Genomic DNA, 55577 nt, shown 5'->3' on the forward strand with positions numbered 1-55577 from the left:
TTTTCGATCGAACCCGTATCCGACCTGTTCCAGGGGCTGTTCAGGCCGCTGCGCGGCATGGCGCTGGCAGACCAGCCCGATCTTGCATCGATGAAGATCGACGTCACCGAAAACGACAAGGCGTATACCGTCAATGCGGAGCTGCCCGGCGTCGCCAAGGACGATATCGACGTCCAGGTGACGGGCAATACCGTATCGATCCACGCGAAGATCGAGCGCAACAACGAGCAGAAGGAAGGCGAGCGCGTGATCCGGCGCGAGCGCTACAGCGGTGCGATCAGCCGCTCGTTCTCGCTGTCCGGCGACATCGACGATGCGAGCGCGACGGCGACGTATCAGGATGGCGTGCTGTCGCTGACGCTGCCGAAGAAGGCGCCGGTCGGGCAGAAGAAACTCACGATCAGCTGATCGGACGACGGGCAGCGGGCGAGGCAGGCACGCGTCGCCCATCGGCAGGAGCCGACGCGCGGAGCGATCCGCGCGCCGCTTCGCCGCGCTACGACGTGCGGCATCCGTTGACCTGCATCAGCGATCGAAAGCCGCGCGTGTGCAACGCTGGCTGCGTGCGGCCAACAGGCACGCCGCGGGCTCACAGGAGAGCAGACGATGAAAACCGACAAGCAGTTGAAAGAGGATGTCCAGGACGAACTGGAGTCCGACCCGGCGATCGATTCGACCCGCATCGGCGTCGAGGTGGCCGACCGGATCGTGACGCTTTCCGGGCACCCGCCGAGCTACGCGGAGAAGCTGGCAATCGAGCGCGCGGCGAACCGCGTGGCCGGCGTCAAGGCGCTCGTCGTCGACATGACCGTGCATCTGCCGGACGACGACGTGCGCACCGACGAGGACATCGCGAAAGCGGTGCGTTCGGTGCTGCACTGGACGGTCGGGCTGCATGACGACGCGGTCAAGGTGCAGGTCGAACGCGGCTGGATCACGTTGTCCGGCAAGGTCGACTGGGCGTACCAGAGCCACCTGGCCGTGCGCGCGATCTCGCAGATGCGCAGCGTGACGGGCGTGACCGACCACATCGCGGTACAGGGGACGGTCGGTTCGGCCGACATCGGCGGCAACATCAAGCGCGCGATCATGCGCCATGCGGAGCGCGAGGCGAGGCACATCGCGATCGACGTGCACGACGGCACCGTGCGGCTGTCCGGCAAGGTCGGCTCGTTCTCCGAGCGCAAGGCCGTGCGGGGTGCCGCGTGGTCCGCGCGCGGCGTGCGTGCCGTGATCGACGACCTGGTGGTCGAGTAAGTCCGGCAGGCGCAGGAGCGGTTCGCGGCGATCCGGGAGGGCGGTCGAATGACGCTTTCAGGCGAACTTCACGAAACGGACTGGTCGGTCGCGATCGAGACGGTCGCGGCCGAAACGGGCGCCTTCCGCTGCCGGATCCACGTCACGCTCGAATCGCCGGACGGCACGTGCGAGCGGACGTTCGCGCACTGCAGGACGCATGCGACCGAGCGCGAAGCCGCGATCGACGCGCTGCGAGCCGGGATGACGTGGATCGAGATGCGCAAGTCGAACACCTTCACGACCTGAACCGGTGAGCGGGGCGGGGCGACGCAGGCGTCGGTCCCGTCGCGCGCTGCGCGAAGCCGCGCGGCGACGCGGGTGTCGCACCGGCGACAGATGCCGAGGCGCCACACCACGCCGTCGCGTATCACTCCACCTTGAGCGCGGAAAGCTGCAGCGCCTGGGCGAAGCGGGCCAGTGTGGCGATCGATCCCGTCACGCTTTCGTAGCGCTCGCGCCCGATCTGCCCGTCGAGTGTCACCAGCATGCCGGCGTCCCGGGCGAGCGCGACGAGTGCCAGCGTGTCGAGCGCGGCCGTGTCGGCCGTGTCGGATGCGGCGGCCCGCATCCCCGAATCGGAACGATAGTCGGCGTGTGACATGACGCTTCTCCTGGTTGTTGTGCGATCGGCGTGCCGGTCGGCCGGTATCCGTGATTTCAGTATCGTTGCCGCGCGCTCCCGATTCAATCAGCGTGCCCCGAAGTCGAGGTAGGAATCGCACCCGTTTCGTCGGCGGATTCCTACACGGCGCGTGGCTTCGAAGACCCGTTGCAGCGTGCCGGGGCGCGTTCGCGACGCCGCGCATACCAGCTGCCTATCGCGTCCCAGATCGCCTCGGCGGATTCGCAATACGTGAACAGTTCCAGGTCGCGGCGGTCGATCATCCCTTCGTCCGCGAGAAACGCCAGGTCGACCGCGCGGCGCCAGTACGCCTCGCCGACGAGGACGACCGGCAGCGGCGCGATCTTGCGCGTCTGCAGCAGGGTCAGCACTTCGAACAGCTCGTCGAACGTGCCGTAGCCGCCGGGGAAGAAGACGGCCGCTTTCGCGCGCTCGAGCAGGTGCAGCTTGCGGATCGCGAAATAGTGGAACCGGAAGCAGAGCGCCCGCGTGATGTACGGATTGGGCGCCTGTTCACGCGGCAGCTCGATATTGAAGCCGATGCTCGGCGCGCCGCGCTCGTACGCCCCGCGGTTGGCGGCCTCCATGATGCCGGGGCCGCCGCCGGTGACGATCGCGAGCCGCGCGGTGCGCGTGCACCGGTCGGCATGGGCGACGATGCGCCCGAACGCGCGCGCGACGCGGTAATACACGCTGTATTCGACGAGCCGGCTGGCGATCGTGACGGCGCGCCGCCGGCTCGCGTCGTACGGACGCTCCGCGAGCAGGCGATTCGCGTCGTCCAGCCGCGCCTTCGCGACCGACGGCGCGACGATGCGCGTGCTGCCGTAGATCACGACCGCATGGCCGATCCGTTCGTTCTGCAGGCGCTCCTCGGCTTTCCAGTAATCGAATTGCAGCCGGATGCCGCGCATGCCGGAACCCCGCAGAAGGGTCGCGTCTGCTTCGGCCGGGGCGCGGTTCGGGGATGGGGCGACGCGCCGCGCGCGGCGCGGGATGCGCGGGATGGCGGTCTCGCCGACGACGGCATCGGGCCTCGCGCGGGGCCGTTTGCCGCGCATCTTGGCGATCGTCGCGGCGGGGGCGGGGCGGCGGCGTGCGTGGCCGCGTGTCATGCCGGCGGGCGCGCGTTTGACGAGGGTCGACATGAACGGAAGCGCCGCGCGACGGTCACTGGCTCAACACCCATTGCACGAGCCGATGCGCGTCGTCGCGAGACAGCGGGCCGCCGCGATCGATGGCGGACGGCATCGGCGTGTCGCCCCAGTGCGCACGGCCGCCGACGCGCAGCTTGCGTTCCAGCTGCGCGGCGGCGTGCGGATCGCCGCGGTAGCGCTCGGCGATCTCGTGAAACGACGGCCCGAGGAACGTCTTGTCGGGCGTATGGCAGAACATGCAGTGCTGCGCATTGACGAGTTCGGTCGGCTCGGGCACGGTCGTCTGCGCGGCGGCCGTGCCGGCGAGCGCGGCGAGCGCGCAGAGGGCGGAGCAACGCACGATGTTCATGTTCGGTTCCTCGTCGAGATCAGGTGAAGGAGATCACTTCGTCGAGCGGGCGACGCGGCGAATGCGGCGTATGCGGGCCGCGCCCGACGCGCAGCAGCAACTGCGGCTCGCCGCGCAGCCCGAGCATGTGGCGCAGGTGGGCGCGCAACCCGGCCGTCTCGATCGGCTGGTTCAGGTACGACGCGGTATAGCCGGCGCGCGTCGCGACGAGCAGGATCCGCTCGAGCGCCTGCCCGGCGGCGAGCCACGCTTCGCGATCGTCGCGCACGGTCGCGATGCACACGATCAGCGGCGACGCGCCGACGAGCTGGTGATGCAGCGCGGCCAGCCCGTCGCCGAGATCGAAGGTCCGTACCGCCATCGTCACGACGGGCGCGGCGAAATCCAGCAGCGCCGGCACGCCGGCCGCGAATGCCGGCATGCCGTCGGCGTGCCGGCGCGGATCGATCCAGCTCGCCAGCTCGCGCCGGAAGCGCGGGTCCGCGAACTGCTGACGGTCGGCCTCGGCAACCAGTTCGGCCACGCGCGCACGGTGCGCGAGCGCGTCGACGCACGCGACGTCGGCGCCTTCCGCGACGCCGGCAGCAATCAGCGCCTGCTGGATCTCGTGCGGCACGGCCGTCGATTCGAACGGCGCGCGCGTCGTGACGCGCTCGGCAATCGCATCGAACAGCGCGCCGAGGGACGCATCGGAATAGCCGTCGTCGCAGACGCGGACGAGCGCCAGCAGATCGGGATCGACTTCGGAAGGAAACGTGCCGATCGTATGGGCGAGCCCGGCGTGATTGAGCGCGACCCGCAGGTTGAGCAACGCCGCGCCGCAGCTGATGATCAACTCGCGATCGAACGGATCGACCACCGGCAACGCGCGCACGCGGTCCGCGCAGACCGATATCGTGGCGCCGTTGACCAGGAAGCGCCACGGCTGGGAATTGTGGCTGGACGGCGCCAGCACCGCGTAGCCCAGCAGCTCCCTCAGCTGCTGGTCGGGATGGGCGCTTGCGGCAAGCGGGGGAACGGATATCATCGATCATCTCCAGGTCGCCGCGCGGGCGGCGTCGTGCCACTTCATCGTGTCAGCAACCGTCCGGCGGCCGTTGACCCACGTCAAGCGCCGGTCATCGCGCCGAACGCACGCGGGGCGGAGCGACTAGCCTTGGATGGCGAAGCGCGCGAAACCGGTCGCGCAGGGAGGCGAGCATGCTTGCGATGATGTTTGACGGCACGACGCCGCATTTGCGCGAAGCGCGCGTGCCGGAGCCGTCGCCCGCGGCGGGCCAGCTGCTGATCGACGTCCACGCGTGCGGCGTCTGCCGGACCGATCTGCACGTCGTCGACGGCGAGCTCGCGCACCCGAAGCTGCCGTTGATTCCGGGTCACGAAATCGTCGGGACGGTGCGCAGGCTGGGCGAAGGCGCGACGGGCTTCGCCGTCGGCGACCGGGTCGGCGTGCCGTGGCTGGGCTCGACGTGCGGGCATTGCGCGTATTGCACGTCCGGCCGCGAGAATCTGTGCGACACCCCCGGATTCACCGGCTATACGATCGACGGCGGCTACGCCGAGTGCGCGCTCGCCGACCATCGCTATTGCGTGCATCTGCCGCAGCGCTACTCCGATCTGGAAGCCGCGCCGCTGCTGTGCGCGGGCCTGATCGGTTATCGCACCCTGCGGATGGCGGGCGACGCGCGCCGCATCGGCATCTACGGCTTCGGTGCGGCGGCCCATCTCGTCGCGCAGGTCGCGCATTGCGAAGGACGCGAGGTGTTCGCGCTGACGAAGCCCGGCGACACGGCCGCGCAGCAGCTCGCGCTGTCGCTGGGTGCGGCGTGGGCCGGCGGCAGCGACGAAGCGCCGCCGGAGCCGCTCGATGCCGCGCTGATCTTCGCGCCGGTGGGGGCGCTGGTGCCGGCCGCGCTGCGCGCGCTCGACAAGGGCGGGATCGTCGTGTGCGGCGGCATTCACATGAGCGACATCCCGGGCTTTCCGTATGCGTGGCTGTGGGGCGAGCGCCGCATCGCGTCGGTGGCCAACCTGACACGCGCGGATGCGGTCGAATTCATGCGGATCGCGGCCGCGATGCCGCTGCGGGTCGAGGCGGTGCGCTATGCGCTGACCGACGCGAACCGCGCACTCGACGACCTGCGCGGCGGCCGCGTATCGGGCGCCGCCGTGCTGGGCATGCGCGGTTGATCGGCTCGACGGCGCCGCGGCGCGCTCAGATCTGCTGCAGGCCTTCCGAATCGACGATCCGGATCTGCTTGCCTTGCGCCGCGACGAGCCCCTTGTGCTGGAACTTCGACAGCATGCGGCTGACGGTTTCGAGCTTCATGCCGAGATATTCGCCGATCTCGTCGCGCGTCATCCGCAGCACGAATTCCGCGGCCGAGTAGCCGCGTGCCTTGAAGCGCGCGGACAGATTCAGCAGGAACGCGGCCACCCGCTGTTCGGCGCTCATCGTGCCGAGCAGCAGCATCTGCGAGGATTCGCGCACGATCTCGCCGCCCATCATCTGGTACACGTGGTGCTGCATCGGGCGCACTTCGCGGCACATCTGCTCGAGCTGGCCGAACGGGATGATGCAGACCGTGCTGTCCTCGAGCGCGATCGCGTCGCCGTTGTGGTGCCCGGTGTACACGCCGTCGAGCCCGAGCGACTCGCCGACGATCTGGAAGCCGGTGATCTGCTCGTCGCCGTCGCGATGCATCACGATCGTCTTGAACGACCCGGTTCTCACTGCGTAGATGCTGTTGAACGCATCGCCCGCGCGAAACAGCGTTTCACCGCGCTTGACGTGGCGCGTCGTGCAGATCATCGCGTCGACGCGCGCGAAATCGTCGGGCGACAGATCGGACGGCATGCAGACGGTACGCAATGCGCACGTCGAACAGCGGGACGCGGCGCGCTTGGGTTGATCCGCCGCTTCGACGCGATGCAGCGGGATGAACGGGCGCATCGGCATGGTCGTCGTGGCTTCGGCACTGCTCTGCATGATCGGCTCCAGTTCGGGGACAGCGGCGGCCCGCCGTCGGGCGGGGTCGTGCTGGCCGTTGTACCGGCGGCTTTGGTCTCTGCCGCCTTCCTCTCGGAAAAGCCCCGCCGGACGCGCCGGGAGACCGATACGCCGGTCTCGACGATGATGCGGCCGTTGCTCCGGGAGGCACGTTTGCTCGTTTTTACTGATGCCAGTATGGATGTTGCGCGGCGTCAAGAAAATCAGCCGGAATTGAAGTTGCGGTAGGTGAGACGGAAGTCTTGTAGGACGTTTCCTACAGGGGTGCGGCAACTTGTCGCGAGCGTCGCGGGCGGGTGCCGGACGCCGATGAAGGGCGCGGCGCCGGCCCGGCCGCCGTCAACGATGCCGCCGTCAGAGCTCGTCCGGGTCCTCGAACAGCTTGTGGCGCATCGCGTAGCGTACGAGTGCCGTGTCGTTCGGCATCTGCATCTTCTCGAGGATCCGCGTCTTGTACGTGCTGACGGTCTTGACGCTGACGCACAGCGCCTGCGCGATTTCGGAAATCGACTCGCCGGTGGTGACGCGCCGGAACACGTCGAACTCGCGGTCGGACAGGCGCTGGTGCGGCAGGAGATCGGTCGGCTCGTTCAGGCTCTGCGCGAACTGCTCGGCCATGGTCAGGCTGACGTAGACGCCGCCGGCCGCGATCTTGGTCAAAGCGGCAACCAGTTCGGCGCTGGCGCTTTCCTTGGTCATGTAGCCCGAGGCGCCCGCGCGGAATGCCCGCACCGCGTACTGCTGCTCGGCATGCATCGTCAGCACGAGGACATGCAATCCCGGCTTCTCGTCCTTGATCTGCTTGATGAGTTCGACGCCGTTGCGGCCGGGCATCGACAGGTCGAGCACCAGCACGTCGGCATCGGTGCCGCGCATGAGCGCGATCGTCGACGCGCTGTCCTGCGCTTCCCCGACGACCTCGAAACCGCTCGCGCTCTGCAGGATGTGCCGCAGGCCGTCCCTGACGAGCGCGTGGTCGTCGGCAATGAGTACCCTGATCATGAAGGCACTTCTCCTTGCTGGATGGCGTGCAGCGGCAACGCCACGGTGATCGTGAAACCCGCGCCCGGCCGGTTGTCGATCGTCACCGTCCCGTCGAGCATGTGCGCGCGCTCGCGGATCCCGATCAGGCCGAACGACGGGCGGTCCTGCCCGTTGCGGGCGGGCTCCGGCGCGCCGTGACCGTTGTCCGCGATGCGCAGCATGCAATAACCGTCTTCCACTTTCAATGCCAGTTTCACGTTCGTCGCGTCCGAGTGCCGCGCGACGTTGGTCAGCGCCTCCTGCACGATGCGGAACAGCGTCGTCGCACCGGCGCCGGTGAACGCGGTATCGACGGGGGCGATGTCCCGCTCGACCGTGATCCGGTAGCGGCGCGTGAAATCGTTTGCAAGCCATTCGATCGCCGGAACGAGACCCAGGTCGTCGAGCATCACCGGCCGCAGATCGGCCGCGATGCGCCGGACCGACGCAACGGTCGAATCGATCAGGCGGTGCATGCCGTTCAGTTGCTCGCGCACGCCGGTATTGGGAGCGACGATGCCCGCGAGCCCCAGCTCGACGGCCGACAGATCCATCTTGAGCGCGGTGAGTTGCTGGCCGAGGTCGTCGTGCAGTTCGCGCGCGATCCGCGTTTTCTCTTCCTCCCGCACGTTCTGCAGGTTGGCGGACAGCTCGCGCAGTTCCTCGCGCGACCGCTTGAGCGCATTTTCCGCACGCACCCGCTCGGTCACGTCGCGCAGCATGACCGTGTACAGCTTGCCGGTGCCGTCGCGAATCTGCGAGATCGACGCCTCGATCGGAAACTCGGTGCCGTCGGCGCGCAAGCCGAACAGCACGCGTTGCCGCCCCATCTGGCGCTCCGACACGCCCGTCACGCCGAACTGCTCGACGTGTCGCGCATGCGCGGCGCGAAAGCGCTCGGGGATGAAGCGGGACAGCGGCGCGCCGATCGCCTCCATCGCGCTGACGCCGAACACGTGTTCGGCGGCCGGGTTGAAGATCACGATCGTCTGACGCTCGTCGACGGTGATGACGGCCTCCATCGACGACCGGATGATGCCCATCATCCGCGCCTCGGTGGGTTGGCTGTCGCCGGCGGGGGCCGGCGCGCGTTTCGCGACGACCTGCCGCACGAGCGCGGCCAGCGTCAGCGAGAGCACAGTGCCGGCCAGCAGGACGGCCGTCGTCGGACCGGACGTGTCGGCGCGCGGCGCGCTGTAGCGCAGCGCGAGCGGCGTGCCGCCGAACGTGACGGAATCGGTTCGCCGGAACATGTCGCCGGCGGCGCTCGAGTCGCCGGCGCCGAAGCCGCCCGCATACACCGGCGCGGCCGGATTGTCGGCCATGATTTCCACGCGCAGCCGATCGAGTACGGATGAATCGACGAGACGAGCCGGATTCAGCGCGGCATAAACGTATCCGGTCGCCGTGGCGTGCCGCGTCCCGGACGAAGCGAGGTCTTCAGCGTTCGCATAAATCGGCAGGTACAGCGTCAGCTCCGTCCGCGCGAGCGCGGCATCGGTGGCGTCCTGGATCGCGTTCGTGGCGAGCGCGACCTTGCCGGTTTCCGCCGCGCGCTGCAGCGCCTGCCGCGTCGCCTGATCGTCTTCCGCCGCGCTCGGCTCGATTCTTCCGAGGCTGCGGACCGGCGACTGCAATTCGTCCAGATTCAGGCTCGCGAGATAGCGGCGCCACGCCGCTCCGGATTGCGGCGCGGGCAGGGTCGACGCGAAGCCGCGCGCGCCGCGCAATACGGCAGCCGCACCGAGGAGGCTGCGCCGGAGGTCGGCCGTCGCGAGTGTCGCGGTTTGCGCGAACCTCGCCTGGGCGGCGTGCTGCGCCCCGTTCTGCAGTACGCGGGATGCCGCGAACGTTGCAGCCAGGCCAAGCGCCAGCGTCAGCAGCGCGGCCGCGGCTGCATATCGGGCGGGCCGAATCCGGTGCGAAGCCGGTCCGGCCTGGAGGGAAGGCGCATTCACTGTCATTGCCGTTCATCCTGGCGGATTTCGTCGACGGCTGGCTGGCGGCGGGCCGGACGCGGGGCACGAAAGGCGGAGTGGGACGCAACTGCGATATCGCACGGAATTGTGCGCGTTTTGCCGACGTTCGCCAATCGGGACCGATGCGCAAGGGGGCGGCGCCGCGCGTGTTTGACCCGCGTCAACGGAGCGTCGCCTGCGAGGATCAGACTGGCTTCACGAACCGGTCGACCCCTGACGACAACTGGGAGGCGTCATGTACCAAAGGATCTTTGCGGCGCTCGACGCCAGCCGTGGCGCGCGCCTCGCGCTCGACGAGGCGATCTCGCTCGCCCGCGAGTCGGGCGGTCTGGTCATCGCCAGGTGCGTGGTGTCGGATGCGCCGCGGCTGGCCGACCAGCGCGACCTGGCCGGGCTGGACACGAACGAGGCCGCGGTCGCGGTCTCGGACGCGGAAACGGCGTTCCGGCTGTCCGGCGTACGCGGCATCGCGCACACGATCGACGCGCGCGGAGAGAACGTATCGGACGTGCTGGCGCGTGCCGCCGCCGAATGCGACGCGGACCTGATCGTGATGGGCACGCATGGGCGGCGCGGTTTCCGGCGCATGTTCGTCGGCAGCGTCGCCGAATCGCTGGTGCGCATCGCGGACCGGCCGGTGCTGGTCGTACGGGAGGGGCCGGGCGCGTGTGCCGGCATGTTGTGACGGTCGTGACGGGACGAGGGCAGCCGCGCGCGGCTGCCCCGTTTTCGTTCGTTCAGTGAGACAGCAGGACCGGCACCGTCATCGTTTCGAGGATCGTGCGCGTCGCGCCGCCCAGCACGCGTTCATGCATGCGCGCATGGCTGTACAGGCCCATCACCAGCAGATCCGCATGCAGGTCGGTCACCCGGTTCAGCAGCGTCGCGCCCACGCTCACCGGCCGTTCGCGCGGCGTGGTCGAGAACGACGCGCGAATGCCGTGCCGTTCGAGATACGCGGCGACGTCGACGCCCGCCGGCGTCTTGTCCGGATCGGGTTGCCCGCGGGTGACCGTCTCGACGTTGACGAAGCGCGCGCGGGCGAGCAGCGGCAGCGCGTCGGCCAGCGCGCGGGCGGCTTCGCGCCCGCCGTCCCAGCCGATCAGCACGTTCTCGCCGAGCGTGCGCACGTCGCCCGCGTAGGGCACGACGAGCGCCGGGCGTCCGCTGCCCATTACGACATCCTCGACGAAATGACGTGCGACGTAGGTCAGCCGGTCGTCGGGGTCTTCCTGGCCGAGCACCAGCAGATCGGCATGGCGCGCGTGCAGGACCGCGGCGGCGGTCGCCTCGCCGGCCGGCGCTTGCCACTCGACTTGGTTGTGCCCCGCGCGCTCGGCGGCCGCGAGGAATCGCTCCTCGGCCTCCTTGCGCCGCTGTTCGCACAGGCGTTCGTAGACGGCCAGCTTCAGCGGTTCGTCCGGCCGCCGCAGCGGCTCGAGGAGGTCCTGGCAGACCACGTAGAGGCCGATCAGATGGGCGTTCCAGCGTCGCGCGAGCTGGAGCGCGAGGTCGACGCGCGTCGCACAGCGCTCGCTGTCGTCGAGATGGACGAGCAGGGTCTTGTAGCTCATGACGGCTCCTTTTCGGTTGATGCCGCGGTGGTTTCGGCGGGCGCCTGCCCGGCGCAGCTCGCCGGTATCGTCAGGACCGGGCACGTGGCCTGACGCAGCACGCGCTCGGCGACGCTGCCGAGGAACATGCGCCGGAAACCGCGCCGGCCATGCGTGCCGATCACGACCAGGTCGGCGCCGATCTCGCCTGCGAGACCGACGATCCGGTGCGCAACGTCTTCGCCGGCCGGCGCGACGTTGGAGATCTGCGGCGTGCCGGCCACGTCGCGCGCTTTCATGCGGCGTGCCGCGTCATCCGTGACGCGCAGTCCTTCCTCGCGGAATGCATCGATCAGGATCGACGGATCGTATCCGTACGTGTCGTAGGCCGGCACCAGGAAGTCGACGACGTAGACCGGGGTCAGCCGCGCACCCGTTTCCGCCGCGAGGTTCAGCGCGGCGTCGAGTGCGCGGGACGACGTATCGCTGCCGTCGAGCGCGACCAGAATGTTCGAGTACATGACGTTTCCCTTCAACGGATGCCGATGGAACCATCATCGGCGCGTATGCGCCGCTCGCGCTGATCTGGATCAAGCGTCGCGATTGGCGCGCAGCACGCGCACCGCGGCGCGCGCCGCGACCCACGCCTCGTTGGTCGGCTCGACGACCACCGCGACCGCACTCGACGCGCACGACACGACGTGCGCATGATCGGCATTCGCGCGCGCGTCGAGCGCGATGCCGAGCCAGCCGAGCGACGCGCAGATCCGCTCGCGCAACACCGCCGAGTGTTCGCCGATGCCGGCCGTGAAGACCAGCATGTCGAGGCCGCCGAGCAGCGCGGTCAGCGCACCCGTCTCGCGCACGATGCGATGGACGTACAGCGCCAGCGCATCGCGGGCGGCTTCGTCCCCGGCCGCCTCGCGCGCGAGCAGCACGCGCGGGTCGCCCGACGCGCCCGACACGCCCTTGAGCCCCGATTCGTGATACAGCATGTGTCCCAGCTCGTCGCCGGACAGCTTGCCGGCCTCGAGCAGGTGCAGGACGACACCGGGATCGAGCGTTCCGCAGCGGGTGCTCATCATCAATCCGTCGAGCGCGGAGAAGCCCATGGTCGTCGCGACGCTGCGGCAGTCGCGCAGCGCGCACAGGCTCGCGCCGCTGCCGAGATGGGCGGCGATCACGCGGCCGTGCGCACGGGCGCCGAACGACTCGTCGAGCGCGACGGACAGGTATTCGTACGACAGCCCATGGAATCCGTAGCGGCGCACGCCCTGGTCGAACCACGCATGCGGCAGCGGCAGCAGCTGCTCGACGCGCGGCAGCGTGCGATGAAACGCCGTGTCGAACACGGCGATCTGCGGGACGTCCGGAAACGCGTCGCGCAGCACGTCGATCGCATCGAGGCTGTGCGGCTGATGCAGCGGCGCGAGCGGCGTCAGCGTGCGCAGCGCGTCCAGCACGTCGTCGTCGACGACCGTCGGCTCCACGTAGCGTGCGCCGCCGTGCACGACGCGATGCGCGATCGCGCCCAGCGTGACGTGCGGCAACTTCACGCGGATCCACGCCGCGATCCGCGCGAGCACGGCGCGGTAGGGATCGTCCGCCGTGCCGAGCGGCAGCGAACCGTCCGGCTCGGCGTCGAAGCGGATCGACACGCTGTTGCCGGCCGCGACCGCTTCGCCCTCGTGCAGCGGCCGCCGCGCGGGGTCGCCGTGCGGCGGGCAGGCAAAGAGCGCGAACTTCACGCTCGACGAACCGGCATTGACGACGAGCAGGGCGAGCGTACGCATCGGCCGGCTCAGTGCGACATCAGGACCGGCAGCGTCATCGACGCCAGCACCGTGCGGGTGGCGCCGCCCATCACCAGCTCGCGCCAGCGCGGATGGCCGTAGGCGCCCATCACGAGGAGGTCGGAACCCGTTTCATACGCGCGCGACAGCAACGTATCGCCGACCGCGGGGCCGGCACCGGCATCGATGTCGAGCACGTTCACGTCGCGTGCGTGGCGCGCCAGCATCAGCGCGGCATCGGCGGCCGGAATGCGCGTGGCCGCCGCTTCCGAAGCGCCGTCGACCACGGCCGCGACCGTCGTGCGCTTCGCGTGTTCGAGAAAGGGCAGCGCGTCGTGCGCGGCGCGGGCCGCTTCCCGGCTGCCGTCCCACGCGATGAACACCCGTTCGCCGACCGACGGGAATTCGCCCGCGCACGGCACGAACAGCACCGGGCGGCCGGCGGACAACACGAGGTTCTCCGGAAACTGGTCGTCGATGTAGGTCTCGGGATCGTTCGGGTCGCTCTGGCCCGCGATCACGAGGTCGGCCAGGCGTGCGGCGCGCGGCACGGCCAGGTTCGCGCGCTCGTCGGCTCGCACCCACGCGGCCGGCACTTTCGCGCGGGCCGTCTCGGCGTGGAACAGGCGTTCCAGCGCGGCGAGCCGCTCGTCGCGCTGTTCGCGGCGCTCACGGAAGTAATCGGCGGACCCGGCCATTACGTAGAACGAATGCGGTTCCGGCGTGTAGACCGCGAACAGGCCGGTCAGGTGCGCACCGAAGCGCCGCGCGAGGCGCAATGCGAACTCGAGGCGCGAATGCGCGCGGGCGCTCGTATCGAGGTGCACGAGCATGCTCTTGTAGCTCATCGGAATCGCTCCATCGACGGGGGAACCGCCAGTGCAATCCAGTCTACGGAGCAGGGTTTCCGCGTACTTGACTCAGATCAACGGCTCCCCTGCGCGATGCCCGCACAGTGAAGCGGTCGCGATGCCGATCCCGGGCAGGCGGCACGAGGCGCGATGCCAACCCATTGACCGGATCGAACGAGGGACGCCGATGAGTACGTACGCTTTGACGACACCGAACGACGCTTGCCGCGCGGGCTGCGATCTCGCGCTGCGCATGGTCGCGCTGAATAGCGACTGGCAGCATGAATGGCATGCGCTGGCAGGGCGGCGCATCGAGCGGGACCGCGCCGCGGTTCGCCACCTGCAGCAGGCGCTGGCTGACACGAACGAGTGGCCGGCCTTCGGCGAGGCGACCCGGCAGGTGATGCGCGACTACGCGATCGCGAGCGTCGCGATCTGGCAGGATGCCGCCGAGCTGTGCATGCGTGCGCAATACGAGAACGCCGGCGCATGGCGCACCTGGTTGCGCGAATACGGCGCGGGCGCGATGTCGCGTTATCAGACCGACTGGCTGCCCGACCTGGGGCGACTGGCCGTGGTCAACGAAGCCAGCATGCCGTGGGCCGACTGGATGACGGCGCTGGAGCGCGGGATCGAGGACGCGAGCGACGGGGCGCCAGTTGCCGCCCGCCGCCTGAACGGCACGACCGGCGCGCAGGAGAACGACCATGTGCGCTGACCGGGTCGCGTTCGTCACGGGCGGCATGGGGAGCCTCGGCGCCGCGATCAGCCGTCGCCTGCACGATGCAGGCATGACGGTGGCGGTGTCGCATACGGAGCGCAACGACCACGTCGCGACGTGGCTCACGCACGAACGCGAGGCGGGCCGGACGTTCCACGCGTTCGAGGTCGACGTCGCCGACTACGATTCGTGCCAGCACTGCGCGGCACGCGTGCTGGCCGAGTTCGGGCGCGTCGACGTGCTCGTCAACAACGCCGGCGTCACGCAGGACGCCACCTTCGTGAAGATGACCAAGAGCATGTGGGACGCGGTGCTGCGCACCAACCTCGACGGCATGTTCAACATGACGAAGCCGTTCGTGCCGGGCATGATCGAGGCGGGCTTCGGGCGGATCGTGAACATCGGCTCGGTGAACGGTTCGCGCGGCGCATACGGGCAGGCGAACTACGCGGCCGCGAAGGCCGGCATCCATGGCTTCACGAAGGCGCTGGCGCTCGAGCTCGCGCGCCACGGCGTGACGGTCAACACGGTGGCCCCCGGCTATCTGGCGACCGCGATGCTCGAAACCGTGCCGAAGGACGTGCTCGACACGAAGATCCTGCCGCAGATTCCGGTCGGCCGCCTCGGCAATCCCGGCGAGATCGCCGAGCTCGTCGCGTTCCTGTGTTCCGACGCGGGGGCGTTCGCGACCGGCGCGGAATTCGATGTCAACGGCGGCATGCACATGCGATGAACGCATCCGTCATGCGCATGCCGATCGAGCACGAGTCGATGCGGCCAACGGCTACGAACGCACCGGCGTCGAGTTCGGCCGGATGCACGCCGGTCCGGCTGTCGCCCGCCGAACAATGGAACCGCGCCGCGCATGCGAACGTGGCCGCGATGACCTTCGGGCTGTCGCCCGTGTCGCTCGCTCTGGCCACGCTCGACTGGGGCGCGCATCTGGCCGTGTCGCCGGGGAAATGCTTCGAGCTTGCGACGCAGGCGTGGCTGGCTGCCGTGGCACCCGCGGCCAACCCGGAAGGCGAAGGCGAGGGCGAGGCCGACGATGCCGGCGCGGGCGGCCTGGCCGTGCACGCCGGGCAGGCCGATGCGCGCTTCGCCGCGCCCGCGTGGTCCGGATGGCCGTTTCGCGCGTACCGCGACGGCTTCCTGTCGATCCAGCGCTGGTGGCGCGACGCGACGCGCGGCGTGCCGGGCGTCGAACGGCATCACGAGGAACTGGTCGGATTCGTCGCGCGACAGTGGCTCGACGCGTGCTCGCCGGGCAATTTCCTCGCGACCAACCCGGTCGTGCTCGACGCGACGATGCGCAGCGGCGGCGCGAATCTCGCGGCAGGCTGGCGGCACTGGCTGGAAGACGCGCACGCGCTGCTCGAGCGCACGCACGGCACGCGGGCCCGCGATACGCGCGCCTATCTGCCGGGGCGCGACGTGGCGATCACGCCGGGCCGCGTCGTCTGGCGCAACGCGTTGTGCGAGCTGCTGCAATACGACCCGACGACGGCCGGTGTGGCGCGCGAGCCGATCCTGATCGTGCCGTCGTGGATCATGAAGTACTACATCCTCGACCTGCAGCCGCGCGATTCGCTGATCCGCTTCCTGGTCGATGCCGGCTACACGGTGTTTGCCGTGTCGTGGCGCAATCCGGGTGCGGAAGCGCGCGAGCTCGGGCTCGACGATTATCTGCGCGACGGGTGCATGGCGGCGCTCGACGCCGCCCGCTCGATCTGCGGCGAAGCGGTCCACGCGGTCGGCTACTGCCTCGGCGGCACGCTGCTGGCGATCGGCGCGGCGGCGCTCGCGCGCGACGGCCGCCAACACGAGGCGTTGCGCTCCGTCACGTTGCTCGCGGCCCAGACCGATTTCAGCGAACCCGGCGAACTCGGCCTCTTCATCGACGCGAGCGAACTGTCCGCGCTCGATGCGCTGATGTGGCGGCAGGGCTACCTGGACGGCGCGCAGATGTCCGCCGCGTTCCAGCTGCTGAACGCGCGCGACCTGATCTGGTCGCGCATGATGAGCGAATACCTGCTCGGCACGCGCACGAAGCCGAACGACCTGATGTCGTGGAACGAGGACACCACGCGCATGCCGTACCGGATGCATACCGAATACCTGACGCGCCTCTTTCTCGACAACGATCTCGCGGCCGGCCGCTACTGCGTCGACGGGCGGCCGGTCGCGCTGTCGGATATCGACGTGCCGACGTTCGTGGTCGGGACCGAGCGCGATCACGTGTCGCCCTGGCGTTCCGTCTACAAGCTCCATCTGCTCACGCACCACGCGCTGACGTTCGTGCTGACCTCCGGCGGCCACAATGCCGGGATCGTGTCCGAACCCGGCCATCCGGGACGCCACTATCGCTGCGCGACGCGCGAGCCCGGCGCGCCTTACCGCAACCGGCGCGACTTCGTGAGCGAAACGCCCGCGCTCGACGGATCGTGGTGGACGTGCTGGCACGACTGGCTGCACGCGCATTCGTCGGGCGAGGTGCCCGCACGCGTGCCGGCCGCCGGCTTCGGCGCGGCGCCCGGCAGCTACGTGCTGGAGACCTGAACATGAACCTGAACCTGCATCCGGATCCGTCCGCCGGCGCGTGCCTGCCCGGCCTGTTGCCGCGCGCGGACGGCGAACTGCCCGCCCTGATCGCGCGTGCGCGCCATGCGCCGCCGCTGACGGTGGCCGTCGTGCACCCGTGCGACACGGCCAGCCTCGTCGCGCTTGCCGCGCTCAACGCGTCGCCGCTGGGCGCATCGATCGAACCGCTGATCGTCGCGCCGCGCGCGAAGGTGTTGCGCGCGGCGAGCGAAGCGGGCGTCGATCTCGCGAAATGGACGATCGAGGACGTTCCCCACAGCCACGCGGCGGCGGCCCGCGCGGTGGCACTCGCGGCGTCGGGCCGCGCCGGCGCGCTGATGAAGGGCAGCCTGCACACGGACGAGCTGATGGGGGCCGTCGTCGCCGCGGAATCGGGCCTGCGCACGGACAAGCGCATGTCTCACTGCTTCCTGATCGAGGCGCCGGCGTATCCGCGGCCGTTCATCCTGACCGATGCCGCGGTGAACATCGCACCGGACCTCGCGCAGAAGGCGGCCATCACGCAGAACGCGATCGACGTCGCGCATGCGCTGGGCGTCGCGCGCCCGCGCGTCGCGGTGCTGTGCGCGGTCGAGACCGTCAATCCGGCGATGCGTTCGACGCTCGACGCGGCGGCCCTCGCGAAGATGGCCGAGCGCGGGCAGATCACGGGGGCGGTCGTCGACGGCCCGCTCGCGTTCGACAACGCGATATCGCAACGGGCCGCGCGCGAGAAGGGGATCGACTCGCCGGTTGCCGGCCGTGCCGACATCCTCGTCGTGCCCGATATCGAAGCGGGCAACATGCTCGCGAAACAGCTCGAATACCTGGGCGGTGCCGCGAACGCGGGCGTCGTCGTGGGCGCGCGCGTGCCGATCGTGCTGACGAGTCGCGCCGACGGCGTCGCCGTCCGGGTCGCGTCCTGCGCGCTCGCGGTGTTGCTGGCACAGGTCCGGCATGACGCCGCGCCGATGCCTGAACAGGCCCCCCTTTCGATGGAGGAATTGCGATGAAAGCACTCGTGTACCACGGCCCCGGGCGCAAGGCGCTCGAACGGCGGCCCAAACCGGAACTGCAGTCGCCCACCGACGCGATCGTCCGCGTGACGCGCACGACGATCTGCGGCACCGATCTGCACATCCTCAAGGGCGACGTGCCGACGTGCGAGCCGGGCCGCGTTCTCGGCCATGAAGGCGTGGGCATCGTCGAGCAGGTCGGCGCGGCGGTCGATTCGCTGAAGCCGGGCGACCACGTGCTGATTTCGTGCATCTCGTCGTGCGGCCGCTGCGAGTACTGCCGCCGCGGACTGTATTCGCATTGCACGACCGGCGGCTGGATCCTCGGCAACCGGATCGACGGCACGCAGGCCGAGTTCGTGCGCATCCCGCATGCGCCGACCAGCCTGTACCGGATCCCGGCCGGCGCGGACGAGGACGCGCTCGTGATGCTGTCCGACATCCTGCCGACCGGATTCGAATGCGGCGTGCTGAACGGCAAGGTGCAGCCGGGCTGCTCCGTCGCGATCGTCGGCGCGGGGCCGATCGGGCTGGCGGCGTTGCTGACCGCGCAGTTCTATTCGCCCGCGCGGATCATCATGATCGACCCGGACGGCAACCGGCTCGAGGTCGCGCGGCGCTTCGGCGCGACCGACTGCATCGACGGCCACGGCGGCGACCCGGTTGCGGAAGTGATGAAGCTGACCGACGGCGTGGGCGTGGATTGCGCGATCGAAGCGGTCGGCATTCCGGCGACGTTCGAGATGTGCACGGCGCTCGTGGCGCCTGGCGGGGTCGTCGCGAACGTCGGCGTGCACGGCGTCAAGGCCGATCTGCACCTCGAGAAGCTGTGGGATCGCAACATCTCGATCACGACGCGGCTCGTCGACACGGTCAGCACGCCGATGCTGCTGAAGACGGTAGGCGCCGGGCGCCTCGATCCGGCGCGCCTGATCACGCACCGGTTCTCGCTCGACGAAGTGGAAAGCGCGTACGACACGTTCGGGCGCGCCGCGCAGACCCACGCGCTGAAGGTCATCATCGAAGTCGGCTGAGTGCCGGGCCGCGCGTGGCGGAAACCGGGTGCTTCCGCCGCCCGTCACGCGCGGCCGGCGTTGCGCCGGCAGTCAGGACGACAGCGCGGTGGGTTCCTGCGTGTTGTTTGATTCAATCGCGTCCAGATCGACGCACTGCTCGTAGGTCGGCACCTCGCACGGCCAATGCAGGCGCTCCGAGATGCGCCGGCGCATCGCATCCGCGGCAGCGGGTTCGCCGTGCGTGACGAAGGTCCGCACGGGCGCGCCCTGCATCGTGCCGAGCCACTTCAGGATCTCTTCGTAGTCGGCATGGGCCGACAGCGTCGTGATCGACTCGACCTGCGCGCGCACGCGCACGTACTCGCCGTGAATCTTCAGCGTCGGCTCGTGCGCGGCGAGCGCCGCGCCGCGCGTGCCGGCGGCCTGGTAGCCGACCAGCGCGATCGTGTTGCGCGCATCGGGCGCATGGCGGCTCAGGTGATGCAGCACGCGCCCGCCGGTCGCCATCCCGCTGCCGGCGATGATGACCATCGGGCCGTGGTGTTCGGCGATCGCCTTGGACTGCTCGACCGAGCGGATCATCGTGGCCGCGTGGCCGAGCGCATTCGCTTCGGAGGCCGTCAGTCGGTGTTCGAGGATATGGTGGCGATAGATTTCGGTCACGTCCGTCGCCATCGGGCTGTCGACGAACACCGGGACGCGCGCCATGCGGCCGGCCGCCTTCAGCCGCGCGATGTAGTGCAGGATCTCCTGCGCGCGGCCGACGGTGAAGCAGGGCATCACAACGACCCCGCCGCGCGCGAAGGTCTTGTCGAACATCCCGGCCAGTTCGTTTTCGGGATCCGACGCCGGATGCAGCCGGTCGCCGTACGTCGATTCGACCACCAGGTAGTCGGCATGCGCGGGCGGGCGCGGCGGTTGCATGATCGGGTCGTGATACCGGCCGAGATCGCCGGAGAACGCGAGCACCTTGTGGTCCCAGTGCATCACGACGCTCGCCGCGCCGAGGATGTGCCCGGCCGGCAGCAGGCGGAACGACAGGCTGCCGCCCAGCGCGGTGCATTCGTCGAAGGCGACGGGTTGCAGCAGGCGCAGCGCGCGCTGCGCGTCGTCCAGCGTGTAGAGCGGTTGCGCGGGATGATGCTTCGAATAACCGTGCCGGTTCGCGAAGTCGGCTTCCTCCTCCTGCAGCCGCGCGCTGTCGCGCAGCATGATGTCGCAGAGTTCGGCCGTGGCCGCCGTGCAGTACACCGGCCCGCGATAGCCTTCGCGCGCCAGCACCGGGAGATAGCCGGTGTGATCGAGATGCGCGTGCGTGAGCACGACCGCGTCCAGCGTGTCCGGCGCGAATGGCAGCGCGCGCCAGTTGCGCAGCCGCAGGTTCTTGGTCCCCTGGAACAGGCCGCAATCGACCAGGACGCGCCGGCCGCCGTGCTCGAGCAGATATTTCGAGCCGGTCACGGTTTCGGTCGCACCGAGAAAAGTCAGTTTCATGGGTTGCCTCCCCGGGAGTCGACGGAACAGTAAGTCGATTACATCCCGAACGCGCGCGCGGCAGTTGACCGAAATCACGAATGGCGGGATTCCGATGACGAACGGCTTGAACGCGACGCGTAAGATGCCGCTTACGATGCCCCGAATGCAATGCGTCCGGGCGGTGCCGCTAGCGCCCGGGCGGCGCCGGATCCAGCTGCGCGACGAACGCCACGATGCCCGACACCAGCGCAACGATCGCGTACGGCACGACCCGCTCGTCGATCAGCATCGCATGCACGACGCCCAGCAGCGACGCGAGCGCGATGAATACGCAGAGCGTCGCGAACGCGTTTCGGTATCGCAGGCCCATCATGACGTTCTCCCGGGAAGCGGCCGCCGTGGACGGCGTTGCCGTCGGCGCATGCCATCGGTTGCGCAAGACATGTGCCATGATCGCGTGCCGCGCGCCGGCGCGATTGATCTGTATCAACCGACGGATCCCGGCATCACGGAATCACGCCCCGCTCAAGTCATCTGACCAATCGTCTTGCGGAACCGCGTCAGCGACAGCAGGAACAGCACGCAACCGATCGCGAACAGCGCCGCGAACTGGGCCCACACCGCATCGAACCCGGCACCGCGATACAGGATCCGCTGCGCGAGTTCGACGAAATGCGTGGTCGGCGCGGCCAGCATGATGTCCTGCACGACGGGCGGCATGCTTTCGCGCGGCGTCAGGCCGCCCGACAACAATTGCAGCGGCAGCAGCACGAGGACGAGCAGCATGCCGAACTGCGGCATGCTGCGCACGAGCGTCGCGAGAAAGATCCCCATCGACGTCGTCGCGAACAGGTGCAGCGCCATGCCGGCCACGAACAGCGGTACCGATCCCGGAATCGGCACGTGCAGCGCGCCGCCCACGACGAACGTCAGTGACGCAACGGCCGCCGCCGCGACGACGAGCCCCATCGACCAGACCTTCGCGAGCATGATTTCCGCCGCGGTCACCGGCATGACGAGCAGATGCTCGATCGTGCCGTGCTCGCGCTCGCGAATCAGCGCGGCGCCGGTGAGGATCATCGACAGCATCGTCACGTTGTTGATCAGCTCCATCAGCGCGCCGAACCAGACTTCGTCGAGATTCGGGTTGAAGCGCATCCGCATCGCGAGATCGACGGGCGGCAAGGACGTGCCGCGCTGGCGCCGCACGAATGCATCGATCTCGCCCGACACGATCTGCTGGACGTAACCGCCGCCGGTGAACGCCTGCGTCATGCGGGTCGCATCGACGTTCAGCTGGACCATCGCGTGACGGCCGGCGAGCACGTCGCGCTGGAAGTCGGGCGGAATGTCGAGCGAGAACGTGTAGTCGCCGTTGTCCAGCCCGCGATCGGCCGCGCCGGCGTCGACGAGCGGGGGCGGCGCGAACTGCGGCGGGAAGAACGCCGCCGCGATGCGCGCCGACAGCGGCGACGCATCCTCGTCGACGATCGCGATCGGCACCTTGTGCAGCGTTTCCGGGCGCGCGGTGGCCGCGACGTAGATCGACGCGCTGAACGTGTAGACGATCAGCGCGAGCAGGATCGGGTCGCGGGCGAGGCTCCACAGTTCCTTGACCCCGAGCCGGAAAATGACGAGCAGGCGCGACATGGTCAGCGCTCCTGCTTGCGCAGCAGCACGCCGGTCATGACCAGGATGACCGGCGCGGCCGCGAGCATCGGCCAGAACTGGGACGACAGGTCGGCCAGCCCGAGCGCCTTGTTGTAGACGCCGCGGCTGATCGCGAGCATGTAGGTGGCCGGATAGACGGTGCCGACCCACTTGCCGCTGCCCTCGAGCGACGACAGCGGCGTGAGCAGGCCCGAGAACTGCACGACGGGAATCAGCGTGCCGACGATCGTCATGAAGATCGCGGCGATCTGGCTGCGGGTAAACGTCGAGGCGAACAGCCCGATGCCGGTGGCCACGACGTTGAAGATCAGCACCGCGGCCGCCAGCGTCGCGAAACTGCCCTTGATCCGCACGCCGAACACGAGGTCGGCCAGCACGACCATCAGCAGGAAGTTCAGCATGGCCAGCATCACGTACGGCGCCTGCTTGCCGAGCAGGAATTCGGCCCGCGTGACGGGCGTCACGTAGAGGTTGACGATCGACCCGAGCTCCCGTTCCCGCACGACGGCGAGCGCCGTCAGCATCGCGGGCAGCATCAGCAGCAGCATCGGCATGATCGCGGGAATCATGGCCGGCAGGCTCTTGACGTCCGGGTTGTAGCGATAGCGGATCGCGATGTCGACGGCCGGCGCGAGCGACACGCCGAGCCGGCGCTTCGCCTGGTCGCGCAGCCAGTTTTCGTGCATGCCGGCCACGTAGCCGCGGATCGTCTCCGCGCGCATCGGCATCGCGCCGTCGACCCATGCACCGATCTCCACGCGGCGGCCGCGTGCGACGTCGCGCGCGAAACCGGGCGGGATCTCGAGCGCGAGCGACAGCTGGCCGTTGCGCATGCGGCGCTCGATGTCGCGGTCGTCGGCGAGCGGCGCGCGCGGCACGAAGTAGCGGGAACCGGCGAGGTTCTGCGCATAGTCCTGGCTCAGGATCGACTGATCGCGGTCGAGCACCGCGAACGTCAGGTTGTCGACGTCGAGACTGATCCCGATGCTGATCACGCACATCAGCACGAGCGAGCCGAACAGCGCCAGCGTCGCGCGCAACGGGTCGCGTCGCAGCTCCAGCACTTCGCGCCACAGATAGCTGCCGGCGCGCGCCGGGCTGAACCATGCCGCCGCATGGCCGGCGCCGGCCGCCGCGGGCGGCGCGGCGAGCCAGCCGGCGTCGGACGGCGCATCGGCCGGCGCACCGTCCGCGCCATCCGCTTTCTGCGCGTCGCTCAGGTAGCCGATGAACGCGTCCTCGAGCGTGGCGGCGCCGCGCAGGCGCACCAGTTCGTCGGGGGCGGCGCTCGCGAGCACGCGGCCCGCATGCATCAGCGAGATGCGGTCGCAGCGCGCGGCCTCGTTCATGAAGTGCGTCGAAATGAAGATGGTGACGCGATCGTTGCGCGCGAGCTCGATCATCAGCCGCCAGAAGTCGTCCCGCGCGACCGGATCCACGCCCGACGTCGGTTCGTCCAGGATCAGCAGCTCGGGCTTGTGCACCATCGCCACCGCGAGCGAGAGCCGCTGCCGCATGCCGAGCGGCAGGCGCTCGGGCAGCGCGTCGAGGGCGTCGGCCAGCCCGAAGCGCGCGACCATTTCGGTCACGCGCGCGGGCACGTCCGCCTCCGGCACGCCGAACAGGCGCGCGTGCAGCACGAGGTTCTGCCGGACGGTCAGTTCGCCGTAGAGCGAAAACCCTTGCGACATGTAGCCGACGCGCCGGCGCGTGTCGATGTCGTTCGCGGCGACCGGCCGGCCGAACAGCGTTGCGGTGCCTTCGGATGCGGGCAGCAGGCCGGTGAGCATCTTCATGGTCGTCGACTTGCCGCAGCCGTTGGAGCCGAGAAAGCCGAAGATTTCGCCGCGGCGGATCTGCAGGCTCACGTGGTCGACCGCGACGAAATCGCCGAACCGCATCGTCAGCCCGTCCGCCTCGATCGCGTAGCCGGCCGCCCGATCGGCCTGGAACGGCGCGATCACGACCGGCTGGTGTCCGTGCCGGCGCGCCTCCGGGAGCAGCGCGATGAACGCGGCTTCCAGCGTGTCGCAACCGGTGCGCTCGAGCAGCTCGCCGGGGCTGCCGGTGGCCAGCACGCGGCCGGCGTCCATCGCGATCAGCCGGTCGAACCGGCGGGCCTCGTCCATGTACGCGGTGGCGACCAGCACGCTCATCGCGGGGCGGGCGGCGCGAATGCGGCCGATCAGCTCCCAGAACTGCGCGCGCGACAGCGGATCGACGCCGGTCGTCGGCTCGTCCAGGATCAGCAGGTCGGGATCGTGGATCAACGCGCAGCACAAGCCGAGCTTCTGCTTCATGCCGCCGGACAACTTGCCGGCCGGGCGGTCCAGGAACGGCTGCAGGCCGGTGCTGCGCGTCAGCGCGTCGATCCTTCGGCGCCGCTCCGCCGCATCGTGGCCGAACAGTCTCGCGAAGAACTGCAGGTTTTCCTCGACCGACAGCGTCGCGTACAGGTTCCGGCCGAGGCCTTGCGGCATGTAGGCGATGCGCCGGCACACGCGCGCGCGATGGCGGCGCGACGACAGGTCGCCGTCGAGCGTCCATACGCGGCCCTGCTGGATCGCGCGCGCGCCGGAAACGAGCGCGAGCAGGCTCGACTTGCCGACGCCGTCCGGCCCGATCAGCCCGATCATGCGGCCGGCCGGGATATCGAGCGTCACGTCGTCGAGCGCGGCCTTGTCGCCGTAGCGCAGCGAGACGCCGGACAGCCGTGCGACCCAGCCCGGATCGGCCGACACCGGCGCAGCGCCGGTCGCGCCGGCATCCGTCTCGACGGGCGGCGCCGCCTTCATTGCGGCACCCTGATCGCGAGACGATCCGGCCAGCCCGCGTGCGGGTCGGTCTTCAGCCACGCCACGCCCGGCAAGCCGGTCTTGACGAGCTTCAGGTGGCGCTGCAACAGGTCGCGATCGATGCGTGCCTTCACCCGGAACATCAGCTTCTGCCGCTCGGTGGCCGTTTCGACCGTCTTCGGCGTGAACTGCGCGGTGCTCGACACATAGGACACGCGTGCCGGAATCACGTATTCCGGTGCCGCATCGAGCACGATCCGCACGTCGGCGCCGAGCGGGACCCGGCCGACGACCGCTTCGGGCAGGAAGAACGTCATGTACACGTCGGACAGGTCGACGACGTTGAGCACCTTGCCGCCTGCCGGCAGGACTTCGCCCGACTCGGCAATCCGGTACTGGACGCGCCCGTCGCGCGGCGAGGTCAGTTCGCTGTCCGAGAGGTCGGCCCGCACGCGCGCCACGGTCGCCTGCGCGGCCGTCACGGCCGAGCGCGCCGCGACGAGCTGGGCCTGCGTGGCGTCGATCGCGGCCTGAGCGGCTTCCACCTGGGCCCGCGCGGCATTCACGGTCGCGCGCAGGCTGCCGGCGCGCGCGCGATCGTCGTCCAGTTCCTGCATCGACGACGCACCGTCGCGCGACAGCGTTTCGGACCGCGCGAGCCGCCGCGTGGCCGCGTCCAGCTCGCTTTCCCGCTGCACGACGACGGCCGCGGCCGCGGCCTTGTCGCTGCGGCGCTGCGCGACCTGCGCGTCGATGCTCGCCGCGGTGTTCACCGCCTGCTGCTCGCGTGCCCGTGCCTCGTCGAGCTGCGCCTGCAGGACGACGACGTCCATGCGTGCGAGCGGCTGGCCGGCCGTCACGAAGTCGCCTTCGTCGACGAGCATGGCGGTGACGCGCCCCGGCAGCTTGGTCGCGACGTCGATTTCGGTCGCCTCGATGCGGCCGTTGCCGCTGACGAGCCCCGCATCCGCCTGGCCGTCGTGCCAGCGCGTCCACCCGTAGTACGCGAGGCCGATCGCAAGCACGGCCGCACCGATACCGATCAGAAGAGGGCGCGGGATGGTTTTCATGGTGTGTTGTCCGAGTCTGTCGAAAGGGGCGCCGTTGCCGCGGCAGTCTTGCCGGTGTCGATCACGCCGCCGCCGAGCGCGCCGTACAGCGCGACGCGGCTCGACAGCAGCGCACGACGGGTCGTGACCAGCTGCTGCTCGGCGTTCATCAGGTCCCGCTGCGCATCGAGCACCTCGAGGAAGCGGGTTGCCCCGCTGTCGTAGCGCAGCTTCGCGAGGCGCGCCCGCTGGGCCTGCGACGCCTGCGTGGCGCGCTCGATGGCGACCTGGTCGCCGAGCCAATGGCGCGCGGCGAGCGCATCGGACACGTCGCGGAACGCACGCTGCAGCGTCTGCTCGTAGCGGGCGAGCGCTTCTTCGCGTTGCGCGCGCGCCAGTGCGAGATTCGACCGGTTGCGGCCGCCGTCGACGAGCGGCAGCGTGACGTTGGGAATCACCGACCACACGCCGGAGCCCGACGACAGCAGGTCGCGCAGCGCGCTGCTTCCCGAACCGATCGCACTCGTCAACGCGATGCGCGGAAAGAATGCCGCGCGCGCCGCGCCGATGTTCGCGCGGCTCGCCTGCAGTTCGCGCTCCGCCGCAATCACGTCCGGGCGCCGGGTCAGCAGCGACGAAGGCAGGCCGGGGGTTAGCGACGGCAGCACCGCGCCGTCGTCGAGCGCGAGCGGCGTGGCGCCCAGCGCCGGCGGCGCACCGACGAGCAACGCCAGCGCATCGGCCGACGTCGCGCGGGCCTGCTGCAACTGCACGCCGAGCGATTCCGCCTGCTGCAGCAGGATCTCCGATTGCGTGAGATCGAGGCGCGAGATCGCGCCGGCCGCGTGACGAAGCCGGAAAATCCGCAGCGATTCGCGGCGGGTGTCGATCGTCGCGCGGGTCAGCGCGATGCGTTCGTCGATCTCGCACAGGGTCAGATACGCGTCCGCGACACCGGTGACGACGCTCAGCGTCACCGCCTGCCTGGCCGCGTCGCTCGCGAGGTAGCGCTGAAGCGCTGCTTCCTTCAGGTTGCGCACGCGGCCCCAGAAATCGATCTCCCATTGCGTCTCGGCCAGCTGGACTTGATAGACCTGCCCGATGACGGGCACCGGAGCGAGAAAGCCGCCCGGCGTGCGAAACCGCGCGTAGGCCGCGCCCGCACCGATCGTCGGCCATTGATCCGCGCCGCGGATGCCGTACACCGCGCGAGCCTGCTCGACGCGTGCGACCGCCGCGCGCAGATCCCGGTTGTCGGCGAGCGCCTGGCCGATCAGCGCGCGCAGGCGCGGGTCGACGAAGTAAGCCTGCCAGTCGGGCACGGGCGCGGCGGGTGTCGCGTCGGCGGACGGCTCCGGAAAGGACGCGGGAATCGGTGCGGCGGGACGCTCGTCCGGTGGCGCAAGCGACAGGCAGCCCGACAGCAGCCCCATGCCCGCCGCCAGCGCAATGGCACGCATGCGCCGCACGACGGCAGGATGACAGCGAACGGGAAGCGCGGCAGCGCGCATGGAATGCCTCGTCGAATACGGAAATGCGGGAATTCGGGATGGCGCCGCCCGCGGGCGCCGCCGCTTCGGATTCACTTATATCCGACGATTACCGGGTTTCCCCTTGATCTGTGTCACTTGGGCGGGGATGCGTTTCGAGGGGCCGCTCGCTTGACGCGCGTGCCGGAGCATGCGTCGGACGCTTTCGCGACGGCGAGCCGGACCGGGCCGCGCAATGCCTGTCACGGACGGCACGCCTGGTGCGGCAACGTCCGTCGCGAGCCCGCGGTTGATTGATCCTCGTCAAGCCGCCGGCGCGGCCGTGCGCGATGCTGAACACGGTGCGGCACGCATTCGCTCGCAGGCATTGCGGCCGGCATGGACCGACGGGAGACCGACATGAAGTCCGATGCAGTACTCAAGCAGGATGTCGAGCAGGCGTTGTTCTGGAATCCGGCGATCGAGGCGCGCCGGATCGACGTCGAGGTTCACGACCGGATCGTCACGTTGCGCGGCACGGTCGACAGCTGGGCCCAGAAGCTCGAGGCGCAGAAGACGGCGCTGCACGTCGCCGACGCGCGCGCGCTGGTGCTCGAACTGAACGTCACCCCGCCGGAGAACGCGTGCGCGGACCAGGAACTGGCGATCGCGATCACGTTCGCGCTCGGCTGGCAGGAGGCGTTGCGCGATCACAAGATCAGCGTCGAGGTCGATCACGGCTGCGTGACGCTCGACGGCGAAGTCGATCATGCGTATCAGAGCCGCGCGGCGGAAGCGATGGTGAGCCGGATGATCGGCGTCGTCGGCGTGGCCAACCGCATCCGGGTGCGTGCCGACCATACGGTGCCCGACGTCGGCGCCCGGATCGCCGAGGCGCTTGCGCGCCGCGCGCAGCGCGAAACCGCGGGAATCTCGATCGACGCAACCGACGGCATCGTCACGCTGACGGGCACGGTCGCGTCGCTGGCCGAAAGGCGCGCCGCGTGCGGTGCGGCCGGGTCGGTGAGGGGTGTCCGGCAGGTCGTCGACCAATTGACCGTCGCCTGACCGGCTTGCCTGCATGGTCCGTTACCAGGAGAAGCCGCGATGAACCGTCCGCATTCCGGCCCCGGCGAAACCATCTGCGCCGCGACAGGCACATGCAGCCGCATACGAAGGGTCGTCTCGACCGTCGCGACGGCGAGGACGTGCTGCGTGCGCACTGGAAGCGCGACGATGCGTGAGCGGATGCTGGCCTGCCGGAGAGGTTCGACCCCGTGAAAAAATCATTCGACTACTCCGGGCTGCTGATTCCGGTCGCGTTCGCCGTGCTGGTCGCGGTTCAACTGCTGGCGCGCCAGCCGGCGTCGACGTCGATTTCCTACAGCGATTTTCACCGCCTGGTGGACGCACGGCTCGTCGACGATCTCGAGATCGGCCCGGCGACGATCTCGGGCACGCTGCGCATGCCGCAAGCCGGCGCCGCGCTGCCCGCGTCCGACGCGGCCGGCGTGAAGGAGGCCGGCGCGCCGTGGCGCTTCACGACGAACCGGGTGAGCGACGAAGGGCTGGTCGCCACGCTGACGACTGCCGGGATTCGCTACCGCGGCGCGACGGATACGGGCTGGATCGGGACGCTGGCGACCTGGATCTTCCCGTTGATCGGCTTCGTCCTGATCTGGAATTTCATGATGCGAAGGCCGGGCGGGATGCGGGATCTGAGCGGCATGGGCAAAAGCCGCGCCCGCGTCTACATGCAGAAGGAAACCGGCATCACGTTCGACGACATCGCGGGCATCGACGAGGCGAAGGCCGAGCTGCAGCAGATCGTCGCGTTCCTGCGCAGCCCCGAACGCTACCAGCGGCTTGGCGGCAAGATCCCGAAGGGCGTGCTGATCGTCGGCGCGCCCGGCACCGGCAAGACGCTGCTCGCCCGCGCGGTCGCCGGCGAGGCGGCGGTGCCGTTCTTCACGATCAGCGGCTCGGCGTTCGTCGAGATGTTCGTCGGCGTGGGCGCGGCGCGCGTGCGCGATCTGTTCGAGCAGGCCCAGCAGAGCGCGCCGTGCATCGTGTTCATCGACGAGCTCGACGCGCTCGGCAAGGCGCGCGGCGTCGGCCTGATGTCGGGCAACGACGAGCGCGAGCAGACGCTGAACCAGCTGCTCGTCGAGATGGACGGCTTTCAGGCCAATTCCGGCGTCATCATCATGGCCGCGACCAACCGGCCGGAGATCCTCGATCCCGCGCTGCTGCGCCCGGGCCGCTTCGACCGGCACATCGCGATCGACCGGCCGGACCTGACCGGACGCAAGCAGATCCTGGCCGTGCATACGAAGCGCGTGAAGCTCGCGCCGGAAGTCGACCTGGCCGAGCTGGCACAGCGCACGCCGGGCTTCGTCGGCGCCGATCTCGCGAACGTCGTCAACGAAGCCGCGCTGCATGCGGCGGAACTGGGCAAGCCCGCGATCGGGATGGCTGATTTCGACGAAGCCATCGATCGCGCGATGACGGGCATGGAGCGCAAGAGCCGCGTGATGAACGAACAGGAAAAGCTGACCATCGCGTACCACGAATCGGGGCATGCGCTCGTCGCGCAAAGCCGCGCGCACTGCGATCCGGTGAAGAAGGTGTCGATCATCCCGCGCGGGATCGCGGCGCTCGGTTATACGCAGCAGGTGCCGACCGAGGATCGCTACGTGCTGCGCAGGAGCGAGTTGCTCGACCGGCTCGACGTGTTGCTCGGCGGACGCGTGGCCGAGGAAATCGCGTTCGGCGACGTGTCGACCGGCGCGCAGAACGATCTCGACCGCGCGACCGCGCTGGCGCGTCATATGGTGATGCAGTACGGGATGAGCGAGAAGATCGGCCTGGCGACACTCGACGATGGCGCACGCCAGGGCGGGGCGCCGGGCGTGTGGACGCCGGGCGACGGCCGCTGCAGCGAGCACACGGCACAACTGATCGACGAAGAGGTGCGCGCGCTGCTAGAGGACGCGCATGCGCGCGTGACGGCGACGCTCGGCGCGCACCGCGACGCGCTCGAACGGATCGCGCGCAGCTTGCTGCAGCACGAATCGATCGATCACGACATGCTGGTGGCGCTCATCATGCCGCCGGGCGATGACGGCGAGCCGCCCCGGGCGCCGGAAGCCGACACGGAAACGACCACGGGCGTCTCCGCCTGAAGGAGCGATCGGCGCCCGCTATCGCCCCGGACGTTTGCCCGGACGCTCGCCGCCGCTCATCGTGTCGCTCAACAGCCGCTGCAGACGGGGCCGTCGCGCCGCGCGTGCGCCGCGTCGTCGGCGACGACCGACGCGAGCCGCGCATCGGGCCGGAAAATCGTGATGCCCTTGAGCCCTTCGCGCCACGCCTGGAAGAACAGCGCGTCGACCGCCGCGAGCGAACACTGGCCGGGCATCGTCACCGTCTTGGAGATACCGGCGTCGACGCACGGCTGCAGCGCCGCGAGCATCGCGACGTGATCGGCCGGCGCGATATCCGCCGCCGTGACGAAATAGCCCGGCAGCCTGACGTTGTCGCCATGCAGTGCGCGAAACAGCCGGTAAGCGTGATTCTCCGCACGAAACGGCCGGACCCGCCCGTCCGCGGTGCGGACCATGCGGCGCTGCGTCCAGCCGACGGCCGGCTCGATTCCGTTCGAACAGTTGTCGCAGAACGCGAGGCTCACGCTGCCGGCCGGCGCGAACGACAGCAGGTGGCTGTTGCGCAGCCCGTGCCGCGCGATCGCGTGATGCACCTTCAGCGGCAACAGCGTTCGATACGCGGGGCCGCTCAGATAGGCGGCCGGGTCGTAGGCCGGAAAGACGCCGCGCTCGGCGGCAAGCGCGGCCGACGCGGCGAACGCATGCTCGCGCATCGCGAGCGCGATCCTGCGTGCAAGCGCGCGTGCTTCCGCGCGGTCGTAGCGCAGCCTCAACATCGTCAGCGCGTCGCCCAGCCCGGTCACGCCGACCCCGATGCGGCGCGTGCGGCGCGCTTCGTGCTCGTGCGCGGCGAGCGGCCACGCGGTCAGATCGAGCACGTTGTCGAGCATGCGGACCTGGATGCGCACCGCGTCGGCGAACGTCGCGAAATCGAAGCGCGGCTCGCCGTCGACACCGAACGGGTGCAGAACGAACCGCGACAGGTCGATCGGTCCGAGCACGCAGCTGCCGTAGGGCGGCAGCGGCTGCTCGCCGCACGGGTTCGTCGCGTCGATCCGCTCGTGCTCGCGCAGCGGATTCGCGGCGCGGATCGTGTCGAGAAACAGCAGCCCCGGTTCGGCGCTGTCGCGCGCGGCAGTGACGATCGCGTGCCAGAGCGTGCGGGCCGGCACCGTTGTGTAAAGGTAGCGTCCGTCGGGCAGCCGGGGCGATGCGCCGGACGTGCAGGCGGGTGGCGCGTGGTGGAAGAGCGCCCACGGCAGGTCGTGCCGGACCGCCTCCATGAATGCGTTCGTAACGCCGACCGACAGGTTGAACGTCGGCCAGCGCGCGCGTCCGCGCTTGGCCGCGACGAACGCGACGAGATCCGGATGATCGCAGCGCAGCACGCCCATCTGCGCGCCGCGGCGCGGGCCGGTGAACGGGAGCGCCCGGCACATCGCATCGAATCGGTCGATCGCCGCGCATACGCCGCGTCCGGACGACAGGCGCCGTTCGTACGCGTCGGCGGGCGGCACCGGCGAGAAGTCGTAGCCGATTCCGCCGCCCATCAGCAGCGTGACCCGGGCGTCGTCGAGCGCATGCGCGAGCGCTGTGTCGAGGGCGTGCACGGGGGCGTCGGCCGGAATCGCGAGCGGATGGACGAAGCAGTTGACCATCGTTCCGCCGTGGTCCGCGCCGGCGTTCGCGAGGATGCGGCCCGCGCCGATCGCACCGCGCTGCAGGTTCAGGTAGAACACGCGCTCCACCTGCGCACGGCGCTCGGCCGGCTCGGCGAGCGACAGCGCACGGGCGACGCGATGGAAGACGGCCGCGCGAGACGTGTCGCCGGGCTGCGCATAGCGCTCGGCGAACACGGTGCTGCAAAGCGGCTGCTCGTCCATGGCGGGGCTCGGCGACGACGAATGACTCAATGTAGGCGCCTGCCCGAACGTGTCGTTGATCGAACGCAACCGGGCGCTTTCGCGGCACCGCTTGATGGCGGTCAACGCCGCGGCCGGCGTCGAACGTAACGTGTAGCCACGGCCGGCACGCCGCGGTGGGCCGGGAATCGCCACGCGGGCACCCGGCGCGCCTGCCATCGACTGCGAGCGACGCACCATGACCGATATCGTTACCGTCACGTTGAATCCTGCCGTCGATGTCTCGACCTCGGTCGAGCACATCGTCGATACCCACAAGCTGCGCTGTACACGGCCACGGCGCGACCCCGGCGGCGGCGGGATTAACGTCGCCCGAACCATTCGCCGGCTCGGGGGCGACTGCGTCGCGCTGTACCTGGCCGGCGGGCCGACCGGCGACGTGTTGACGCTGCTGCTCGAAGCCGAGCGCCTGCCGTCGGTGCGCGTGCGGATCGCCGGCGAGACGCGCGAGAACGTCTGCGTGAGCGAGACCGCGACCGGGCGCGAATACCGGTTCGTGATGCCGGGGCCGCTGGTCACGCAGGCCGAGTGGCGCGACTGCGCGGCCCGCATCGACGCCATGCAGCCGGCGCCGCGCTATCTCGTGCTGAGCGGGAGCCTGCCGCCCGGCGCGCCCGACGACCTGTATGCGACGCTCGCGCGCACGGCCAGGGCAAGAGGAAGCCGGGTGGTCGTCGATGCGGCGGGCCGGGCGCTGCAAGCGGCCCTCGAGGCCGGCGTTCATCTCGTGAAGCCCAGCCTCGGCGAACTGAGTGCGCTGGCCGGCGAACCGCTCGACGACACGGCGGCCGGCCGCAAGGCGAGCGAACTCGTGGCGCGCGGGCAGGCCGACATCGTCGCGTTGACGCTCGGTGCGCGCGGCGCCTGGGTCGTCACGCGCGATCGCGCGCTGCGCCTGCCCGGCAGGCCGGCAGCGGTATGCAGCACGGTCGGCGCCGGCGACAGTTTCGTCGGCGGCATGGTCTGGGCGCTGGCGCGCGGCGTGCCGTTCGACGATGCGTGCCGCTATGCGCTGGCGGCATCCGCCGCCTCGGTCGAGCATCCGGGCACGGCGCTTTGCACGCGCGACGACGTCGAGCGGATTCATGCCGAACTGGTTGCGCAGGCAAGCTGACGTCCAGGCGACCCGACGCGTGCACGATCGCGTCGACGCGCGATCGATCGTTGATCTGGCTCAGCGGATTGCGTGCCGCCATCGCGAAAAATGGGGCAGCCATTCCACGAGGTCCGCCATGGCCGTTCGCCTGACCGCCTTGATCGCCAGCCTGCTCCTGCTGTCGGCCGCGTCGCCGGTTTCGTCCGCCGACGTCGCGACCGTCGATTCGCCCCCGCGGCGTGTGCTGATCCTGGTCTATCACCGGTTCGCCACCGCGCGCCTGGATTCGATGACGGTGCGTACCGAAACCTTCCGGCACCAGCTGCAGGCGATCGAGGCGAACGGCTACCGCATCGTGCCGCTCGCCGACGTCGTGCGCTGGCACGACGGCCAGGCCGATGCCGTGCCGGCGCGGGCGGTCGCGATCACCGTCGACGACGGTCATCGCTCCGTCTACGACGTGCTGCGCCCGTTGCTGGCCGCCCATCCGATGCCGGTCACGCTGTTCATCTATCCATCCGCCATCTCCAACGCCGGCTATGCGATGACCTGGGACCAGCTGCGCACGCTCGGGCGGGCCGGCGGGTTCGACATCGAGTCCCATACGTACTGGCATCCGAATTTCCGCACCGAGCGCGCCCGGCTCACGCCGGACGACTACCGGCGCTTCGTGTCGTTCCAGCTGGGCCGGTCCCGCGAACGGCTCGAGGCCGAAACCGGTGAGCCGGTCAGGCTGCTGGCCTGGCCGTTCGGCGTCCATGATGCGCAGACCGACCAGTTGGCCGCACGCGAAGGCTACGTCGCGGCATTCACGCTCGACGCGCGCCCCGTTCGTGCCACCGACCCGGCAATGGCACTGCCGCGCTATCTGATGACGGACGATTGCGACACACGATGCATGAACGGATTGCTGAGAACCGCCGGGAGTCAGCCGTGATGAAACGCCTGATCATCTGCCTGCTCGTGTCGCTCGCCGGCTTCGCTGCCCGGGCGGCGCCCGTCACGATCACCGTCGTCGACGCCACGAACGGGCACCCGCTCGCCGGCGCGATCGGGCATGCGTCGGGCGTGAACCGGACCGCGGATCGCGACGGCGCGTTTTCACTGGAGATCGACGCGGCGGGCACGCGCCTGAGCGTGCGTGCGCCGGGCTACGCGCGAACCGAAGTCACGCTCGCGCCGGCCGGGGTCGCGCAGACGATCCGGATGACGCCCGTGCGTCCGAAGGCGGTCTATCTGTCCGCCTATGGCGTCGCCGATCGCACGCTGCGCGAGGCGGCGCTGTCCCTCCAGGACAAGACGGCGATCAACGCGCTCGTCATCGACGTGAAGGGCGACAGCGGCGTGACGCCGTATCGCAGCCTGGCGCGTGAAATCTCGGGTGCCGCGAACCATGCCGCCGGCGCCGTCGTGCATCCGCCCGATCTGCCGGACCTGCTGCGGACGTTCCACGCGCGCGGTCTTTACGTGATTGGCCGCATCGTCGTGTTCAAGGACGACGCGCTGGCGCGCGCTCATCCCGAGTGGGCCGTGCGCGACGCGGCCGGCGAGATCTGGCAGGACCGCGAGCATCAGCGCTGGATCGACCCGACGTCGCGCGCGGCCTGGCAACACAATTACGATGTCGCCGAAGAGGCTGCCCGCATGGGTTTCGACGAAATCCAGTTCGACTACCTGCGTTTTCCCGACGCCAACGGCCTCCGGTTCGGCGAGCCCAATACCGAGGCCAACCGGGTCGCGGCGATCACCGGATTCCTGACCGGCGCGCGCGAACGACTGCGGCCGTACAACCTGTACATGTCGGCCGACATCTTCGGGTACGTCTGCTGGAATGCAGACGACACCGCGATCGGGCAGCGGCTCGACGCGCTCGGACCGGTCGTCGACTATGTGTCGCCGATGCTGTATCCGTCCGGCTTCACGTGGGGCCTGCCCGGTTGCCGCAAGCCGACCGAGCATCCGGGCGAGATCGTGTCGCGGTCGCTGGCCGAGGCGAAGCGCCGGACCGGACTGGACGGTGTCCGGTTTCGGCCGTGGCTCCAGGCGTTTCGCGACTATGCGTTCGATCGCCGGCCATTCGATGCCGACGAGATTCGCGCGCAGGTCGACGCGGCCGACGCGGCGGGCACGGACGGCTGGATGCTGTGGAATCCGCGCAATCGCTACGATCCTGCCGCGTTGCCGCGCTGAGCGGCACGTGCGGAGCGGCGCGAACGCGTAAAGGCGCATGGCGCATGGCGCATGGCGCGCAGGACGCGAATCGATCATGCCGTGGAATGACGAACGTTATCCGCCTTCGATGCGGAATCTGCCGCTGCCGGTTCGCGGCAAGGCGATCGGGATTGCCAACGCGCTGCTGCGGCAGGGGCGTGCCGAGGGCAGCGCGATCCGCATCGCGATCGCGCAGGCGAAACGGTGGGGGCGTGCGCATGCCGGCTTCGTCCGGCTTCCACAGGCGCGCACTTGACTTGAGTCAACGGGAAATCGGCGTTCCGCGCGACGCTGACAGCGTCGTCGACTCGAACGAGCGACGTCACCGCACGCGACACGTTCCGCGACCGGACGGGCGGCATTGCAGCCATGCGTGCTCGATCAGGAGAGTGAAGATGTGGACCGGAACCGTGAAGATGCTGCTGCTCGCAACCTGCCTGCTGAATATCGGTGCGAACGCGCTGGCTGAAACGTCGACCGAGCCGATCATGCGCAACGGCGTCGCTTATATCACCGGCGGAATCGGCCAGGACGAGGTCACCGCGTTTCGCGATGTCGCGCCTCGCTACAACCTGCGGATCACGTTCGCGTCGAAGCGGGGCCATTATCTTTCCGATGTCGACGTCACGCTGTCGTCCGGCAAGGCGACGCTTCTCGACGCGCACACGAACGGGCCGTTCCTGTTCGCCCGCGTGCCGCCGGGGCGATATACCGTGTCCGCGCACGACAGGGCCGTCCAGGAAGTCCGGCACGTCGTCGTACCGGCGCGCGGCGCCGTCGATGTGCGCTTCTACTGGCACGACCCCGAACGGCAAGGCGCTATGCGTCTGTGTGCGGATTGTTCCGCATCGCCGCAATAACCGGCACGCCAGTCGCGCTTTCGATCAGGACCGGCGAGGCGGCGATGCGCGGCGCTCGCGCCATCGGCGCGGCGGTCCTCCGCGCGCGGCTCGACTCCGCCGATGCGGCCGGCACGAAGGAATGAATGCAGTGGAACAGGCTCGATCGCTACGATCCCGCTGCGCTGCCGCGCTGACCGGCGCGCTGCTGTTCGCGCTTGCGCCGGCCGGTGCAAGCGCGGAATCCGGGATGCCCGCGACCCAGCGGCAGGCCGTCTCGATCGACGAGGCGATCGCCGCCGAGATCGCCGACGGCCATCTTGCCGGCGCGGTGGTCGTGACGGGCGATGCGGACGGCGTGCGGGTGCGCGTCGCGCGCGGCCTGCGCGTGGCGGGCGAGCACGCCGAGGCGATGACGGCCGATACCGTCTTCGATCTCGCGTCGCTGACCAAGCCGGTGGCGACGGCGGTTGCGGTCATGCAACTCGCGGAACGCGGCATGCTGAGCCTCGACGCGCCGGCCGCGCGCTACTGGCCCGCGTTCGGCGTGCACGGCAAGGCCGGCATCACGATCCGCCAGTTGCTCGCGCACGTGTCGGGGCTGCCGGCCGGCGTGTCGTCGTCCCGCGCGCTGCGCAGCCGTGCCGCCGTGCTGGCCGACATCGTCGCGATGACACCCGGCGCGCCGGCCGGCACCCGCGTGCGCTACAGCGACGTCAACTACGTGGCACTCGGCGAGATCGTCGAGCGTGTGTCGCACCGGCCGCTCGACGCGTGGTGCGCCGCACACGTGTTCGCGCCGCTCGGGATGGCGAGCACCGCGTTCCGGCCGCCGGCGCCGCTGCTCGCGCGCGTGGCGCCCACCGCCGTGCGCAATGGCCGGCTGCTCCGCGGGAGCGTGCACGATCCCGTCGCGGCCGCGATGGGCGGCGTGGCCGGCAATGCGGGCCTGTTCGCGAGTGCGGACGATCTGGCGCGCTTCGCTCGCATGCTGCTGAACGACGGTGCGCTCGGCCCGGCGCGCGTGCTGGCGCGCCGCAGCGTCGCCACGCTCGAGACACCGGCCACGCTCGACGCGCCAGGGGACCCGCACACGCCCGGCTGGGCGGTCGCGCCGCCGCTCGTCGCGAACCGCTACCGGTTGCCGCCGGTCGGCGCGCTGCAACACCTCGGCTACACGGGCACGGCGCTGTGGATCGATCCCGTGACGCGCCGCTTCGCGGTCGTGTTCACGAGCCGGCTGTATCCCGACGAAACCGGCACGGCGCTGCCGTTGCGCTCGCTCGTGCTCGGCATCGTATCGAGCGAAGCCGCTCCCGTGACGCGGGCGCGGATCGCGACGCGCGTGCCCGCGATGGCGGCGGCCGTCGCGCAGGCCGCCCGGTTGCCGGTATCGCGCGGGCCGGTACTGGCCGGCATCGACGTGCTCGCGGCGAACGGCTTCGCGGCCGTCGCGGGCAAGCGCATCGCGCTCGTCACGAACCGCAGCGGCTTCGACCGGTTCGGCCGGCGCACGGCCGACCTGCTCGCACAGGCGCCGGGCGCGCGGCTCGTCGCGCTGTTCGCACCCGAGCACGGGCTCGGCACCGACGTCGACGAGACGTTCGGCGACACGCTCGACGCCGCGACCGGTGTGGTGGTTCACAGCCTCTACGGCGACCGGCGCAGGATCGCGCCCGCGCTGTTCGCCGACGTCGACGTGCTGGTGCTCGACCTGCAGGACGCCGGCGTACGCTTCTTCACCTATCTGGCCACACTCGGTTACGCGCTCGAGGCCGGCGCCGCCGCGCAGCGCCCGGTGCTGGTGCTCGACCGTCCGGACCCGCTGGGCGGCGATGCGTTCGGCGGCCCCGTGGCCGATGCCGGGCCGGCCACGTTCACCGGTTATTACCCGTTGCCGCTCCAGCCCGGCATGACGCTCGGCGAGCTCGCGCGGCTGTTCAACGACCGCCTGCACGTCGGCGCGGCGCTGACCGTGGTGCCGATGGCGCACTACGTGCGCGCGATGCGCTTCGGCGACACCGGGCTCGGCCAGGTGCCGCCATCGCCGAACCTGCGCGATGGCGCCGCGCTGTCGCTCTACCCGGAGACGGGGCTCATCGAAGGGGCGGCGGTCAGTGTCGGGCGCGGCACCGCGACGCCGTTCGGCGTGGTCGGCGCGCCGTGGATCGACGGGCGCATCCTCGCCGACGATCTTCGCGCGATGCGGCTGGACGTGACGTTCTCGCCGGTGCGCTTCGTGCCGGCGGAGGGGCCGTATCGCGGCAGGATGTGCGAGGGCGTCCGCATCGAACGGGTGCCCGGCGCGACGCGGCCAGGCGAGATCGGGTTGGCACTCGCGCTGGCGCTGCACCGGCGTTATCCGGCGCAGTTCCGGATCGATGCGATCCGTGCATCGATCGGCTCGCGCGAGGTGGCGGACATGCTGGAGGCGGGGCGCTCGCTCGACGAGATCGAACGTGTCGTCGACGCGCAAAATGCCGCGTTCGCGCGCGAACGGGCGGCGTTTTTACTGTACTGAGTCCGTGCCGCGCGCCGACGGGCGCCCGATTCACCGGTCCGATGCATCCTGCTTTCCCGACAGGCTTGATTTGAGTCAAGCGTGAACGAGCCGGCAGCGGGATCCTGATCGCGAGCGCGACGGAACGCGTGCACGATGTCTCCACGGTCGATTCATGGTCGCTTCACGTGTCGTCGCGCTGATGCAATGGCACGCCGGTGGCCGCACGTCCGAACCTTAAGAATGCGGTAAGGAGCCGGCCCGAACATGAACGCATCGCCCAGGAGAATCACGATGCGGATATCCCGTTGCGTTCGCACGCTGTGTCACCCGCGCCTTGCCGTATCGATGCTGTTCGCCGTCGTGGCTTGCGCCCATGCCGAAACGCCCGCCCGGCTGCTGGACGGCTATGCGGCGCAGGCCGGCACGAGCGCCGCGCCATCGCGGGGACAGCAGTTCTTCACGTCCCGGCATGGGCGCGACTGGAGTTGCGCGACTTGTCACGGAAGCACGCCGACCGGCCCGGGCCGGCACGTCGTCACCGGCAAGACCATCGAGCCGCTCGCGCCCGCGTTCAATCCCGCGCGGTTCACGGACGAGGCGCGGACCGAAAAATGGTTCCGCAGAAACTGCAAGGACGTCGTCGGGCGTGAATGCTCGGCAGCCGAGAAGGCGGATGTCCTGAGCTGGCTCATGAGCCTGAAACCCTGACGGCGAACGATCATGAACCACGTCGACTCGACCACTGTTCCGGGCAGGATCGCCCCGCTGCGACATGTGCGGGCAAGCCTGCTCGCGATGCTGATGATGTCGCTGCTGCCGCGCGCGGCACTGGCGGAAGACGAGATGCGGAGCGTCGCGACTCCGTTGCTGCCCAGGTACCAGCAGGAGTGCGCGACCTGCCATGTCGCCTATCCGCCCGGGGCGCTGCCCGCCGAGTCGTGGCGCCGCATCGTGAACGGTCTCGATCGCCACTTCGGCACCGATGCGACGCTGGACCCGGCGACCATCGGGCAACTGGAAACCTGGCTGACGGCACACGCGGCGACGGGTGCCGCGGCGCGCCGTCCGCCGGAAGACCGGATTACCCGGTCGGCATGGTTCGCCGCCACCCACGGAGGTTCCCGCCTCCGTGTGGCGCAGCCCCGCCGTGAAGCGGCCGTCGAATTGCGCCGCATGTCATACGCAGGCAGACAAAGGAAATTTCGATGAACGATTCGTCCGCATCCCCGGCACACGATGAACCGGAGCGCTCGCGTCCCGCGCGGATACTGGTCTGGGACGCTCCGCTGCGCGTATTCCACTGGCTGACGGCCGTCTCCTTTGCCGGTGCGTGGCTGACCGCCGAGAGCGAGCGGTGGCGGCTGATGCACGTCGCGTTCGGGTACACGATGCTGGCGCTCGTCGCGTTTCGCGTCGTGTGGGGCGTGGCCGGCACGCGTCATGCGCGGTTCTCGTCGTTCGTGCGTTCGCCGGCCGCCGTTTTTCGCTACGCGCTGAGCCTGGCGAAAGGCCGGCCGGAACACCATGTCGGCCACAATCCGGCCGGCGCGGTCGCGATCGTCGCGATGCTGGCGATGACGGTCGTCACCGGAGTCGCCGGCTGGGCGGCCTACACCGGCAGCGGCGCATCGTTCGGCGATCTTCATGAAGGCGCGGCGAACGCGATGCTCGCGCTCGTTGCGGTACACGTCGCTGCCGTACTCGTCAGCAGCGTCGTGCATCGGGAGAATCTGGCCCGGGCGATGGTGACGGGCTACAAGCGCGGCGCGCCGATCGACGGCATCCGGCGTGCCGGGTGGGGGATTGCCGTCGTCATGACGGCGGCGGTGCTCGGCTGGTGGTGGACGCAATGGCACGCGGCGCCGCAGCCCGTGCAAACCGACCGGCCCGTCGCGACGGACGCCGGCCGCCCCGGATACGGGGCGGGCCGGGACGACGATTGACGGCCGCAGGCGGAGTGCTCGATCGTGCGCATCCTGCTCGTGGAAGACGATGTCCTGCTCGGCGACGGGATCCGTGCCGGATTGCGCCAGCAAGGGTTCCAGGTCGACTGGGTACGCGACGGCGACGCGGCCCAGCGCGAACTGCGCGCGCATGCGCATGCCGCGGCGGTCCTCGATCTCGGGTTGCCGCTCGTGGACGGCATGGACGTCCTGCAGCGCATTCGTCGCGACGGCATAGCGTTGCCGGTCCTGATCCTGACCGCGCGCGATGCCGTGCCCGACCGCATCAGGGCACTCGACGGGGGCGCCGACGACTACGTGGTCAAGCCCGTCGACCTGTACGAACTCGGCGCGCGCCTGAGAGCGCTGGTCCGGCGCGCCCACGGCCGGCCGGCGGAGCGGCTCCATGCGCGGGACGTCGAGCTGGAGCCCGCGTCGCGAACCGCCCGCCGCGCCGGCGTGGCCGTTGCGCTGTCCACGCGCGAGTTCGACCTGCTGCACATCCTGATGCTGAATGCAGGCCGGGTCCTGTCGCGCGAGCAGATCGAGCAGTATCTGTACAGCTGGGGGCAGGAGGTGGAAAGCAACGCCGTCGAGGTGCACATCCATCGCCTGCGTGCGAAGCTCGGCAGCGAGCTGATCCGGACGGTTCGCGGCGTGGGTTACGTGCTCATGCGGGACGCTGCATGAAAGCCTTGTTGCCAGCTCGCTCGCTGCACGGCCGGCTGCTGACGCTCGTGCCGGCCGTGGTCCTGGCTGTCTGGCTGTCGACGCTGCTGCTGACCTGGCTCGATGCGCGGCGCGAGATCGACCGGCTGCTCGACGGCCACCTCGCGCAGGCGGCGGCACTGCTCGTCGCGCAACAGGCGCGCGGGCCGGATGACGACGACCATGCGATCGACGCGCCGATCCTTCATCCATACGGCCCCCGTGTTGCCTTTCAGGTGTTTCATGAAGGCCGGCTCGGCCTGCATTCCGAAAACGCGCCGTCGCGGCCGATGGTGGCGCCCGAGCTGACCGCGCGCGATCGGGCCTCCGGATTCTGGACCGTCGTGATCGACGGGAATGCCTGGCGGGTATTCGTCGTGCACGGCGTGCGCGGCGACGTTCAGGTATTCGTGGGCGAACGAATCGAATCACGCAAGGCGATCCTGGGCGCCGTCATGCGCAGCGCATTCTGGCCGATGGCGGCTGCGTTGCCGTTGCTGGTGCTGGCCATCGGCTGGGCGGTTCGTCGCGGCACGGCACCGCTGCGCGATTTCGGGCGAACGCTGGCGAAGCGCAATCCGCAGGCGCTCGACACGATCCGGCTGGACCGGACGCCGCTCGAGATGCGGCCGATGCTGGATGCGCTGAACGGCCTGTTCGAGCGGATTCGTGCCGTGATGGACGCGGAGCGCCGATTCACCGCCGATGCCGCGCACGAGTTGCGCACGCCGATCGCGGCCGTCAAGGCGCAGGCGCAGGTTGCATTGGCGGAGCGCCATGACGAGCGGCGCCGCCATGCGTTGCGGGGCGTGCTCGAAGGGTGCGACCGCGCGGCGCGTCTGGTCGACCAGCTCCTGCTGCTTTCCCGTCTCGATGCAGGCGCACTGGCGGAGCGCGCACCGGTCGATGTATCGGCCCTGGCGAAAGGGGTGGTCGCGGAGGCCGCGCCGCAGTCGATCGGGAAGCAGCAGAAGCTGGCACTCGATGCGCCGTCGCCATGCATCGTCGCCGGCAACGAAGCCTTGCTCGCGGCGATGGTGCGCAATCTGGTCGACAACGCGATTCGCTACAGCCCGCCGCTGGCGTGCATCACCGTTTCCGTTGGCCAGCGAGACCGGCGCACCGTGCTGCGGGTCGAGGACAGCGGCCCGGGCATCGGCGACGCCGATCTGCGCAGGCTGAGCGAACGGTTCTTTCGGCCGGCGGGAACCCGGCCGGGCGGGAGCGGCCTCGGCTGGTCGATCGTGCGGCGAATCGCAGCGGCGCACGAGGCCGACATCCAGGTGGATCGTTCGCCCGCGTTCGGTGGACTGCGCGTGGCCGTTTCGTGGCCGCCTGCCGATGCAGCCGATGGAGCCGGTGCGGCCGCGCGCTGATCGATCATGTACGCCGCCGGTCAGACGGCACGCGTTCGCCGGGCGGCCGGACGTTCCGGAAGCGGCCGATCGCGACCGGGATCGCGCGTTCGCCACCGGACACACCGAATCCGGACGTGATGACGCACGTCGATCCGCGCAAGCGGGAAAGCGTTGCATGACTTCATGCGCGGCATTCGCGGCCGGCAGGCAGGACCGGGCAGCCGACGTGCCCGCCCGGGGCGCCGCATACGCGAACGTCAATCGGAACCGCGCGGACGATGGCCGCGCCGGAACGTCACCCGACGTTCGTTGACGAGCGCGCGCCAGTCGAGCTTCATCAACACGAACACGAGGCCGAGCAACACCAGTTGCGTGACGACGAAGTATCCGCCGAGATAAGTGCCTTCGAGTTCGGATTCCAGGTCCAGCCGGGTCGACGCGAAGCGGCCGAGATGCGCCCAGATCGCATAGGTGGTTGCGCGGCCGATGAAGAAGGCCGCCGCGATGATCCTGAGCGGCAACCCGGACAGTCCGTACGCGATGAACAGATAGTTCGACGGAAGCGGGCTCAATGCATAGAAGAAGAACGCGCCGGCGGTGAGCGTTCGGTGCTTTCGCAGCCAGCGTGTGGCGACGTCGATATTCTCGCGATCCGATTCGCGTATCCAGCGGGAGCGGACGAGCGATCTTGCGAAGGTCGCCAGGATCACGCGGCCGGTCGTGGCCGCGCCGGCCGCCACGACGGCGAAGATGAACGGATTGCCGTCCGGCAGGTTGAAGCCGACCCACGACATCGCCATCCAGGTTGGCGGGGCGAATGCCGGCATGAGATTCAGCAGCAGAATCAGCAGAAAGAGTACCGCCAGCGTCAGCACGATATCGACTCCGGGCCATCCGGTTTCACGATTCAATTTTGCTGAGGAAAGTGGCTGACGGCTTGACTCACGTCAAGCCGCGCGCCGTGCCGGCATGTCGCGGGAGGCGCGTCGTGCTGACCCATGTCAACGGTCGAGCCGCGGCGTTTACTAGACTGGTGCCACGCCGTCCGCAACCGCAACCCGAACCGGATGCGGCGAACGCCGCCATGCGCGGCGATCGGAACAATCGTCATGTCGCGAATCCGCTGGTCGATCGATCTCGTGTTGCTGGTTCTGGCGGCGGTCACGCTCGCCGCAGGAGGCGTGTGCGTTGCGTTCGGCCTGCCTTCGTTCGCGCGCGTCGTCTGGCTGGTCGGTGCGCTGCCGGTCCTGCTCGCGTTGACGGTATCCGTTGCCAGGGCCGTGGCGAGACGGCAAGCCGGCATCGATGTGCTCGCATGGCTGGCGATCGGCCTGGCGATCGCGCTCGACGAGACGCTGACCGCCGCGGTCATTGCGTTGATGCTGGCCAGCGGGCGGACGCTGGAGCGGTATGCGCAAGACCGCGCGCAACGCGAGATGACCGCGCTGCTCGGCCGTGCCCCTCGGCAGGCAACCCGGTTCGAGAACGGTGAGTGGCGTTCCGTTGGCGTGGAAACGCTCGTTCCCGGTGACAGGCTGCTCGTGCGAAGCGGCGAATTCGTGCCGGTCGACGGCACCTTGACCGATGATGCGGAACTCGACGAATCCATGTTGACGGGCGAGTCGAGCACACAGCGGCGACGCTCCGGAGAAAGCGCGTGCAGCGGCGTGGTCAACGCCGGCGCGCCGTTCGAAATGGTGGCCCGCACGACGGCGGGTGACAGCACGTTTGCCGGTATCGTCCGCCTGGTCGCACGCGCGCAGCGCGAGCGCAGCCCGTCCGTGCGTCTCGCGGATCGCTATGCCGCGTTCTTCGTACTCGCTTCGCTGCTCGTCGCGGGCATCGCGTGGCTGCTGGCCGGGGATGTCGCACGTGCGCTCGCCGTGCTCGTCGTGGCCACGCCGTGTCCGTTGATCCTCGCCGTCCCGGTCGCCATCGTGTCCGGCATGTCGCGCTGTTCGAAACGCGGCATCCTGGTCAAGGGCGGGGGCGCGCTGGAACGACTCGCGCAAGCGACGATCCTGTTCTTCGACAAGACCGGGACGCTGACGGGAGGGCGCGCCCGCATTGTTGCGATCGAATGCGGCGCGGACGTCGGCACGGACGATGTGCTGCATTTCGCCGCGTCGTTGGCCCAGGCTTCGGGCCACGTCATTTCGGATGCGCTGACGGTCGCCGCGCGGGAGCGCCGGATCACGCTGTCGCCGCCGTCGGTCGTCGTGGAAACGGCGGGCGAGGGCGTGACGGGCCGGGTCGACGGCCGGGCCGTCGCGATCGGCAAGTTCGGGTACGTCCGCGCCTGCTCGACGGCCGCCCCGTGGAGCGACGCATTCCTGAAACGGGTCGGCAACGAGGGCGGGGCTGCCGTGTTCGTCGGTGTCGACGGTGTGATGATCGGCGCGATCCAGATGGCCGACCAGGTGCGGCTGGAAACGCCGCGGGCGTTGCGGCTGTTGAAACGCGAAGGCGTCGCGCGCCTCGTCATGCTGACCGGCGATCGGCGCGACATCGCCCAGGCCGTCGGCGAGTTGCTGGGCGTCACCGACGTGCGCGCCGAGCAGACGCCGACGGACAAGCTCGCCGCCATCCAGGCCGCGCGCAAGGAAGGCGTGACGATCATGGTCGGCGACGGCGTGAACGACGCGCCGGCGCTGGCGGCGGCCGACGTCGGTATCGCGATGGGCGCGCGGGGCGCGGCCGCGTCATCCGAAGCGGCCGACGTGGTTCTGCTGGTGGATCGGCTCGATCGGCTCGTGGATGCGATGCGAATCGCCCGACGCTCGCGCCGGATCGCGCTCGAGAGCGTGGTGACCGGCATGTCGCTGTCGATCGTCGCGATGATGATTGCGGCGGCCGGATTCCTGCCGCCGATTGCCGGCGCGGTGATTCAGGAAGTCATCGACGTCGCCGTCATCGTCAATGCGTTGCGCGTGTTGCTGGTTCGCCCGAGGCAGACGGACGCCCGGCTCGCGGATGTCGACGTCGAGCAACTCAAGCGCGAGCACACGGCATTGTCACCGTTGCTGGACCAGATCAGGGATCTCGCGGATCGCCTGCCGCACCTGTCCGGGGCCGCCATCGCCGGCGAGCTTGTCCGCCTGATCGACTCGCTCGACGAACGGCTGCTGCCGCACGAACGCGCCGACGATCGGGACGTCTACGCGCGCCTCGCCCCGCTGCTCGGTGGCGAGGACCCGCTGGCGGCGATGAGCGGCGCACACCGGGAGATCTTCAGGATGGTTCGATCGCTCAGGCAGATGGTCGCGGACCTGCCGGGCGATGCGGGGAACGCCACGCAGGTGCAGGCGATACAACGCCTGCTGTACGGGCTGGAAGCGATCGTACGCCTGCATTGCGCTCAGGAGGAGGAACTGTTCCACGCCGTCGGAGCGGATGCGTGACGCCGAGACGCATCATGCACGCGGCGCACTCACGAGCAGGACCGGCGTTTTCGTGATGCGCGCAACGCGTCCGGCCACGCTGCCGACCAGCCAGCGCGTGGCGCCGCGCCGCCCGTGGGTGCCCATGACGATCAAGTCCGCATTCCATTCGATCGCGTCGTGCACGATCAGGTGCGGCACGTCTTCGCCCGTTCGATCCGTTTCGATCAGCTGCGACTGCGAGCGCCCGGCGGGGATGCCGTCGAGCAGGGCCATGGCTTTTTGCAGTGCGTGATTGCCTTCGCCAAGCAACGCCTTTTCCAGCGTCTCGACGGGGACGAAATCACCCAGCGACGAGGGGCGATCGAGCACGCATATCGCCCGGAATTCGGTGTCGGGCCACGAGAGTTTCAACCCCGTGCGCAATGCGTGAAGCGCAATCGAGCTTCCGTCGACCGCGAACAGCATCCGCCGCGGCAGGCGCTCGGCCACCGACCCGAAACCTTCCGGCACGATGAGCAGCGGGCAGCCGACGAGCGTGCCGAGCGGGCCGGAAACCGTTCCTTCGATCCACGCGCGCAGGCCGTGATGCTGGCGTGCCCCGACGATCACGAGTTCGGCCTGCCAAGCTTGCGCACTGTCGGCCAGCGCATGCGCGATATCCCCGCCGTGCGTGGACAGGTCGACGACTTCCGTGTCGACCGCGATGTCGTCGCGCGCCATTGCGCTTCGGGCGCGCGATAGCACGTCGGATGCGTCTCGCAGCAATTCGTCGCGGGCCGATTCGAGAAACGCCGCGGATCTCGACCCGCGCGGGACGAGTGTGCGCGGACTATCCGCAACGCTGACGATGCGTACCGATGCATTCGGTGGAACGAACGCCCTGGCATACGCCAGCGCCTGATCGGATGCGGTGGAACCGTCGATGGCGATCAACACCCGCTGGAGCGCGGGTGCCGCCTGGCAGGTTGAAGTGCTGGCGCTCATGAATGTCTCCCGGTGGCAATCGGCGATCCTGCATACGCAATTTTTTGCACCTGTCGTCTCCACGGGTTTGACTTTCGTCAAGCGCGTTTGTCTTCGTGGTCCCCGGGGCCGGATGCGGTCACGTCGACGTCTTCGATCAGTCGCGGCGGCGATGCGGTGCACGTTCGACGAGCGGCGATTCGTCTGGTTTATGGCGCCCCCGGAGCGTGCCGCGTGACGCAGTGCCGATTGCGATTCGCCGATCGTGGCGTCCCGGATCGATGCCCAGGAACCGGCATGCGCCCCCAAGCACCGGCCCCGCTTCGTGGAATGAACCGGTTAGGTAATTTGGTGCGCCGGCGCGCGCTGCGAGGGCAGCGGCTGGCGCCGGCGCCGGCCCACGCACCGAAATGGGGAATGCGGTGCGCCGGAATTTCCGTCGAGTGCCGGTACGGCAAGCGTTTCGCACCGGTGGCCCGGTTTTTGCTGGAATACCCGCGGCCGCGCAACGGTTGCGCGCTGCCCGACGACATACCAGACAAGGAAGATTCACCGTGAGCCCGACGACTCGACCGTTCCCCCGACGCACCTGGCTGGCTGCGCTGATCGCCGCCCCCGTGATGGCGCTGTTCGCTGCCGCGCCGGCGCATGCCGACGCGCTCGACACCATCGCGAAAAACGGCGCGCTGCGCGTCGCGGTGCCCGAAGACTATCCGCCGTTCGGCTCGGTCGGCACGGACATGCAGCCGCAGGGCTACGACATCGACATGGCCGAACTCCTCGCCAAGTCGCTCGGCGTGAAACTGAAGCTCGTGCCCGTGAACAGTGCGAACCGGATTCCGTACCTGACGACCAACAAGGTCGACATGGTGATCTCGTCGCTCGGCAGGACACCTGAGCGCGAGAAGGTCATCGACTTCTCGAGCGCGTACGCACCGTATTTCCAGGGCGTGTTCGGGCCGGCCGACGTGAAGGTGAGCGCGCCCGCCGACCTGAACGGCAAGACGGTCGGCGCCACCCGCGGCGCGCTCGAGGAGATCGCGCTGTCGCAGCTCGCACCGAACGCGACGATCAAGCGCTTCGAGGACAACAACGCTACGATCCAGGCGTTCCTGTCGGGGCAAGTGCAACTGATCGCGGCCGGCAACATCGTCGCGGCGGCGATTCTCGCGAAGAATCCGCCGCGCCGGCCCGAGGTCAAGTTCGTGATCAAGAATTCGCCGTGCTTCGTCGGCGTCAACAAGAACGAACCGCGCCTGCTCGCGAAGATCGACGACACGATCGCCCATGCGAAGCAGGACGGCACGCTGGGCGCGATGTCGAAGAAGTGGCTCGGCCAGCCGTTGCCGGCCGGACTGTGACGAATCGCAGTGTCGCCTGATACATCGCCGCGGCCGGCATCGCCGGCGCGGCGGGTGTCGTTGTCCGAACCCGAATTTACTCCATCGTCATGAGCTACCAGCTTCAATTCGGCGAGCTCGCCGAATACGCCGGCGTGTTCGCGAGCGGCGCGGCGATCACGCTCGCGCTCACCGCGGTCGCGACCGTACTCGGCGTGGCGCTCGGCGTGCTCGGCGCGGCCGCGTACAGCGCCGACGCGCGCGCGGCCGTGCGGCTGCGCCCGCTGATCGGCGCGTACGTCGAGGCGATCCGCAACACGCCGTTCGTCGTCCAGCTGTTCTTCATCTTCTTCGGCTTGCCCGCGCTCGGCGTGCACATCGACGAATACACGGCCGCGATCCTCGCGATGACGCTCAATCTCGGCGCGTACTCGGTCGAGATCGTGCGCGCGGGCGTCGCCGCCGTTCCGAAAGGGCATCTGGAGGCGGCGTCCGCGCTTGCGATGTCGCGCGCGCAGATGCTGCGCCACGTCGTGCTGCCGCAGGCGCTGGCCAAGGTGTTTCCGGCGCTGTCGAGCCAGATCGTGATCACGATGCTCGGCTCGGCGGTCGTGTCGCAGATCTCGGTGGCTGACCTGACCTATGCGGCCGGCTACATTCAGTCGCGAAACTTCCGCGCGTTCGAGACGTACTTCGTCATCGCGCTCGCGTATCTGGCGATGGCGCTGCTGCTGCGTGCCACGCTCGGCTCGATGGGGCGCCGCCTGTTCTCCCGTCGCGTGCGAGGTGCGCGATGATCGACTTCACGTTCGGGCAGATTCTCGCGAACCTGCTGCTGGCCGCGCGCTGGACGATCGTACTGTCGATCGTGTCGTTCCTGTCCGGCGGCCTCGTCGGCCTCGGGCTGCTCGTGATGCGCGTGTCGAGCTCCACGCTGCTGCGCGGCGTCGCGAAGCTGTACATCGAGATATTCCAGGGCACCCCGTTGCTGATGCAACTGTTCATCGTGTTCTTCGGCCTGCCGCTCGTCGGGCTCGACGTGCCGCCGTGGATCGCGGCCACCGCAGGGCTCACGTTCTTCACCAGCGCGTATCTCGCGGAAATCTGGCGCGGCTGCGTCGAGGCGGTGCCGAAAGGGCAGTGGGAGGCGTCGGCGAGCCTGGCCATGAGCTACGTCGAGCAGTTGCGTCACGTGATCCTGCCGCAGGCCGCGCGCATCGCGATCGCACCGACGGTCGGCTTCGGCGTGCAGGCCGTGAAGGATACGGCACTCGTGTCGATCATCGGCTTCACCGAGCTGACGAAGGTCGGCATCGCGATCTCGAACGCGACGTTCCGGCCGTTCGTCGTGTACGGCCTCGTCGCGCTGATCTATTTCGCGCTCTGTTATCCGCTTACCCGTTATGCGCGCACGTTGCAAAGGAGATGGCATGCCGCTCGTTGAAACCCGTGGTCTCGAAAAGAACTTCGGCACCCATCATGTGCTCAAGGGCATCGATTTCTCCGTCGAGCGCGGGCAGGTCGTCTCGATCATCGGCCGCAGCGGCTCGGGCAAGAGCACGTTGCTGCGCACGCTCAACGGACTCGAGAGCATCGACGCGGGCACGATCTCGATCGACGGCGAACGCGTCGATGCGCGGCACGCGGACCTGCGTGCGCTGCGGCTGAAGGTCGGCATGGTGTTCCAGCAATACAACCTGTTTCCGCACCTGAGCGCCGGGCAGAACGTGATGCTCGCGCAGTCGGTCGTGAAAAAGTCGCATCGCCAGCAGGCGCGCGCGATCGCGGAACTGATGCTCGAGCGCGTCGGCCTCGGCGACAAGTTCGACGCGTTTCCGGAACAGCTGTCGGGCGGCCAGCAGCAGCGCGTCGCGATCGCGCGTGCGCTCGCGATGAAGCCGAGCGTGCTGCTGTGCGACGAAATCACGTCCGCGCTCGATCCCGAGCTCGTCGGCGAGGTGCTGGGCGTCGTCGCGCAGCTTGCGCGCGAGGACATGACGTTGATCATGGTCACCCACGAGATGAACTTCGCGCGTGCGGTGAGCGACCGGATCGTGTTCATGCATCAGGGCAGGGTGTGGGAGAGCGGGACGGCCGAAGAGATTTTCGAGCGGCCGCAGACGGTGGAGCTGACGCGGTTCCTGGGCAGCGTCCGGAACACGGAAGCGGTTACGCGCTGATACGTGATGCCCGCGGGTGCTGACACGGTCGCCCGGATCGTCGACAATCCGGCTCGTGCGCCGCGCCCGCGTGTGCCAAGCCAGCCGAGAGAGTCTTCCATGTCCGTAATATCCGTCAGGACCGCCCACCTCGACGATGCGCAGGCGATCGCCGATTTTCACGTCAAGGTCTGGCGGCATACCTATCGCGATCTCGCGCCGGCGCAGGCGCATGCCGTCCTCGACGAGCGCCATCGCGGCAGGACATGGCGGGAAAAGCTGGCGTCGAACGAGCGCGACCAATTGGTGCTCGTGGCGGAAGCCGACGGCACGATCGTCGGCATCGGCGCGGCCGGCGCGCCGTCGGAGCCGATCTTCGGCGGCCGTGGCGAGATCAAGTTCCTGTACGTCGATCCCGGGTTCAAGCGTCGCGGCATCGGCCGCACGCTGCTCGCCCGGCTCGCAACGCATCTGCAAACGATGCGGTACCAGGGCGCGGCGTTGAGCGTCGTCAAGGGAAACGACGCCGCGATCGCCTTTTACGCGTCGTTGAACGGCCGGCTGGCCGGCGAGTACGTCGATGCGGGGCCGATCTGGCGATCGCGGAACATCGTGATGGTGTGGGACGATTTCGCGAGTCTCGTTTCCTGACTTTCCGCCTCGCTGCAAACACGTGCGCGCATCACGCGACGCGCGCGCGCAGCCACGCCGTGAACGCGGTCACGAGCGGCGCCTCGGTCATCTCGTGACGCGCGACGAGATAGTACGCATGGCGTGACGGCACGGTTTCGCTGAAGGGCCGCACGAGCGTGCCGTCGATCAGGTCGTCGCGCACCGACAGGCTGTCGCCGAGTGCGACGCCCTGGCCATGCACCGCGGCTTCGACACCGATGTGCGCGTTGCCGATCTCGAGGATGCGGATGCCCGGCAGCCGGTCGGCTTTCGCTTCGGCCAACCAGCGCATCCACGAGCCCGCATGCTCGCAGAACAGCGTGCGCCCCGCGAGATCCTGCACCTTGCGGATCGCATCGGGCCCGTTCATCAACGCCGGGCTCACGACCGGGAACAGCGCCGGATGCGCGAGCAGCTCGACCGCCCGGTTGCGCCAGTTGCCTTCCCCGTAGCGGATGCAGACGTCGACGTCCGGCGAATAGACCTCGCGATCGTCGTTCGACGGAACCACCTTCAGGTGGATGCCCGGATAACGCTCGACAAAGTCGCCGATATGCCGGGCAAGCCAGCGCGACGTCAGCGACAGCGGCGTCGACACGACGAGATCGCCGGCGGCCACCGGCGAATCGAGCCTGACGGCGGCGTTCGCGATCAGGTCGAACGCGGCGCCGACCGGTTCCAGCAACGCCTCGCCTTGCGGCGTGAGCTTCACGCGGGCCTTTGATCTGACGAATAGCGCGACGCCGAGCGTGCTCTCGAGAATGCGAATCTGGTGGCTGACCGCGCTCGCGGTGACGTGCAGTTCATCCGCGGCCGCCGACACGCTGCCGCGCCGCGCAGCGGCTTCAAACGCACGAAGAGGGTTCAGCGGCGGCAGGCGATTGCGCATCGGGAGGCTCGTCGGACGCGACGATGCTGAGAAAAATTTCATTAAAGCGGATTCAATTTCTCGCTACAACAAAAAAAATTGAATGCCTACAGTAGGGGCAATCCAACCGAGTCGAGGTCGACCGCAATGAGCCTTACCGAACCGATCGAGCGCCTGTGGGGTGGCCGCTTCCAGTCGAAACCGTCGAACGCGCTGCAGGACCTGTCGCGCTCCGATCCGAGTTTCTTCCGCCTCGTGCCGTACGACCTGGCAGGCTCCCGCGCGCATGCGCGCGAATTGAACCGCGCCGGCATCGTGAACGACGACGAGCTCGCGCAACTGCTGACCGCGATGGACGGCATCGCACGCGACTACGCGGCCGGCGCGATCGCGCCGTCGCTCGCCGACGAGGACGTGCACACCTTCCTCGAGCGCGTGCTCACGCAGCGGCTGCCGGCGCTGGGCGGCAAGCTGCGCGCCGGGCGCTCGCGCAACGACCAGGCGGCGAACGACCTGCGCCTGTACCTGCGCGACAAGGCGCGCGCGCTCGTGCGCGGCGTGCTCGATCTGCAGGACGCGCTGGTCGGCCAGGCGAGCCGGCACGTCGACACGGTGACCGCCGGATTCACCCATCTGCAGCCGGCGCAGCCGATCGTGTTCGGCCATCAGTTGCTCGCGCATGCGCAGTCGCTGTACCGCGACGCCGACCGGCTGGTCGACTGGGACCGCCGCACCGCGCGTTCGCCGCTCGGCGCGGCCGCGCTCGCGGGCTCGGCCATCTGCGTGCGGCCCGAGCTGTCCGCGCAGGAGCTCGGTTACGACGCGCCCTGCGAGAACTCGATCGATGCGGTGGCCGCGCGCGATCACGTCGCCGAATTCGTGTTCGTCACGAGCATGCTGGCCGTGAATCTGTCGCGCCTGTCGGAAGAGGTGATCCTGTGGACGTCGCGGCAATTCCGCTGGGTGGAACTCGACGACGGCTACGCAACGGGCAGCTCGATCATGCCGCAGAAGAAGAACCCGGACATCGCGGAACTCACGCGCGGCAAGGCGGGGCGCCTGATCGGCAACCTGACGGGGCTGCTGGCGACGCTGAAGTCGCTGCCGCTCGCGTACAACCGCGATCTCGCGGAAGACAAGATCGCGGCGTTCGATTCGATCGATACGCTCGAGCTCGTGCTGCCCGCGATGGCGGGAATGATCCGCACGATGCGCGTGAACGTCGACGAGATGCGTCGCCAGGCGCCGCTCGGCTTCACGCTCGCGACCGAGGTCGCGGACTGGCTCGCGTTGACGGGCGTACCGTTCAGCGAAGCGCACGAGATCACCGGCACGCTCGTGCGCGCGTGCGAGCGGGACGGCATCGAGCTCGCCGATGCGAGCGCCGAACAGCTGCAGGCCGTCGACACGCGCCTCGCCCCGGCGGTGCGCGCGCATCTGACGCTCGACGCGGCCGTCGCGGCCCGCGGCGGTGCGGGCGGCACGTCTCCCGCGCGCGTGCGCGAGCAGATCGGCCGCCTGAGCGCCGCGATCGAACGCCAGGCCGCGTGGGCCGCCGACTACCGGGGGCCGTCATGCTGAGCGCCTCCGATTCGAGCCGGCTCGACGGCGCATCGGGGCCGGCCGCCCGCGCCGCGGACGACATCGCCGGGCTGGTTCGCGTGCGCCGGCGCTACTGGGGGCGCTATGTCGCGTCGATCGCGATCGTTGCCGCGCTCGGCTATGTGGCGTTCGCGTTCGCGCGCGGACAGATCGAATGGCGCGTCGTAGGCCAGTTCCTGACCGCGCGCTCGATCCTGACGGGGCTCGGCAACACGATCGTGATGACCGTCCTCGCGATGACGCTCGGCATCGTGCTCGGCGTCGCGACCGCGGTGATGCGGCTGTCGTCGAACCCGGTGCTCGGCGCGATCGCGCAGGGCTACATCTGGCTGTTTCGCGGCACGCCGGTGATCCTGCAGCTGCTGCTATGGTTCAACCTCGCGCTGGTGTTCCCGACGCTGGGCATCCCGGGGATCGCGGAATTCCGCACCGTCGACGTGATGACGCCGTTCCTCGCGGCGGTGCTCGGACTCGGCATCAACCAGGGCGCCTATACGTCGGAAGTCGTGCGCGCCGGACTGCTGTCGGTCGACACCGGCCAGTACGAGGCCGCCAAATCGATCGGCATGGCACGCCTGCAGGCGCTGCGCCGCATCATCCTGCCGCAGGCGATGCGCGTGATCGTGCCGCCGATCGGCAACGAGCTGATCGGCATGGTCAAGCTGACCTCGCTCGCGAGCGTCGTCCAGTACGCGGAGATGCTGCACAACGCGCAGAACATCTATTACGCGAACGCTCGCGTGATCGAGCTGCTGATCGTCGCCGGCATCTGGTATCTCGCGGTCGTCACCGTGCTGTCGCTTGCGCAGGCGCGCGTCGAACGGCGCTTCGCGCGCGGCGCGGGCCGGGCGGCGGGCCGCAAATGAACGACACGATCCAACCCCATCGGGAGAACGTCATGACGAACGCAGTCGTTCGCGCGATAGACGTACGCAAGTCGTACGGCGATTTCCAGGCGCTGCACGGCATCACGCTCGACGTCGTGCAGGGTGAAGTGCTGTGCATCATCGGACCGTCGGGTTCGGGCAAGAGCACCTTCCTGCGCTGCATCAACCAGCTGGAGACGATCAGCGCCGGTGCGCTGTGGGTCAACGGCGAGCTGGCCGGCTACCGGCGTGCCGGCGACCGCCTGCACGAGCTGTCGGAGCGCCAGGTCGCGCGGCAGCGGCTCGCGACCAGCATGGTGTTCCAGCGCTTCAACCTGTTTCCGCACAAGACCGCGCTCGAGAACGTGATCGAGGGCCCGGTACAGGTGCTCAAGCGCCGCCGCGCGCAAGCGCTGGAAGAAGGGCGCGCGCTGCTCGCGCGCGTCGGGCTCGGCCACAAGTGCGACGCGTTCCCCGTCGAGCTGTCGGGCGGCCAGCAGCAGCGCGTCGCCATTGCGCGGGCACTCGCGATGCATCCGCAACTGATC

At 69.3% G+C, this 55577-nt stretch carries 53 protein-coding genes and 1 pseudogene (2 of these 54 cut by a window edge); 33 read left to right on the top strand and 21 right to left on the bottom strand.

All coding sequences use genetic code 11. The features are described 5' to 3' along the window. The 3 genes from U4Z31_RS05615 to U4Z31_RS05625 all read left to right on the top strand — a co-directional run. On the top strand, nt 1-408 hold the 3' portion of the coding sequence (locus U4Z31_RS05615) for an Hsp20/alpha crystallin family protein (RefSeq protein ID WP_044846524.1). The gene continues 27 nt to the left of window position 1, outside the view; the window shows 408 of its 435 coding nt (coding positions 28-435); its start codon lies off the left edge, out of view; its stop codon occupies nt 406-408. A gap of 198 nt (nt 409-606) precedes the next feature. Then, nucleotides 607-1257 (top strand): BON domain-containing protein, encoded by a 651-nt coding sequence (locus U4Z31_RS05620; protein ID WP_044846525.1) that lies wholly within the window; start codon nt 607-609, stop codon nt 1255-1257. Between the two features lie 48 nt (nt 1258-1305). Continuing rightward, nucleotides 1306-1545, top strand: a complete 240-nt coding sequence (locus U4Z31_RS05625; RefSeq protein WP_321809683.1) for a hypothetical protein — start codon at nt 1306-1308, stop codon at nt 1543-1545. 121 nt (nt 1546-1666) lie between these two features. On the opposite strand, the gene U4Z31_RS05630 is transcribed toward U4Z31_RS05625, so the two are convergent. From U4Z31_RS05630 to U4Z31_RS05645, 4 genes are all read right to left on the bottom strand, one after another. Beyond that, complete coding sequence (locus tag U4Z31_RS05630; protein ID WP_124485878.1) at nt 1667-1900, bottom strand: hypothetical protein; 234 nt, start codon at nt 1898-1900, stop codon at nt 1667-1669. Nucleotides 1901-2040: 140 nt separating this feature from the next. After that, on the bottom strand, nt 2041-3069 hold the full coding sequence (locus U4Z31_RS05635) for an LOG family protein (protein ID WP_321809684.1): 1029 nt from the start codon (nt 3067-3069) through the stop codon (nt 2041-2043). Between the two features lie 22 nt (nt 3070-3091). Beyond that, a complete protein-coding gene (locus U4Z31_RS05640) occupies nt 3092-3427 on the bottom strand; it encodes a c-type cytochrome (protein ID WP_321809685.1) in 336 nt (111 codons plus the stop codon). A gap of 19 nt (nt 3428-3446) precedes the next feature. Further along, nucleotides 3447-4454 carry an Acg family FMN-binding oxidoreductase gene (locus U4Z31_RS05645; protein ID WP_321809686.1) on the bottom strand — a complete coding sequence of 336 codons (1008 nt, stop codon included), beginning with the start codon at nt 4452-4454 and terminating at the stop codon, nt 3447-3449. 173 nt (nt 4455-4627) lie between these two features. Here U4Z31_RS05645 and U4Z31_RS05650 point away from each other — a divergent pair, with 173 nt between their 5' ends. Then, nucleotides 4628-5617 (top strand): zinc-dependent alcohol dehydrogenase family protein, encoded by a 990-nt coding sequence (locus U4Z31_RS05650; protein ID WP_321809687.1) that lies wholly within the window; start codon nt 4628-4630, stop codon nt 5615-5617. Nucleotides 5618-5642: 25 nt separating this feature from the next. On the opposite strand, the gene fnr is transcribed toward U4Z31_RS05650, so the two are convergent. From fnr to U4Z31_RS05665, 3 genes are all read right to left on the bottom strand, one after another. Further along, nucleotides 5643-6416: a fumarate/nitrate reduction transcriptional regulator Fnr gene (gene fnr / locus U4Z31_RS05655; RefSeq protein WP_044846528.1), complete on the bottom strand. Its 774-nt coding sequence runs from the start codon at nt 6414-6416 to the stop codon at nt 5643-5645. A 375-nt stretch (nt 6417-6791) separates the two neighbouring features. Then, nucleotides 6792-7439, bottom strand: a complete 648-nt coding sequence (locus U4Z31_RS05660) for a response regulator transcription factor (RefSeq protein WP_044846529.1) — start codon at nt 7437-7439, stop codon at nt 6792-6794. After that, nucleotides 7436-9424 (bottom strand): PAS domain S-box protein, encoded by a 1989-nt coding sequence (locus U4Z31_RS05665; RefSeq protein WP_321809688.1) that lies wholly within the window; start codon nt 9422-9424, stop codon nt 7436-7438. Before U4Z31_RS05665 ends, U4Z31_RS05660 begins: the two co-directional genes overlap by 4 nt. Before the next feature lie 250 nt (nt 9425-9674). Between U4Z31_RS05665 and U4Z31_RS05670 the strand changes: the two genes are divergently transcribed. Continuing rightward, on the top strand, nt 9675-10124 hold the full coding sequence (locus U4Z31_RS05670; RefSeq protein WP_321809689.1) for a universal stress protein: 450 nt from the start codon (nt 9675-9677) through the stop codon (nt 10122-10124). Between the two features lie 52 nt (nt 10125-10176). Here the strand turns inward: U4Z31_RS05670 and U4Z31_RS05675 are convergent, their stop codons facing one another. From U4Z31_RS05675 to U4Z31_RS05690, 4 genes are all read right to left on the bottom strand, one after another. Continuing rightward, nucleotides 10177-11013 carry a universal stress protein gene (locus tag U4Z31_RS05675; protein WP_321809690.1) on the bottom strand — a complete coding sequence of 279 codons (837 nt, stop codon included), beginning with the start codon at nt 11011-11013 and terminating at the stop codon, nt 10177-10179. After that, on the bottom strand, nt 11010-11513 hold the full coding sequence (locus U4Z31_RS05680; protein WP_124485885.1) for a universal stress protein: 504 nt from the start codon (nt 11511-11513) through the stop codon (nt 11010-11012). The genes U4Z31_RS05675 and U4Z31_RS05680 overlap by 4 nt, the downstream gene beginning before the upstream one ends. Before the next feature lie 69 nt (nt 11514-11582). Further along, entirely contained in the window at nt 11583-12785 is a 1203-nt protein-coding gene (locus U4Z31_RS05685; protein ID WP_257772269.1) for an acetate/propionate family kinase, read from the bottom strand. Between the two features lie 8 nt (nt 12786-12793). Next, entirely contained in the window at nt 12794-13633 is an 840-nt protein-coding gene (locus U4Z31_RS05690) for a universal stress protein (protein ID WP_321809691.1), read from the bottom strand. 190 nt (nt 13634-13823) lie between these two features. On the opposite strand from U4Z31_RS05690, the gene U4Z31_RS05695 reads away from it, so the two are divergent. Genes U4Z31_RS05695 through U4Z31_RS05715 form a run of 5 tightly spaced genes read left to right on the top strand, consistent with a single transcriptional unit; the run spans nt 13824 to nt 18987 of the window. Next, entirely contained in the window at nt 13824-14354 is a 531-nt protein-coding gene (locus tag U4Z31_RS05695) for a hypothetical protein (protein ID WP_321797227.1), read from the top strand. Further along, on the top strand, nt 14344-15090 hold the full coding sequence (locus U4Z31_RS05700; protein WP_321809692.1) for a beta-ketoacyl-ACP reductase: 747 nt from the start codon (nt 14344-14346) through the stop codon (nt 15088-15090). Before U4Z31_RS05695 ends, U4Z31_RS05700 begins: the two co-directional genes overlap by 11 nt. Then, nucleotides 15087-16916: a PHA/PHB synthase family protein gene (locus U4Z31_RS05705; protein ID WP_321809693.1), complete on the top strand. Its 1830-nt coding sequence runs from the start codon at nt 15087-15089 to the stop codon at nt 16914-16916. Before U4Z31_RS05700 ends, U4Z31_RS05705 begins: the two co-directional genes overlap by 4 nt. Nucleotides 16917-16918: 2 nt before the next feature. Further along, nucleotides 16919-17950, top strand: a complete 1032-nt coding sequence (locus U4Z31_RS05710; protein WP_321797630.1) for a bifunctional enoyl-CoA hydratase/phosphate acetyltransferase — start codon at nt 16919-16921, stop codon at nt 17948-17950. Next, a complete protein-coding gene (locus U4Z31_RS05715) occupies nt 17947-18987 on the top strand; it encodes a zinc-dependent alcohol dehydrogenase family protein (protein ID WP_321809694.1) in 1041 nt (346 codons plus the stop codon). The genes U4Z31_RS05710 and U4Z31_RS05715 overlap by 4 nt, the downstream gene beginning before the upstream one ends. A 72-nt stretch (nt 18988-19059) precedes the next feature. Here U4Z31_RS05715 and U4Z31_RS05720 read toward each other — a convergent pair whose 3' ends face one another. From U4Z31_RS05720 to U4Z31_RS05745, 6 genes are all read right to left on the bottom strand, one after another. After that, nucleotides 19060-20463, bottom strand: coding sequence for an MBL fold metallo-hydrolase (locus U4Z31_RS05720; protein ID WP_321797221.1), 1404 nt, complete (start codon nt 20461-20463; stop codon nt 19060-19062). Between the two features lie 169 nt (nt 20464-20632). After that, a complete protein-coding gene (locus U4Z31_RS05725) occupies nt 20633-20818 on the bottom strand; it encodes a DUF2964 family protein (protein ID WP_044846572.1) in 186 nt (61 codons plus the stop codon). Nucleotides 20819-20970: 152 nt separating this feature from the next. Continuing rightward, nucleotides 20971-22095 (bottom strand): ABC transporter permease, encoded by a 1125-nt coding sequence (locus U4Z31_RS05730; RefSeq protein ID WP_321809695.1) that lies wholly within the window; start codon nt 22093-22095, stop codon nt 20971-20973. A 2-nt stretch (nt 22096-22097) separates the two neighbouring features. Continuing rightward, nucleotides 22098-24911, bottom strand: a complete 2814-nt coding sequence (rbbA, locus tag U4Z31_RS05735) for a ribosome-associated ATPase/putative transporter RbbA (protein ID WP_321809696.1) — start codon at nt 24909-24911, stop codon at nt 22098-22100. Next, the gene (locus U4Z31_RS05740; RefSeq protein ID WP_124528552.1) at nt 24908-25981 is read right to left on the bottom strand and encodes an HlyD family secretion protein; all 1074 of its coding nucleotides are present in this window, start codon (nt 25979-25981) and stop codon (nt 24908-24910) included. The genes rbbA and U4Z31_RS05740 overlap by 4 nt, the downstream gene beginning before the upstream one ends. Then, entirely contained in the window at nt 25978-27471 is a 1494-nt protein-coding gene (locus U4Z31_RS05745) for an efflux transporter outer membrane subunit (protein WP_415750269.1), read from the bottom strand. The genes U4Z31_RS05740 and U4Z31_RS05745 overlap by 4 nt, the downstream gene beginning before the upstream one ends. Before the next feature lie 378 nt (nt 27472-27849). On the opposite strand from U4Z31_RS05745, the gene U4Z31_RS05750 reads away from it, so the two are divergent. Continuing rightward, nucleotides 27850-28497 carry a BON domain-containing protein gene (locus U4Z31_RS05750; RefSeq protein WP_257772294.1) on the top strand — a complete coding sequence of 216 codons (648 nt, stop codon included), beginning with the start codon at nt 27850-27852 and terminating at the stop codon, nt 28495-28497. A gap of 209 nt (nt 28498-28706) precedes the next feature. After that, nucleotides 28707-30614, top strand: coding sequence for an ATP-dependent zinc metalloprotease FtsH (gene ftsH, locus U4Z31_RS05755; protein ID WP_321809698.1), 1908 nt, complete (start codon nt 28707-28709; stop codon nt 30612-30614). 68 nt (nt 30615-30682) lie between these two features. On the opposite strand, the gene U4Z31_RS05760 is transcribed toward ftsH, so the two are convergent. Next, nucleotides 30683-32479, bottom strand: coding sequence for an adenosylcobalamin-dependent ribonucleoside-diphosphate reductase (locus tag U4Z31_RS05760; protein WP_321809699.1), 1797 nt, complete (start codon nt 32477-32479; stop codon nt 30683-30685). Between the two features lie 217 nt (nt 32480-32696). Here U4Z31_RS05760 and U4Z31_RS05765 point away from each other — a divergent pair, with 217 nt between their 5' ends. The 12 genes and pseudogenes from U4Z31_RS05765 to U4Z31_RS05820 all read left to right on the top strand — a co-directional run bounded on the left by U4Z31_RS05765 (nt 32697) and on the right by U4Z31_RS05820 (nt 43194). Next, a complete protein-coding gene (locus U4Z31_RS05765) occupies nt 32697-33632 on the top strand; it encodes a 1-phosphofructokinase family hexose kinase (RefSeq protein WP_321809700.1) in 936 nt (311 codons plus the stop codon). Between the two features lie 118 nt (nt 33633-33750). Beyond that, nucleotides 33751-34551, top strand: coding sequence for a polysaccharide deacetylase family protein (locus U4Z31_RS05770; RefSeq protein ID WP_321809748.1), 801 nt, complete (start codon nt 33751-33753; stop codon nt 34549-34551). Next, nucleotides 34548-35804, top strand: a complete 1257-nt coding sequence (locus U4Z31_RS05775) for a putative glycoside hydrolase (RefSeq protein ID WP_321809701.1) — start codon at nt 34548-34550, stop codon at nt 35802-35804. The genes U4Z31_RS05770 and U4Z31_RS05775 overlap by 4 nt, the downstream gene beginning before the upstream one ends. Before the next feature lie 76 nt (nt 35805-35880). After that, on the top strand, nt 35881-36081 hold the full coding sequence (locus U4Z31_RS05780; protein ID WP_124485901.1) for a hypothetical protein: 201 nt from the start codon (nt 35881-35883) through the stop codon (nt 36079-36081). Between the two features lie 139 nt (nt 36082-36220). Then, complete coding sequence (locus tag U4Z31_RS05785; RefSeq protein WP_124485953.1) at nt 36221-36685, top strand: carboxypeptidase regulatory-like domain-containing protein; 465 nt, start codon at nt 36221-36223, stop codon at nt 36683-36685. Continuing rightward, entirely contained in the window at nt 36664-36810 is a 147-nt protein-coding gene (locus tag U4Z31_RS05790; RefSeq protein WP_185640827.1) for a hypothetical protein, read from the top strand. The genes U4Z31_RS05785 and U4Z31_RS05790 overlap by 22 nt, the downstream gene beginning before the upstream one ends. Further along, complete coding sequence (locus U4Z31_RS05795; protein ID WP_415750270.1) at nt 36807-39185, top strand: serine hydrolase; 2379 nt, start codon at nt 36807-36809, stop codon at nt 39183-39185. Before U4Z31_RS05790 ends, U4Z31_RS05795 begins: the two co-directional genes overlap by 4 nt. A gap of 327 nt (nt 39186-39512) precedes the next feature. Further along, nucleotides 39513-39875 (top strand): DUF1924 domain-containing protein, encoded by a 363-nt coding sequence (locus U4Z31_RS05800; RefSeq protein ID WP_260426165.1) that lies wholly within the window; start codon nt 39513-39515, stop codon nt 39873-39875. A gap of 12 nt (nt 39876-39887) precedes the next feature. Then, a pseudogene (locus tag U4Z31_RS05805) lies at nt 39888-40407 on the top strand (diheme cytochrome c). Beyond that, nucleotides 40373-41110 carry a cytochrome b/b6 domain-containing protein gene (locus U4Z31_RS05810; protein ID WP_321809703.1) on the top strand — a complete coding sequence of 246 codons (738 nt, stop codon included), beginning with the start codon at nt 40373-40375 and terminating at the stop codon, nt 41108-41110. The pseudogene U4Z31_RS05805 and the gene U4Z31_RS05810 overlap by 35 nt, the downstream one beginning before the upstream one ends. Before the next feature lie 24 nt (nt 41111-41134). Beyond that, on the top strand, nt 41135-41800 hold the full coding sequence (locus U4Z31_RS05815) for a response regulator (protein ID WP_321809704.1): 666 nt from the start codon (nt 41135-41137) through the stop codon (nt 41798-41800). Continuing rightward, the gene (locus U4Z31_RS05820) at nt 41797-43194 is read left to right on the top strand and encodes an ATP-binding protein (RefSeq protein ID WP_321809705.1); all 1398 of its coding nucleotides are present in this window, start codon (nt 41797-41799) and stop codon (nt 43192-43194) included. Before U4Z31_RS05815 ends, U4Z31_RS05820 begins: the two co-directional genes overlap by 4 nt. A gap of 239 nt (nt 43195-43433) precedes the next feature. Here the strand turns inward: U4Z31_RS05820 and U4Z31_RS05825 are convergent, their stop codons facing one another. Continuing rightward, nucleotides 43434-44051 carry a VTT domain-containing protein gene (locus tag U4Z31_RS05825; RefSeq protein WP_321809706.1) on the bottom strand — a complete coding sequence of 206 codons (618 nt, stop codon included), beginning with the start codon at nt 44049-44051 and terminating at the stop codon, nt 43434-43436. Between the two features lie 234 nt (nt 44052-44285). Here U4Z31_RS05825 and U4Z31_RS05830 point away from each other — a divergent pair, with 234 nt between their 5' ends. Then, a complete protein-coding gene (locus U4Z31_RS05830; RefSeq protein WP_321809749.1) occupies nt 44286-46577 on the top strand; it encodes a heavy metal translocating P-type ATPase in 2292 nt (763 codons plus the stop codon). Between the two features lie 12 nt (nt 46578-46589). Here the strand turns inward: U4Z31_RS05830 and U4Z31_RS05835 are convergent, their stop codons facing one another. Then, nucleotides 46590-47543, bottom strand: a complete 954-nt coding sequence (locus U4Z31_RS05835; protein ID WP_321809707.1) for a universal stress protein — start codon at nt 47541-47543, stop codon at nt 46590-46592. A gap of 533 nt (nt 47544-48076) precedes the next feature. Between U4Z31_RS05835 and U4Z31_RS05840 the strand changes: the two genes are divergently transcribed. The 5 genes from U4Z31_RS05840 (at nt 48077) to U4Z31_RS05860 (ending at nt 51672) form a co-directional block, all read left to right on the top strand. Beyond that, on the top strand, nt 48077-48883 hold the full coding sequence (locus U4Z31_RS05840) for a transporter substrate-binding domain-containing protein (protein WP_044846546.1): 807 nt from the start codon (nt 48077-48079) through the stop codon (nt 48881-48883). An 89-nt stretch (nt 48884-48972) separates the two neighbouring features. Then, complete coding sequence (locus U4Z31_RS05845; protein ID WP_044846547.1) at nt 48973-49659, top strand: amino acid ABC transporter permease; 687 nt, start codon at nt 48973-48975, stop codon at nt 49657-49659. Continuing rightward, entirely contained in the window at nt 49656-50306 is a 651-nt protein-coding gene (locus tag U4Z31_RS05850; RefSeq protein WP_124519822.1) for an amino acid ABC transporter permease, read from the top strand. The genes U4Z31_RS05845 and U4Z31_RS05850 overlap by 4 nt, the downstream gene beginning before the upstream one ends. Further along, nucleotides 50293-51042, top strand: coding sequence for an amino acid ABC transporter ATP-binding protein (locus U4Z31_RS05855; RefSeq protein ID WP_321809708.1), 750 nt, complete (start codon nt 50293-50295; stop codon nt 51040-51042). Before U4Z31_RS05850 ends, U4Z31_RS05855 begins: the two co-directional genes overlap by 14 nt. A 99-nt stretch (nt 51043-51141) precedes the next feature. Next, nucleotides 51142-51672: a GNAT family N-acetyltransferase gene (locus U4Z31_RS05860; RefSeq protein WP_321809709.1), complete on the top strand. Its 531-nt coding sequence runs from the start codon at nt 51142-51144 to the stop codon at nt 51670-51672. Between the two features lie 31 nt (nt 51673-51703). Here the strand turns inward: U4Z31_RS05860 and U4Z31_RS05865 are convergent, their stop codons facing one another. After that, complete coding sequence (locus U4Z31_RS05865; protein ID WP_124485910.1) at nt 51704-52582, bottom strand: LysR substrate-binding domain-containing protein; 879 nt, start codon at nt 52580-52582, stop codon at nt 51704-51706. A gap of 126 nt (nt 52583-52708) precedes the next feature. Here U4Z31_RS05865 and argH point away from each other — a divergent pair, with 126 nt between their 5' ends. The 3 genes in view from argH to U4Z31_RS05880 are tightly spaced (each overlapping or abutting the next) and all read left to right on the top strand, a layout consistent with a single transcriptional unit that may run on beyond the window. Continuing rightward, nucleotides 52709-54142, top strand: coding sequence for an argininosuccinate lyase (gene argH, locus U4Z31_RS05870; RefSeq protein ID WP_321809710.1), 1434 nt, complete (start codon nt 52709-52711; stop codon nt 54140-54142). After that, complete coding sequence (locus tag U4Z31_RS05875) at nt 54136-55029, top strand: amino acid ABC transporter permease (protein WP_124485912.1); 894 nt, start codon at nt 54136-54138, stop codon at nt 55027-55029. The genes argH and U4Z31_RS05875 overlap by 7 nt, the downstream gene beginning before the upstream one ends. Next, nucleotides 55026-55577: the 5' portion of an amino acid ABC transporter ATP-binding protein gene (locus U4Z31_RS05880; RefSeq protein WP_415749147.1), read on the top strand. It continues 252 nt past the right edge of the window; only the first 552 of its 804 coding nucleotides appear in the window; its start codon is at nt 55026-55028; its stop codon lies off the right edge, out of view. Before U4Z31_RS05875 ends, U4Z31_RS05880 begins: the two co-directional genes overlap by 4 nt.

This window comes from Burkholderia sp. BCC1985 (genome assembly GCF_905339915.1).
Taxonomy (GTDB): Bacteria; Pseudomonadota; Gammaproteobacteria; order Burkholderiales; family Burkholderiaceae; genus Burkholderia.

Excerpts from the sequence above, each read along its gene's own strand:
- U4Z31_RS05635 (WP_321809684.1), bottom strand. The coding sequence starts at position 3,069 with ATGTCGACCCTCGTCAAACGCGCGCCCGCCGGCATGACACGCGGCCAC.
- U4Z31_RS05835 (WP_321809707.1), bottom strand. The coding sequence starts at position 47,543 with ATGAGCGCCAGCACTTCAACCTGCCAGGCGGCACCCGCGCTCCAGCGG.
- U4Z31_RS05710 (WP_321797630.1), top strand. The coding sequence starts at position 16,919 with ATGAACCTGAACCTGCATCCGGATCCGTCCGCCGGCGCGTGCCTGCCC.
- U4Z31_RS05630 (WP_124485878.1), bottom strand. The coding sequence starts at position 1,900 with ATGTCACACGCCGACTATCGTTCCGATTCGGGGATGCGGGCCGCCGCA.
- U4Z31_RS05810 (WP_321809703.1), top strand. The coding sequence starts at position 40,373 with ATGAACGATTCGTCCGCATCCCCGGCACACGATGAACCGGAGCGCTCG.
- U4Z31_RS05830 (WP_321809749.1), top strand. The coding sequence starts at position 44,286 with ATGTCGCGAATCCGCTGGTCGATCGATCTCGTGTTGCTGGTTCTGGCG.
- U4Z31_RS05620 (WP_044846525.1), top strand. The coding sequence starts at position 607 with ATGAAAACCGACAAGCAGTTGAAAGAGGATGTCCAGGACGAACTGGAG.
- U4Z31_RS05850 (WP_124519822.1), top strand. The coding sequence starts at position 49,656 with ATGATCGACTTCACGTTCGGGCAGATTCTCGCGAACCTGCTGCTGGCC.
- U4Z31_RS05740 (WP_124528552.1), bottom strand. The coding sequence starts at position 25,981 with ATGAAAACCATCCCGCGCCCTCTTCTGATCGGTATCGGTGCGGCCGTG.
- U4Z31_RS05705 (WP_321809693.1), top strand. The coding sequence starts at position 15,087 with ATGAACGCATCCGTCATGCGCATGCCGATCGAGCACGAGTCGATGCGG.
- U4Z31_RS05675 (WP_321809690.1), bottom strand. The coding sequence starts at position 11,013 with ATGAGCTACAAGACCCTGCTCGTCCATCTCGACGACAGCGAGCGCTGT.
- U4Z31_RS05625 (WP_321809683.1), top strand. The coding sequence starts at position 1,306 with ATGACGCTTTCAGGCGAACTTCACGAAACGGACTGGTCGGTCGCGATC.
- U4Z31_RS05725 (WP_044846572.1), bottom strand. The coding sequence starts at position 20,818 with ATGATGGGCCTGCGATACCGAAACGCGTTCGCGACGCTCTGCGTATTC.
- U4Z31_RS05820 (WP_321809705.1), top strand. The coding sequence starts at position 41,797 with ATGAAAGCCTTGTTGCCAGCTCGCTCGCTGCACGGCCGGCTGCTGACG.
- U4Z31_RS05685 (WP_257772269.1), bottom strand. The coding sequence starts at position 12,785 with ATGCGTACGCTCGCCCTGCTCGTCGTCAATGCCGGTTCGTCGAGCGTG.
- U4Z31_RS05640 (WP_321809685.1), bottom strand. The coding sequence starts at position 3,427 with ATGAACATCGTGCGTTGCTCCGCCCTCTGCGCGCTCGCCGCGCTCGCC.
- U4Z31_RS05720 (WP_321797221.1), bottom strand. The coding sequence starts at position 20,463 with ATGAAACTGACTTTTCTCGGTGCGACCGAAACCGTGACCGGCTCGAAA.
- U4Z31_RS05680 (WP_124485885.1), bottom strand. The coding sequence starts at position 11,513 with ATGTACTCGAACATTCTGGTCGCGCTCGACGGCAGCGATACGTCGTCC.
- U4Z31_RS05665 (WP_321809688.1), bottom strand. The coding sequence starts at position 9,424 with ATGACAGTGAATGCGCCTTCCCTCCAGGCCGGACCGGCTTCGCACCGG.
- U4Z31_RS05785 (WP_124485953.1), top strand. The coding sequence starts at position 36,221 with ATGTGGACCGGAACCGTGAAGATGCTGCTGCTCGCAACCTGCCTGCTG.
- U4Z31_RS05730 (WP_321809695.1), bottom strand. The coding sequence starts at position 22,095 with ATGTCGCGCCTGCTCGTCATTTTCCGGCTCGGGGTCAAGGAACTGTGG.
- U4Z31_RS05700 (WP_321809692.1), top strand. The coding sequence starts at position 14,344 with ATGTGCGCTGACCGGGTCGCGTTCGTCACGGGCGGCATGGGGAGCCTC.
- U4Z31_RS05800 (WP_260426165.1), top strand. The coding sequence starts at position 39,513 with ATGCTGTTCGCCGTCGTGGCTTGCGCCCATGCCGAAACGCCCGCCCGG.
- argH (WP_321809710.1), top strand. The coding sequence starts at position 52,709 with ATGAGCCTTACCGAACCGATCGAGCGCCTGTGGGGTGGCCGCTTCCAG.
- U4Z31_RS05765 (WP_321809700.1), top strand. The coding sequence starts at position 32,697 with ATGACCGATATCGTTACCGTCACGTTGAATCCTGCCGTCGATGTCTCG.
- U4Z31_RS05780 (WP_124485901.1), top strand. The coding sequence starts at position 35,881 with ATGCCGTGGAATGACGAACGTTATCCGCCTTCGATGCGGAATCTGCCG.
- rbbA (WP_321809696.1), bottom strand. The coding sequence starts at position 24,911 with ATGAAGGCGGCGCCGCCCGTCGAGACGGATGCCGGCGCGACCGGCGCT.
- U4Z31_RS05660 (WP_044846529.1), bottom strand. The coding sequence starts at position 7,439 with ATGATCAGGGTACTCATTGCCGACGACCACGCGCTCGTCAGGGACGGC.
- U4Z31_RS05865 (WP_124485910.1), bottom strand. The coding sequence starts at position 52,582 with ATGCGCAATCGCCTGCCGCCGCTGAACCCTCTTCGTGCGTTTGAAGCC.
- U4Z31_RS05670 (WP_321809689.1), top strand. The coding sequence starts at position 9,675 with ATGTACCAAAGGATCTTTGCGGCGCTCGACGCCAGCCGTGGCGCGCGC.
- U4Z31_RS05645 (WP_321809686.1), bottom strand. The coding sequence starts at position 4,454 with ATGATATCCGTTCCCCCGCTTGCCGCAAGCGCCCATCCCGACCAGCAG.
- U4Z31_RS05855 (WP_321809708.1), top strand. The coding sequence starts at position 50,293 with ATGCCGCTCGTTGAAACCCGTGGTCTCGAAAAGAACTTCGGCACCCAT.
- U4Z31_RS05845 (WP_044846547.1), top strand. The coding sequence starts at position 48,973 with ATGAGCTACCAGCTTCAATTCGGCGAGCTCGCCGAATACGCCGGCGTG.
- U4Z31_RS05695 (WP_321797227.1), top strand. The coding sequence starts at position 13,824 with ATGAGTACGTACGCTTTGACGACACCGAACGACGCTTGCCGCGCGGGC.
- U4Z31_RS05795 (WP_415750270.1), top strand. The coding sequence starts at position 36,807 with ATGAATGCAGTGGAACAGGCTCGATCGCTACGATCCCGCTGCGCTGCC.
- U4Z31_RS05715 (WP_321809694.1), top strand. The coding sequence starts at position 17,947 with ATGAAAGCACTCGTGTACCACGGCCCCGGGCGCAAGGCGCTCGAACGG.
- U4Z31_RS05650 (WP_321809687.1), top strand. The coding sequence starts at position 4,628 with ATGCTTGCGATGATGTTTGACGGCACGACGCCGCATTTGCGCGAAGCG.
- U4Z31_RS05745 (WP_415750269.1), bottom strand. The coding sequence starts at position 27,471 with ATGCGCGCTGCCGCGCTTCCCGTTCGCTGTCATCCTGCCGTCGTGCGG.
- fnr (WP_044846528.1), bottom strand. The coding sequence starts at position 6,416 with ATGCAGAGCAGTGCCGAAGCCACGACGACCATGCCGATGCGCCCGTTC.
- U4Z31_RS05690 (WP_321809691.1), bottom strand. The coding sequence starts at position 13,633 with ATGAGCTACAAGAGCATGCTCGTGCACCTCGATACGAGCGCCCGCGCG.
- U4Z31_RS05760 (WP_321809699.1), bottom strand. The coding sequence starts at position 32,479 with ATGGACGAGCAGCCGCTTTGCAGCACCGTGTTCGCCGAGCGCTATGCG.
- U4Z31_RS05750 (WP_257772294.1), top strand. The coding sequence starts at position 27,850 with ATGAAGTCCGATGCAGTACTCAAGCAGGATGTCGAGCAGGCGTTGTTC.
- U4Z31_RS05770 (WP_321809748.1), top strand. The coding sequence starts at position 33,751 with ATGGCCGTTCGCCTGACCGCCTTGATCGCCAGCCTGCTCCTGCTGTCG.
- U4Z31_RS05875 (WP_124485912.1), top strand. The coding sequence starts at position 54,136 with ATGCTGAGCGCCTCCGATTCGAGCCGGCTCGACGGCGCATCGGGGCCG.
- U4Z31_RS05860 (WP_321809709.1), top strand. The coding sequence starts at position 51,142 with ATGTCCGTAATATCCGTCAGGACCGCCCACCTCGACGATGCGCAGGCG.